This window comes from Lysobacter sp. Root604 (assembly GCF_001427505.1).
Taxonomy (GTDB): Bacteria; Pseudomonadota; Gammaproteobacteria; order Xanthomonadales; family Xanthomonadaceae; genus Lysobacter.
In genome coordinates, this window is sequence record NZ_LMGS01000013.1 from 1 (window position 1) to 55,949 (window position 55,949).

The following is a 55,949-nucleotide window of genomic DNA, read 5'->3' on the forward strand; positions in this document are numbered from 1 at the left end:
CGTCGAGCCGTTGGCCGTGATGTTCTGGATCACGTCGCCGACCGAGGTCAGGCCCTGCGCGGTGATGTCTTCGCGGCTGAGCGAGAAGATCGGCTGCGAAGTTTCGATGTCGGCACGCTTGATGCGCGAACCGGTGACTTCGATGCGGTCGAGGGTGGTCGGGTCCTTGCTCTCTTCCTGAGCGAAGGCCACGCCCGTGCCGGCGGCGGCAGTAGCGCTCACGGCGAGCGCGAACGTAATCGCCTCGCGGAGCTGGGTGGTCTTGAAGGTCATCTCTCTCTCCAGAAATCGGAATTGGTGTTGCCCATGGGACCCAGCCGGAGGAGTCAAGCAAGACGCCAATTTCAGCAAGGTGCGCCGGATCGTAGCCGCTCGTTATGCGAATTCCAACACGGTTTTAACGATATTTTTCGCGCACTACATGCATTGGCACGCAATGCGCTGAGTGCGCGCACACAATGCGTTTCTTCGTAACTTCGTATCGGTGACTAATGCTCATAATCCAGGCACATGTCTGATGTGAAGTTGATTGTCATAGGCACGCGAAGAGCACTCTTTTACGAATAGCGCGTGCGCGTTTGGCGCTACTAATCACAGGCTGTAGCGAGAGTATTAAGTGCGCAGACATGCGCGCGCTGTGCGGTGCGAATGCAGGCGATGACGGTGCATGCCCGATCGCTGCGCCGGGTCGAGCGGTGTCGCCGATAGCGGGACGGCACCGCGCGCCGCCCAAAAAACTACGGCCCCGTGAGGGGCCGTAGCGGCTACTGCGGATGTCGCGGAGTCGATCAGAACTTCTGCGCGTAGCGGAAGTACACGAAGCGGCCCGGGACTTCGTACTGCGGGTCGAACGAGTTGGCGAACGAGTTCAGAACCACCGGCGGGTTCTTGTCGAAGATGTTGTTGACGCCAATGGTGACGCGAGCGTTCCACGGTGCATTGAAGAAGACGCTGGCGTCGTGGTACGTGGTGCCGCCGATGCGGTGCTGCGATTCCTTCAGCACGTTGATGCGATCGCCGCCGGCCGTGCCGTCCCAAACACCGTTGCGGTTGGTGTCGGACGGGACACCGATGAAGCGGGTCGTATCCGAGCACTTGCCCAAAGCCTCGAACTGCGCCGAGCAAGCTTCCGTCTGCGACGAGAAGTAGCGCATGTTCCAGGACGCACCGAAGTCGCCCTTCTCCCAGCGCACGGCCAGGTTGGAGCGGATCCGCCAGCGGTTGTTGTTCTGGGCGAATTCGCCGACCAGGTCGCCGCCTTCATTGAAGTTCAGGCGCTCGCCGATCTTGGGCTCGCGCTGGCGGTCCTCGCCATACTTGCCGTCGCCGTCGAGGTCCTGGAGGCTCTTGGCCAGGTAGGTGGTGTCCCAGATGAAGCCGAACTTGCCCCACGCGGTTTCCGGCAGACGGTAGTTGACCGTCAGGTCGTAACCCTCGACTTCCCGGCCACCGATATTGATGGTGGAGTTGAGCAGGGTGTTGATGGCGCCGCCGGGGCTGCGCGTGTACAGGCCGCAGGTCGAATCGGTACCGCCGGAGTCGACGCACTGCTGAATGATCGTGCTGCCGCCAAGGGTGGTGATCGCGTCCTCGAGCTTGATGTTCCACCAGTCCAGGGAGATGTCCAGGCCTTCGATCCAGCTCGGGCTATAGACCAGGCCCAGGGTCTTGGATTCGGAGGTTTCCGGCTTCAGCTGGGGGTTGCCGCCGACGGTGATGCGGATCTGGGTGTTCGGCTGGACGTAGCCGCCGACCGGCACGCCTTCGGTGACGCAGCGTGCCTGGGCGACCGAACTCTGCTGACCGAACTGCGCGGTGTTGCAGGCGTCGGTGACGGTCGGGAACGAGTCGGCCCGACCGGCGAACAGTTCGGAGATCGACGGTGCACGGAAGCCCTCGGACCAGTTGCCGCGGATCATCAGGTCGTCGATCGGCTTCCAGCGGAAACCGAACTTGCTGTTCAGCGTGTCGCCGAAGTTGCTGTAGCAGCTTGGCGAACGCCACATCGGCCAGCACCGGGATCGCGAACTCGACGTAGGCTTCGTCGACCTTGTAGCTGCCGGCGGTCGCGGTGCGGGCGTTGCCGGTGGTGTTGCCGGAGTTGATCAGCGCGTCCGGCGAGTCGTAGCCGGACTCGGTGCGGTGCTCGAGACCGAACGAGAAGCCCACCGGGCCGCCCGGCAGATCGAACAGGTCGCCGCCGATGTTGGCGTAGTAGGTGTTCTGTTCGTACTTGAACTCGTCGTGCGCGGTGAACGTCACGTAGTTCAGCATGTCGGGCGTGATCGAGCCCGGCGCGCCGAGCAGGTTCAGCGGCACGCAGCCGGTGATGGTGGCGGTCGGGGTACCGCAGCGGGCGATGCCACGGCCGTCACGGAACGACGGGCCCAGCGCCTGCTGCAGGGCGATCAGGTTGAACAGGCCGGTGGTGGTGTTGTTGGCCTTGTTCTCGCCGCGGAAGTAGCCGGCCTGCCAGTCGTAGAAGTTATCGCCGAAGGTCAGCGTGCCTTCCAGCATCGCGTCCATCGCGAAGGTGCGCACGTCCTGGTTGAACGAGCGGCCGCCGGTTTCCCTGGCGCGGCGCTCGACCGCGGTCACGGTCTGGCCGAACGGGTTGTAGATGTTTTGCGCGCTGATGTTGATCGCGCGCTGCGCCGGCGTGGTGTTCGGCGCCGTGCCCAGGCTGATCGGCATCGAGGCGAGCAGCTGCTCGGACTCGCGCTGGTTGTAGGTGATGGTGGTCTTGAAGCGCAGGTTGTCGGTGATGTCCAACGTGCCGTTGGCGAACACCGAACGGCGCTCCTGCGGGGTCAGCAGGTAGTTCTCGGGCGCGAAGTTGTACAGGTCGGCCGGCGCGACGAACGGACGCCAGTTGGTGCCGCTCTGGCCCGGGTTGTAAGTGAAGGTGCCGGTGGTGCCGTCGGGACGGCGGCCGTTGAGCGAGAAGTTGCCGAAGATCGTATTGGTGCTACCGCGGGCGTTGCCCGTGCCGACCGTCGGTTCCTTGGAGATGTATCGGTCGCCGGCCATGATCGGCTCTTCTTTGACGTAGCCGAAGCCCAGCATGGCGCTGAAGCGGTCCGAGGTCGTGCCGATGGTGAAGTCGTAGGACTGGCGCCCGCCGTCGCCCTTGTCGTAGGTGCCGATGTAGGCGTTGGCTTCGGCGCCTTCGAAGTTCTGACGCAGGATCACGTTGACCACGCCGGCGATGGCGTCGGAGCCGTAAATCGTCGAAGCGCCGTCCTTCAGGATTTCGATGCGCTCGACCGCGGCGGTCGGGATGGTGTTGAGGTCGACCGCGCCACCGAGGCCGGTGCCGCCGACCCAGCGCTTGCCGTTCACCAGCACCAGGGTGCGGGCCGCGCCCAGGTTACGCAGGCTGACGCGGGTCTCGCCGTTGCCGCCGTTATTGAAAGAGCTGTTGAGGGTCGAACCGTTGGCGGTGATGTTCTGGATCACGTCGCCAACCGAAGTCAGGCCTTGCGAGGTGATGTCCTCGCGGCTGAGCGAGAAGATCGGCTGCGAGGTCTCGATGTCGGCGCGCTTGATGCGCGAACCGGTGACTTCGATGCGGTCGAGGGTGGTGGCTTCCTTGCTCTCTTCCTGAGCGAAGGCAACACCGGTGCCGGCCGCGGCGGTGGCGCCCACCGCGAGCGCGAAGGTGATCGCGTCGCGAAGCTGGGTGGTTTTGAAGGTCATCTCTCTCTCCAGAAAATCAAAATAGGTGGAACCCATGGGACCCGGCCGGGGGAGTCAAGAAAGACGCCAATATCAGCAAGGTGCGGCGGATCGTAGCCGCTAGTTCCAGCGAATCCAACACGGTTTTAACAGTGTTTTTTTGGCGCTACATGTATTGGCACTCAATGTGATGAGTGCGTGCGCGTAATGCGTTTCTTAGTGAGTTCTTATTGGTGCCTAACGCAAAAAATATCTGTGCGCTTATGGTGTGATGAGTATCAATTTAGACACTCGAAAGGCATGTTTTTCGCGCTGTTATTGCTCGCATGGCGCTCGGCATGCAGACGATCCGCTAGGTCTGCCTTGCTGCGTCGCGCACGTCTCGATGACGCGTTGCTGCGCTTGTTGGAAACATGCGCAGCTATGCCGTCGTTCTGCCGCGGTGGCATCGAAGGATAAGGATTTGGTTTTGACTGGCGAGATGCCTGCCAAAAAACACGGCCCGCACCGGGGCGCAATGTCAGCGGGCGATGACGCGATGCGCGCGCTGCGGCGCGTTATGTCGCGACGAAGTTAGAGGTGGGCGAGATTCGCCGCGTCGTCTCGCGGTGGCGTCGTTGACCGATTAATCGCGTGCGACGCGAGCACACCGCGACACATGATGTTGCGACGAAGTCGGAGGCGGGCCAATCGCTACCTCGTCACTCGGCAGCGTCGCTGCCGATTCATGCATGTGACATGCGCGCGTCGCGATACATGATGTCGCGACGAAGTTGGCGGCGAGCGAGTCGCTGCATCGTCCCGCGCTGGCGTCGTCGGCCGATCGATGTCGGGCGAGACGGGTGCCGTACAAAAAACTACGGCCCCGTGAGGGGCCGTAGCGGTTACTGCGGATGTTACGGGGTCGATCAGAACTTCTGCGCGTAGCGGAAGTAGATGAAGCGGCCCGGGACTTCGTACTGCGGGTCGAAGCTGTTGGCGAAGGTCGACGCGGAACGCGGCGGATCCTTGTCGAACAGGTTGTTCACGCCAACGGTGATGCGAGCGTTCCACGGCGCGTTGAAGAAGACGCTGGCGTCGTGGTACGTGGCGCCGCCGATGCGGTTCTGCGGACGCAGCTGCGGGCCGTCCGGAGCGGTGCCCGGGTCGTTGCCGTCGAGGTTGGTGATGCGGGTCGGATCCGAGCACAGATTGACGCGCTGTGCGGCGGCGATGGTGGCGCAGGACTCTTCCTGGTGAGAGAAGTAACGCACGAACCAGGTCGCGCCGAAGTCGCCCTTCTCCCAGTTCAGGGCCAGGTTGGAGCGGATGCGCCAGTTGTTGGTGCGTGCCGAACCGCCCTGATACTCGCCTGCCGTGTTGCCGCCTTCGCCGGTCACCGGATCTTCGGAGACGATGCCGTCGCCGTTGACGTCGGTGGTCGACTTGGCCAGGTAGGTCGTGTCCCACACCACGCGGAACTTGCCGTACGAGGTTTCCGGCAGCTTGTAGCCGACGGTCAGGTCGTAACCTTCGTTGAAGATCGTACCGACGTTGGACGGGGTCGACTGCAGGCCGGAGATCTGGCCGTCAGACGCGCGCTGCACCAGGGCGCAGGCACTGGCGGTGCCGTTGCGGTAACAGTTGTCCAGGATGGCCTGCGCGGTCTGGGTGAAGATCGCGTTTTCGATCTTGATCTCCCACCAGTCCAGCGAGATGTCGAGACCTTCGGCCCAGCTCGGGCTGTACACGAAGCCCAGGGTCTTGGAGGTGGAGTTCTCCGCGCCCAGGTTCGGGTTGCCGCCGGTGGTGGTACGGATCTGGGTGTTGATCTGGTTGTACGCCGGCACCGAGCCGCACGCCGCCGGGCGGTTGGTGTTCGGAGCGCCCTGCAGCGAGCCGTTGCAGGGATCGGTGATGGTCTGGAACGTGTCCGAGACGCCGGTGAACAGCTCGGCGATCGACGGAGCGCGGAAGCCTTCCGACCAGTTGCCGCGGACCATTAGGTCGTCGATCGGCTTCCAGCGGAAACCGAACTTGCTGTTGAGCGTGTCGCCGAAGTTGCTGTAGTCGGAGTAGCGGGTCGCCACCGAGAAGTCGAGCAGCTTGGCGAACGGCACGTCGGCCAGGACCGGCACCGACAGTTCGAGGTAAGCCTCGTCCAGCGAGTAACCGCCGGCGGTCGCCTTACGGGCGTTGCCGGTGGTGTCGCCGGTGTTGACGATCGCGTCGGGCTGGTCGAAGCCGGACTCGGTGCGGTGTTCCATGCCGAACGAGAAGGCCAGCGGGCCGCCCGGCAGGTCGAACAGGTCGCCGCCGACGTTGGCGTAGTAGGTCTTCTGCTTGTAGCCACGGGTGTCGTGGGCGACGAAGCCGGAGTACGCAGCCATTTCCGGGGTGAAGCCGCCACCGCCGCTGAGCAGGTTCAGCGGCACGCAACCGGCGATGATCGCGGTCGGGGTGCCGCAACGGGCCACGCCCTGGCCGTCGCGGAACGACGGGCCCAGCGCATTGCGCAGCGCGCTGATGTTGTACAGGCCGAAGGTGGTGTCGTAGCGCTTGTTCTCGCCGAAGAAGTAACCGGCTTCCCAGTCGAACGCACGCTCGCCGACTTCGAAGCTGCCTTCGAGGCTGCCGTCGAACGCGAAGGTGTTCACTTCCTGGTTGAAGCTACGGCCGCCGAGCTCGGTCGGACGGTACTGGATGCCGGTGACGGCCTGGCCGTACGGGTTGTAGATGTTCTGCGCCGAGATCGAGATGTTGGCGCCGTTGGTGCCCGGAGCCGCGGTGCCCAGGGTGATCGGGCTAGCCGCCAGCAGCTGCTCGGAGATGCGCTCGTTATAGGTGATCGTCGTCTTGAAGCGGACGTTGTCGGTGATGTCGAACGAACCCGACGCGAACACCGAACGACGCTCCTGCGGGGTCAGCAGGTAGTTGTCCGGAGCGAAGTTGTAGGCATCCGGCGCGGTGAAGGGACGGAACGCCGTCGAACCGGCGCCGGTCGGGGTCGGGATGAAGGTGCCGACAGTGCCGTCCGGGCGGCGGCCGCCGGCCAGCGAGAACTGACCCTGCGGAGTGGTGCCCGAGCTGCCGAAGCCAGCGGTCGAGCCGAAGTTCGGCACGGCCGAGATCTTGCGATCGCCAGCCTTGACCGGCTCTTCCTTCACGTAGCCGAAGCCCAGCATCGCGCTGTAGCGGTCGCCGGACGTGCCGATGGTGAAGTCGTAGGCCTGACGCTCGCCGTCGCCCTTGTCGAACGCGCCGATGTAAGCGTTGGCTTCAGCGCCTTCGAAGTTGCGACGCAGGATCACGTTGACCACGCCAGCGATGGCGTCCGAACCGTAGATCGTCGAGGCGCCGTCCTTCAGGACTTCGATGCGCTCGACCGCGGCGGTCGGGATGGTGTTGAGGTCGACCGCGCCACCGAGACCGGTGCCGCCGACCCAACGACGGCCGTTGACCAGCACCAGGGTGCGGTTCGAGCCGACGTTACGCAGGTTGACGCGGGTTTCGCCGTTACCGCCGTTGTTGAAGGTGCTGTTCAGCGTCGAACCGTTGGACGTGATGTTCTGGATCACGTCGCCGACCGAGGTCAGGCCCTGCGCGCTGATGTCTTCGCGGCTGAGCGAGAAGATCGGCTGCGAGGTTTCGATATCGGCACGCTTAATGCGCGAACCGGTCACTTCGATGCGGTCGAGGGTGGTCGGGTCCTTGCTCTCTTCCTGAGCAAAGGCCACACCCGTGCCGGCAGCGGCAGTGGCGCCCACGGCGAGCGCGAAAGTAATCGCGTCGCGGAGCTGGGTGGTCTTGAAGGTCATCTCTCTCTCCAGAAAATCGGAATTGGTGGTACCCATGGGACCAAGCTGGCGGAGTCAAATAAGACGCCAATTCCTGCAAGGTGGCGCCGATACTAGCCGTCAGAAGTGAGTAATTAAAGTGTCGTTAAACGTCGTCTTTTGACAAATTCTTCACACTATTCAGCTGGCGTTCCAATTGAGCGGGTTTACGTTCAATTTCAGGCCTAAATACGCATGCGTACAGTGTTTTTGTGCGTGATTAGCGCGACGGACGGTGCGAATTCACGACACGATTGGTGCGGTGGATCACCGCTTTGGCGCAAACGAGGCACTACTCAGCGACGCGCGCTCATGCGGGGGCGTTGCGCGCCGCTGTAGGGGCGCAACGAGGCCATCGGCATCGCCTTGGGCGCCGATTCGGGGCGGTTCGGGAGTGGCGCATCGAGGGTCAAGCGCCGAAGGCCATGCTTCTCGTCCGAGGTGCGCTAGTCAGATGGGCTTGCGAGCCGGCGCAAAGGCAGGCTGAAGCCACCGGCGTTGGCTGGCCGCTTCGGTCTGGGCGATTCGATAGCGCGCGTCGAAAGCCCGACGCGGCGAAGGCGTTGCCTTAGAGGTCTTGCTCGTAACGGACGTAGGGCACGGTGCCTTCGTCCTTGTCGGTGTTGCCCGGCGCGAACGGGTTCTTGCCGCGCGTAATCACGTTCTCGGCGCCCACCGTGAGCTGGCCGCTCCAGGGCGTGCGCCAGGTCAGGCCGACGCCCAGGCCTTCCCACTGACCCGGCTGGCCGGGGGTGTCGACCACGCGGCCGACGATATTGGCGCCGAAGTTGCCGTAGCCGGCGCCGATGGTGAGGCTCTTGCTGTTCCAGCGATCGGCGATGGTCGGCATTTCGCCGGCCGGGATCAGGCGCGCGCGCGCCCAGGTGCCGCCGATCGACACGGTGGCCTCGCGGCCGATGTTCTTCTGGCCGTAGACGGTCAGGGTGTTCTGGTCGAGCTTGCTGTTGCGGCCGTTCGGGCTCAGCCAGGCCGGCAGGGTGTCCTTGCCGTTGCCGATCGAGAGTCCGATCTTGCCGCCGGGGCGGCTCAGCGCGGCGCCCGCGGACACCTGACGCGAACCGCCGCGATCGTCTTCGTCGAGCGCGGCGAGCATGCAGTGATTGGCGAGGTTGCCGATCGCGCCGGCCAGGCCGGTCTTGCGGTCGCAGACCAGGCCCAGGGTATCGCCCGCATCCAGACCGAATGCGGCGTCCAGCGAATTGCTGCCCACGCGCCAACGCGCGCCGGCCACCGGTGCATTGGTGGGCTCGAGCTGCAACAGGTATTCGACCTTGCCGTTGGACTGGTTCCAGACCGGCAGATACGTCGTATCGCTGCGCTTCGCGGTTTGCGCATGCGCAGCCGATGCCGCGCCGAAGGCGAGCATCAAGGCGAACGACAGACGTAGCGAGCGTGCGTGCATGGTGACGATACGACCGGGCTGGGCCGGTCAAGTTCCCCTAGAACCTGGAATGGGACTATAGACGGTTTATGTTTATTTAACAAACCGAGACGGCCGTGTGAAGGACCTATTGCAAACGGTCCGGTGCCGCGACCTCGGTGGCCGCAACCGCGAACAAGTGACTGATTTGGTTACTGTTGAAACGATAGGTCTGGCCACAGAACTCGCACCGCACCTGGGCCTCGCCGTCGGCCGCGGCGGCGGCCGCTTCGGCCTCCTCCTGACCCAGCGAGACCAGCATGGCCTCGACCCGCTCGCGCGAGCAAGAGCAGGCGAAGCTCAGCGGCTTGCCGCCCAGCAACTGGACCCCGTCCTCATGGAACAGGCGGGTCAGCACGGTGACGGTGTCCCAGCCCAGCAGCTCCCCAGGTTGGAGGGTGTCGAACAAGGCCCCGGCCCGGGTCCAGCCGTCCTCGTCGCCGCCGTCGCCGGGCAGCTTCTGCAGCATCAGGCCGGCCGCGCGCTCGCCGTCGGCGGCCAGCAGCAGGCGGGTCGGCAGCTGTTCGGACTGGCGGAAGTAGTCCTCGAAGGCGCCGCTGAGGGAGTCCGAATCCAGCGCCACCAGGCCCTGGTAGCGGGCCGGATCGCGGTCGTCGCCGGCGCGCCCGCCGATCGGCGGGTTCTCGATGGTGATCGCCAGCACCGCATCCGGGCCGAGCTGGCGCAGGTCGCGCGAGACCTCGCCGCCGTCCTCGGCCAGCTGGGCGATGCCGCGCAGGGTGCCGGCGGCGGTGCACTCGGCGAACAGGGTGCGCAGGGCGCCGTCGCCGCGCAGCTGCACGGACAAGCGGCCCTCGACCTTGGCGTGTCCGGTGAACAGGGCGGCCGCGGCGGCGGCCTCGCCCAGCAGTTCGGCCGCCGCGGGCGGATACTCGGAGCGCTCGCGGATCTGGCGCCAGGTCTGGTCCAGGTGCACGTGCACGCCGCGCACACCGGCGCCCTCGATCAGGAATCGGGTCAGGCGGTCGTGGTCGTGGTCGGGGCCGACGGCGTCGGTGGGGCTGGAATCGTTCATCGCTGGACTCGTGCGGCGGCGCGCGCTCTATCGCGGATAATGCGCGCGACCGCGTGAAAGGGGAGACCGGGCAAGATGGGGATGGAGTGCAGACAGTGCAAGTCGTGAACGAGACCGTCCCCGCGCCCCCGGCCACGCGCCGGCGCCGTCGCTGGCTGCGCTGGCTGATCGCGCTGCCGTTCCTGTTCCTGGCCGCTTCGATCCTGCAGGTCGCGGTGCTGCGCTTCATCGATCCGCCGTTCAGCGCCTTCATGGCCGCGCGCCAGTTCCAGGCCTGGGGCAGCGGCGATTTCGGCTTCCGCGTCGCCTACGACTGGCGCGACCTGGACGAGATCTCCTCCAACGTGCCGGTGGCCCTGGTGGCCTCCGAGGACCAGAACTTCGCCGAGCACTTCGGCTTCGATCTCAAGGCCATCGAGAAGGCGCGCAAGAACAACGCACGCGGCCGCAAGGTCCGCGGCGGCAGCACCATCAGCCAGCAGACCGCCAAGAACCTGTTCCTGTGGAGCGGGCGCAGCTGGGTGCGCAAGGGCGTCGAGGCCTGGTACACCCTGCTGATCGAACTGATGTGGCCCAAGCACCGCATCATCGAGGTCTACGCCAACATCGCCGAGTTCGGCGACGGCGTGTACGGCGCGCAGGCCGCCGCGCGCACCTACTACCGCAAGGACGCCGCGCGCCTGGGCCCGGCCGAGGCCGCGCGCATGGCCGCGGTGCTGCCCAATCCCAAGCGCTACAGCATCGCGCGCCCGGGCCCTTACGTGCAGCGCCGCGCCAACGCGATCCAGCGCCAGATGCGCTACATCGGCGGCAGCGGCTACCTCAAGCAGATCGACTGAGGCGCGCTCACGCGCCGCGGCCGATGTCGCGCAGGCGATCCTGCGCGACCAGGCGGTCCAGCTTGTCCAGCGGCAGCGACAGCAGCAGTTCGACGCGCCGGCGCAGCAGCGCGAACGCCGCCACATAGGCCTGGCGGCGCGCGTCCTCGTCGCCGACCGCGGCGGCAGGATCGGCCACGCCCCAATGCGCGGTCGCAGCCTCGCCCAAGCGCACCGGGCAAGACTCGCCGGCGGCGTCGTCGCAGACGGTGATCACCATGTCCATGCGCGGCGCGTCGGCGCCGGCGAACTCGTCCCAGCTTTTGCTGCGCAGGCGCGCCGGGTCGTAGCCGAGCTTGGCCGAAAGCTCGGCGGCCATGGGCTGGATGAAGCCGGCCGGGCGGCTGCCCGCGCTCCAGGCGCGGAAGCGGTCCCCGCCCAAGGTGTTGAGCAGGGCTTCGGCCATCGCGCTGCGCGCGGAATTGCCGGTGCACAGGAACAGGACGTGATAGCGGGCATCGGTGGGCATGAGCGGCTCCGGAACGGTGGCGGGCGGCACCGGCTAGGGTCGCTCGGCCAGTTTTCAGCGACGTTGCGATGAGATCGAAAACCCCCGCCCGCGCCGCCGGCTATGATTGAAGGCATGAATCGCGATCTGCTGACCGTCGTCGTCGCCGCCTACAACGAGGCCGAGAGCCTGCCGCTGCTGCAGCCGCGCATCGCCGCGGCCCTGGATGCGATCGCCGCCGACGGCGTCGAGGGGCGCGTGCTGTACGTGGACGACGGCAGCCGCGACGCGACCTGGCGCGTGCTGGAAAGCCTGGCCGCGGCCGATCCGCGCATCGCCCTGCTGCGCCTGTCGCGCAATTTCGGCAAGGAACTGGCGCTGACCGCCGGCCTGGACCGGGTCGAGCGCGGCGCGGCCCTGATCCTGGACGCCGACGGCCAGGACCCGCCGGAGTTGATCGCCGCCTTCGTCGCCAAGTGGCGCGAAGGCTACGACGACGTCTACGGCACCCGCATCGAACGCGAGGGCGAAAGCTGGCTCAAGCGCAGCACCGCGCATGCCTTCTATCGGGTGATCGGACGTCTGTCGAAGACTCCGATTCCGGCCGACACCGGCGACTTCCGCCTGCTGTCCGAGCGCGCCCTGACCGGGCTGCGCCAGCTGCGCGAGCGCCACCGCTTCATGAAGGGCCTGTTCGGCTGGGTCGGCTACAACCGGGTCGCCTTGCCCTACCACCGCGAGGCGCGCGTGGCCGGCGCCAGCAAGTTCAATTTCTGGCGGCTGTGGAACCTGGCCCTGGAAGGCATCACCAGCTTCTCGACCGCGCCGCTGCGGCTGGCGACTTATATGGGCCTGGCGACCGCGCTGTTCGCGTTCGGCTTCGGCGTGTGGGTGGTGGCCAAGGCCCTGCTCTGGGGCGACCCGGTCGCGGGTTGGCCGACCATGATGGCGGTGATCCTGTTCCTGGGCGGCGTGCAGCTGATCGCGCTGGGCCTGATCGGCGAATATCTGGGCCGGCTGTACGAGGAATCCAAGCAGCGGCCGCTGTACCTCGTCGACACCTGGCAGCCGGCGGCAGGAGTATCCTCGGGACAGGGCTCGCTGCCCCCCTCCCAGATCGCCGAAGGAGAAGGCCATGCGCACCGTGCGGCAACTGCTAGAAGCGAAAGCATCTGAAGTGTTCGCGATCGGCCCGGACGCGCCGGTGATCGACGCGATCCGGCTGATGGCCGAAAAGCGCATAGGCGCGGTACTGGTGATGGAAGGCCCGCGTCTGACCGGGATCCTGTCCGAGCGCGATTACGCGCGCAAAGTCGTGTTGCAGGGCCGCTCCTCGGCCGACACGCCGGTGCGCGACATCATGACCGCCGAGGTGGTCAGCGTCGGCCTCGAAGACAGCGCCGAGCGCTGCATGCAAATCGTCACCGACCGCCGCATCCGCCATCTGCCGGTGGTGCACGGCGGCCAGGTGCAGGGCGTGGTCTCGATCGGCGACCTGGTCAAGGCGGTGATCGAGGACCAGCAACTCGAGCTGGACCAGTTGCAGCGCTACATCGCCAGCTGAGCGGCCGCGTCGCCGTAGGATGCGGTGAGCGCCAGCGAACCGCATCATCGTCCCGCCCGGATTCGCATGCTGCTGCGGTCGTCACCGCGCCCGAAGGTGCGCGCCGCTCAACGCGCGTACTTGCCGCCACACGCGGCGTCCTTGCCCGGTCCCAGTTCTATCGTCGCCAGCAACGCCGCCGGCGGCGCGATCGTGCCCAGGGCCAGCGCCGCGGCGCCGCGCAGGCCCAGGCGCGCGTAGTCGGGTTTGGCCTTGGGGTGCTTGAACGTGCCCGACACCTTCAGCGGCGAGCGCAGCGTGAACAGGCTGCGGTCCTTGGGGCGCGCGCGCAGGATCAGGTCCAGGGTCTCGTCTCCCAGGTCGATCTTGCCGTCGCCGACCAGCAGGGTGTCGCTGGTGTCGAAGGCCAGCGCGCGGGTGCGCATCACGCCATCGCGCACTTCGAAATCGCCGAACGCGCAGCGGATCGGGATCTGGCGGTCGTGGCCGAGCTTGAACTTGATGATCTCGGCGATGTCGATGCCGGTGAACTCCATCAGCAGATTGCTGATCTTGCCCGAGCCCATGCCCAGCGCGATGTCGCCGTCGCTGCTGCCGAGCATGTCGGCGATGGAATTGCCGCGTCCGTCCAGGGCGATCCGTCCGCCGACCTTGCCGACCGCGTCGCGCGCCAGGTCCACCGTCGGCAGCAGCTTGGCCAGAGTCAGGCCGCGCGCATCGATCTGCGCGTGCGTGGCGATGGTGGGCTGGCGCGCGTCCATGCGTACGGTCGAGCGGATGCGGCCGTCGGCGACGCCGAAATCCAGCGGTTGCAGGCGCAGTACGCCGGCTTCCAGCAGCAGATGCGCGTCCATGTTGTCGATCGGCCAGCCCGGCGCGTCGATGCGCTGCGCCTTCCAACGCACGTCGGCGTCCATCGCGCGCAGCTTGTCCAGGCGGTAGGGCGTATCCGGCAGCACGCGTGCGCTCGCGCGTTCGCGCGCGGCCAGGGCCGCGAGTTCGGGATTGCTGGACTCGCCGCGTCCGGTTTGCGGCGCGGCGCCGACGAAGCCGCCTAGGTCGTCGAAGTCGAGCCGGCGCGAACGCAGATCGGCGCGCAGATAGGGGCGCGCGCCGCCAGTCTCCACGCTCGCGCGCCCGCCCAGGTCGCTGTCGCCGACCTTGCCGGTGAAATCGTCGTAGTGCCAGGTGGTGCGCGCGCCGGCGATGTCTCGGGTAAGGCGACCGTCCAGCGAGTACGGCGGCGTCGGCGGCGTGGCCACGCCGATCAGCGGGTACAGGTCGGCCAGATCCTGGCCCGACAGCGCCAGGCGCAGGTCGAAGTCGCGCAGCCGCAGCGGATCGACCAGGCTGCCGCGCGCATGCGCGCGGGTGGCGCCGGCAGTCGCGCGCAGATCCAGACGGTACGGACGTTCGCGATCGCGCAGTTCCAGCGGAGATTCGGCGCGGCCCTGCAAGCTGAAGCGATTGCCCTTCCAGCGTCCGCCGCCGCGCGCGGCGATCGGCGCGGCGGCGTCGTTGGCGCCCGGCGCCAGGCTGGCGATCTCGAAACGCATGTCGCTGCGGCTGACCGGGTCGAGGAAGCTCAGCTCGCCCTGTTCGATCCAGACGCGGCCGAAGCTTGGCCCGGCGCCGCCGGTTTCGCCGAACACCCAGTTGCCGCCGCGTTTGCGGTCGTTTTCCAGATGCAGCCTCGGGCGTTGCAGGCGCAGATCGGGGATGCGCACATCGCCGCGCAGCAGCGGCCACAGTTCGATGTCGAATTGCAGACGATCGGCGACCGCCATGTCGCGGCGCCGCGACCAGTCGGCATCGCCGAAGCGTACGGCGTCGGCGCGCACGCGCACGGTGCGGCCCAGCGCGATATCCAGATCGCCGCCGATGTCGAAGTCGCGACCGGTGCGCGCCTGCACCTGGCGCTCGATCGGGCCGCGCAGCCAGTTCCAATCCCACAGCGCGATCAGCGCCAGCAGCGCGATCGCCAGCAGCGCGGCGGCGCTGCGCCAGGGATGAAGACGCATGGCCCGCGCAGCGCGCGCCGTACCGGACGCGGGTGTTGCGGCGCCGTCGTTGGCTGCGGTCGGCTCGGGGCTGGAGTGGGGCTCGCTCTCGCGCATGTTGATCGGCCGATTCCGGGCCGCCCGATCGGGCCGCACCCGGACGGCGCGCATCGATGCGCGCCAGTGCCGCTGTCCTTCGTTAGGAGTGGCCTCACCATCCCCACCTGGCGGTCAAGCGCAGGTGAACGCGTTGTGCGGCGTTCAGCGAACGCCAGCGCGCGTTCAGCGCGCGGGGATCACCTGCGCCATCACCGAGATGTAATGGCAGACGCTGCCGGCGATCACGAACATGTGCCAGATCGCATGCGAATACGGCAGTTTGGGCCGGTGGTAGAACACCGTGCCCAAGGTGTAGCAAAGCCCGCCGGCGAGCAGCCAGCCCAGGGTCCAGGTGTCCAGCGCGCCCAGCAGCGGCTTGATCGCCACGATCACCAGCCAGCCCATCGCGATGTAGATGCCGGTCGACAGCAGCTTGAAGCGGCCGGTGTAGAACAGCTTGAACACGATGCCGGCGAAGGCCAGCGCCCAGATCGCCGCGAACAGGCCCCAACCCCACGGGCCGCGCAAACCGATCAGGGTGAACGGGGTGTAGGTGCCGGCGATCAGCAGGTAGATCGCGCAATGGTCGAAGACCTTGAGGCGCGCCTTGGCGATCGGGTGCTGGATCGCGTGGTAGAGGGTGGAGGCCACGTAGAGCAGCAGCAGGCTGATCCCGAATACGGTCGCGCCCACCAGTTGCCAGCCGTCGCCGTACAGGGCGGCGAGGGTGATCAGAACCGCCCCGCCGGCCAACGCGGCGGTCGCGCCCAGGCCGTGGGTGAGCGCGTTGGCGATCTCCTCGCGCACCGACGCCACGTGCGGCGTGAGCGCGTTCGCGCGGTCGGGCCTTTCGCTGCCAGGGCGTGCGCTGTCCATCGATGCAGCATCCTCGGGGGAGGTGGAGCAAATGCTCGGAATCGGAGCGGCGAAGCCGGCGCGACGGGCCTGGGCGATGCCCTGCGCACCCGCCGCTGGCTTAGGATAGGCCGATTCCAGGGCCAGACGCATGATCATCTCCCACCAGCACCGTTTCGTTTTTGCCGCGATCCCCAAAACCGGCACCCATTCGGTCCGCCAGGCCCTGCGCGAGCACATGAGCGCCGACGACATCGAGCAGGTCGGTTTGTTCGTGAACAAGCGCTTCCCGTTCGAGGAACTGGCCGCGATCAAGCACGGCCACCTCAGCTTGCAGCAGGTGCGTCCGTTCCTGGGCGAGGAGGCCTTCGCGAGCTATTTCAAGTTCGCGTTCGTGCGCAACCCCTACGATCGCTTCATTTCCTATTGCGCGTTCATGACCCGCGCCGACGGCGCCTTCCTGCAGCGTCCGCAGGCGGTCATGCGGCATATCCTGTTCGAGGCGCGGCCGATGCAGCACGTGCTGTTCCAGCCGCAGCACAGCCTGGTCACCGGCGCCGACGGCGAACTGTTGGCCGACTACGTGGGCCGGGTCGAGGAGATGCAGGCCTCCTACGACAGCATCTGCGCCCGCATCGGCATCCCCAGCGCCCAACTGGGCCAGGTCAACAGTTCCCGCCGCGGCGGGTATCGGGACTACTATGATCAGCCCTTGATCGACGCGGTGGGCGAGCTCTACCAGCGCGATCTGGAGCTGTTCGGTTATTCGTTCTGACCCGGTCCGATGCCATGAACGCGACGCCCATGAATGCCAGCCCGATCCAACCCAACCCGCGCAAGACCACCTCGATACGCCGGCTCGGGCCGGTCGACATCGCGGCGTTGCGCGCGGCGGTGCTGGAGATCCCCGAAGCGGTGTGGGACGCCGAGAACGCCGACAAGCCCAACCGCTTCGAGGCCTTGGACAAGACCCGCCACGTGGTCTTCCGCTTCGTCAGCAACTTCCAGGATTGGCGTGATTCCTACGACCGCCCGCTGTGGGCGCAGTGGCGCGAGCTGTTGGAGCCGGTGCTGGCGCAGGCGGTGCGGCCCTACGGCTACGCCAACGCCGCGTTCCCGCGGGTGATGCTGGCGCGGATGGCGCCGGGCGGCGTGATCAAGCCGCATCGCGACGCCAACCCGGCCGCGAAATGGCCGCACAAGGTGCACGTGCCGCTGATCACCAACGAGCGTGTGACCTTCTTCGTCGACGGCGTCGGCTACCACTTCGTCGAAGGCGAGGCGGTGGAGGTCAGCAACATGGCGGTGCACGCGGTGGAGAACGCCGGTGACAGCGACCGCATCCACCTGATCTTCGAGTATTACGACCGCGACCAGCCCGAACCCGACTGGCTGCCGCGGCGTTGAAACAGGCCCGGCGCGACGCGCGCGCCGGGCCAGCGCCTTCAGGCCGCCGGTTGCGCGGTGGCGGCGATCTCGGACATGGACGGCATGCCCATGATGGTCAGCACGGTGCCGACCACGCAGATCAGCAGCGGGATCTTGTTCTCGGAAAAGTTCATGATCGCGAAGACCAGCGCGACCAACGGGATCAGCAGCGATCCCAGCCCCCAAAGCACGCTTTCGCGAAACGCGTTGACGATGATCCACAAGCCGCCGATCACGCTCAGCGCCAAACCCAGTAGATACATTGCATTCCCCTTGCAGTAGGTTGCCGCGATCCCCGCCGCGGTGGATCGATGCTAGCCGATCCCGGAGGAAAGTGTGATGGGGTTTGCGCTTAGGGGGCGGGCCGAGACGGGCCCTTATTCCAGCGTATTGAGCCGCCGCACCCGCCGTAGCCGGCGCTGGATCTTGCGCGGGCGCGCGAAGCGGTATTCCTCGACCTCGACCAGCAGCGCGCAGTCTTCGCCGAAGGCCTCGCGCATCGCGTACAAACGGCCGTTGCCCTCGAACGCGAGCCAACGCTCGCCGTCGCGCACGACCTTGATCTGCGACACCGAGGGAATGAGGTCGGTCAAGGCGGCCAGGTCGAGGCGGCCGTGGGCCAGCAGTTCCTCGCGTCGCGCGGTCAGGACCTGGGCGCGCGCCTGCGTGGCCTGTCGCGCGGACTCGCGATCGATGCGGTGGATCGGCTGCAGCGCGTGCAGCGGCACCATCGCCTGCGCCTTGTCGCCGCGCAGGCGGTGGATGTCCATGATCACCTTGGCCATGTAGGCGTCCTTGTAGTCGAGCGCGGCGACTTCGCTGCGCTTGCTCAACAGGTACAGCCACCACTGCCGCAAGCGCGACATCAGTCGACGGACACCGCGTGCGCGTGTTCGCGCGTGGCCAGGAATTGCACGCCCGGGGCGCGCTCCTGAGCGAGCTGCAGGTTGACCCGGGTGGGCGCCAGGTAGACCAGCTCGCCGGCCGCGTCCAGGGCCAGGTTCATCGCGTTCTTGTCGCGGAACTCCTCCAGCTTCTTGGCGTCGGCGCAGCGGATCCAGCGCGCGGTGGCCACGCCGACCTGCTCGAAGCTGGCGTCCACGCCGTATTCGTCCTTGAGCCGGTAGGCGACCACGTCGAACTGCAGCACGCCGACCGCGCCCAGGATCAGGTCGTTGCTCATCAACGGACGGAAGAACTGGGTCGCGCCTTCCTCGGACAGCTGGGCCAAACCCTTCTGCAACTGCTTGAGCTTGAGCGGATCGCGCAGGCGCGCGCGCCGGAACAGTTCCGGGGCGAAGTTGGGGATGCCGGTGAACGACAGCGCCTCGCCCTCGGTGAAACTGTCGCCGATCGAGATCGTGCCATGGTTGTGGATGCCGATGACGTCGCCGGAGTAGGCGGTTTCGGCGATCTCGCGGTCGGAGGCCATGAAGGTCAGCGCATTGGCCAGCTTCACTTCCTTGCCGGTGCGCACCTGGAAGGCCTTCATGCCGGCGCTGAACTTGCCCGAGCAGATGCGCATGAACGCCACCCGGTCGCGGTGCTGCGGGTCCATGTTGGCCTGGATCTTGAACACGAATCCGGTGAGCTTGTTCTCGGTCGCCGCGACCTCGCGGCCGGTGGTCTCGCGCGGCTTGGGCGGCGGCGCGTGCTCGACGAAGAAGTCCAGCAGCAGCTGCACGCCGAAGTTGTTTACCGCCGAGCCGAACGACACCGGCGTCTGCTTGCCGGCCAGATAGGCCTGCTTGTCGAACGGATGCGATGCGCCCTGCACGAGCTCGAGTTCCTCGCGCACTTCGCGCAAGGCATCCGCGCCGATGCGCGCCTCCAGCGCCGGATCGTCGATCGAGGCGAAGATCGTCGAATCCTGACGGGTGAAGTTGCGGCCCTGTTCGAACAGATGCACCTCGCCGGTGAGCAGGTGGACCACGCCCTTGAGGCGCTGGCCCATGCCGATCGGCCAGGTGATCGGCGCGCACTGGATGCCCAGCACCGATTCCACTTCGTCCAGCAGGTCGATCGGGTTCTTGCCCTCGCGATCGAGCTTGTTGATGAAGGTCATGATCGGCGTGTCGCGCAGGCGGCACACCTCCATCAGCTTGATCGTGCGCTCCTCCACGCCCTTGGCGACGTCGATCACCATCAGCGCTGAGTCGACCGCGGTCAGCACGCGGTAGGTGTCCTCGCCGAAGTCGGCGTGGCCGGGCGTGTCGAGCAGGTTGACGATGCGGCCCTCGTAGGGGAACTGCATCACCGAGGAGGTCACCGAGATGCCGCGCTCCTTTTCCAGCGCCATCCAGTCCGAGGTCGCATGACGCGCGGCCTTGCGGCCCTTGACCGAGCCGGCCATCTGGATCGCGCCGCCGAACAGCAGCAGCTTCTCGGTGAGGGTGGTCTTGCCGGCGTCCGGATGCGAAATGATCGCGAAGGTGCGGCGGCGGAGGGCTTCTAGGGAAACGTCGGACATGGCGACGGCGCGCACCGGGCGCGCCGGAAGGTGAGGAGTAGGGGCGCGATTATAACCGCCACCCTAGAGAAAGCCCTTCTTCCTTGCTCCCTTCCCCCGCCTAGCGGGGGAAGGTGGCCCGCAGGGCCGGTTGGGGGCGCGCGAATCCCGGCCACCCCGTCAGCCCGGAAGCACCGTTCCAACCCTTAAAGCCCGCCCGAAATCCGCAACGGCCCCGCCGGCCCGGTCATCCGGAACGGAATCGACTCCAGGCGCATGCCGCGATTGACCTGGATCGCGAAGTGCAGATGCGGCCCGGTGGTGAAGCCGGTGTTGCCGGACAGGCCGATCTGCTGGCCCGCGCGCACGCGCTGACCGACCCGGACCAGGGCGCCATCGGCCTTGAGGTGGGCGTACAGGGCCATGCTGCCGTCGTCGTGGACGATGCGCACGAAGTTGGCGCGGCCGCCGTATTTCTCGCGATTGAGCCCGGCCTTGTCGAAGTCGGACTCGACCTGCATCACCACGCCCTCGCGCGCGGCCAGCACCGGCGTGCCGATCTGCGCCGCGAAGTCGACCGCGTAACGGTTCTCCGGGTCGCTGTGGCTGAACTGGCCGCCGTAGCCCTGGTCGATGCGGAAGTTGTTCTGGCGCAGCGGCAGCACGTAGTCGACGTTGCGCGGCTGCGCGCTGGGGTCGCCGGGCAGGCTTTCCATCTGCAGCTCGATGCCGCGCCCGGAATCCTCAGGGCTCAGCACCGCCACCAGCGCGCTCGCGCGCGCGGCCACGGTGGCGCGCGCGGGCAGGGTCGAGGTGCCGCCGCCGCCGCCGTAGCTCTGGCTGTAGTCGACTTTGACCTCGATCGGTCCGGACAGGTTGTTGTCGGCCCAGGCCAGGTAGCGGCTGCCGTCCGACTCGATGCGCAGGCGCGCGATCGCGCCGGGCTCGCTGTGGACCGGGATCACCCTGACCTCGGACGGCGGCGCGGCCTCGGGCACGTGGTCGCCGTAATGGGTGATGCCGCTGCGATCGGTCCAACGGTAGATCTTGCCGGCGTGCGCCTGCGGCGCGGCGGCCACAGCCGCCACGCACAGCGATACGGCCAAGGCGCGCGGCCCCCAAACCATGCGGATTCCTACTCGGTGCAGCCCGGCTTCAAGTTTAGCGCGTGGGCCACGTCGGCGAGGTCGAACGCGGTCACGGCTTTGTCGTCGTGCACGGCGAACAGCGCGCCGCTGGGAAAGGCCGCGGTCGAGGCGGCGTGCAGGGCGACGCCGTCGGTATGCGAGGTGACCTTGCCTTCGAAGCTGCCGACTGGAGCCAGGCTGACGCGATCGAACAGGTGGAACACGGTCAGCGGCGCGAGCTGGTCGACCGCGATCCAGTAGCCGCCGCCGTCCGGGCAGGTCCACAGCGCCACGCCCTCGGCCTCGGCGCCGAAGCTGCGGTCGGGCAGGCTGCGGCCGGTGTATTTGCCGCCGAAGGTGTACTCGCGCAGGGTGGATTCGTGGCGACGGTCCTCGTCGGCGATCAGCAGGCGGTCGTTGGCCGGGTCGCCGGCGATCGACTCGACCATGCGCAGCGCCGCGGCTTCGCTGGTGTCGCCGAACGCGCCGCCGTAGTTGGCGCGCAGGCGGCCGTCCTGGTCGAACTGGACCCGGTAGCGGCGCACGCGCTGGTCGAGCTCGGCCCACGGCGGCACCTGATCGAACTTCTTGCCGTACATGAAGCTGTCGGTGACGTAGATCTCGAGTTCGCCCGGTTCGGTCTCGGTCAGCCAGATGCCGTAGGGGCTGCGCAGTTCCTTGTCGCCGAAGCTGCCCAGCGGGGTGAAGTCGGGCAGGGCGAACACCTGCACGCGGTGGTTGTCGCGCTCGACCACGAACACGTGGTCGGCGTACACCGCGATGCCGTTGGGGCGGTCGAACTGGCCGATCGCCTTGCCCTCGCCGCCGACCGTGCGCAGCGCGGCGCCGGTGTCGGCGTCGTAAACGTCCAGGCGGTGGGTCGACTTGGCGGTCGCGATCAGCCAGGTCTTGCCGTCCTCGGTCGGCCAGGTGGCCAGCGAATCCAGCTCTTCCTTCGGCGTGTCCGCCGATACGTAGCGCTCGGCGATCGAGGTGATGCCGGGGGTGCCGGCGGCCGGCGCGGAAGCGGGTTGCGTGGTCGCGCAGGCGGCGAGCAGGGCGGCGAGCGTCGCCGCGACAAGGAGGCGTGGGGTCATGGGCACGAAGTGTATGCGGGGCGCGCACCTTTTTGTGATGCCGGTCGCGAGCTTATGATTAATCGCTATATGCGGATGAAGCGATTGACACGCCCTCGGAGCGCGGGCAGACTGGCCGCATCCATCGAGACCGGCTGAGGGACAGGCCCTTAGAAGCCGGGGCAACCCAACGCGACGCAAGTCGCGTGAAGGTGCCAATTCCTGCGGCCCGCCTAGGCGTTGGTCGGAAGATGGTTGCGACGTGCGCTGCTGCGCACGAGCGACTTGCAAGCTCGATGGCCCCGTCACTTCGGATGCCCGCCATGAGCTTCGCCCCCGCTACCGCCTACGCAGACTCCTCCCTATCGCAGGCCCCGGCCGCGTTCGAACGCAGCGACGCCTACGTCGCCCTGAGCGGCGAGCGCGACGCCGCGCGCGGCGAGCTGCGCATCGAGCTCGACCTGCGCCATGCCGGCCGCCGCAGCGTGGTGCTGCGCTACGAAATCCAGGGCGAGGCCTCGCTGCCGGTGCTGTTCGTGGCCGGTGGGATCTCCGCGCACCGCCATCTCGCGCCCAGCCGTGCCTATCCCGAAGGCGGCTGGTGGGAGACCCAGGTCGGCCGCGGCCGCGCCCTCGATCCCAGCCGCCATCGCCTGCTCGCGTTCGATTGGCTGGGCGCCGACGGCGCGCTCGACGTGGCCCTGGACCCGGCCGATCAGGCCGACGCGATCGCCGCGCTGCTGGATGCGCTGCGGATCCAGCGCCTGGAGGCCTTCGTCGGCTATTCCTACGGCGCCATGGTCGGCCTGCAGTTCGCCGCGCGCCACCCGCAACGCGTCGGCGCGCTGGTCGCGATCAGCGGTACCCACCGCGCCCACCCCTATGCCGCCGCCTGGCGCGCGCTGCAGCGCCGCGCGGTCGCGCTGGGCGCGCTGCAATGCGACGAGAGCCAGGGCCTGGCGCTGGCGCGCGAACTGGCGGTGCTGAGCTACCGCACGCCGGAGGAGTTCGCCGAGCGCTTCGGCGCCGCCCAGGTGCGCGACGGCCGGGTGCGCGTGGACGCCGAGGACTACCTCGACCATTGCGGCGCCAAGTACGTGGCGCGCACCCCGACCGCGGCCTTCCTGCGGCTGTCGGAATCGATCGACCTGCAGCAGGTCGATCCCAGCCTGATCCGCGTGCCCGTCACCGTGGTCGCGGTCAGCGAAGACCGCCTGATTCCGCTGTCCGAATCCTACGACCTGGTCGAGCGCCTGCGCGGCGAAACCCGCCTGCGCGTGCTGCGCTCGATCTACGGACACGACGCCTGCCTCAAGGAGGCCGGCGACATCGACACCATCCTGCGCGAAGCGCTGGCCGACTGTACCCAGGCGGCGGCATGAGCACCCATAACGAAGGAACGACCGCCGTGACCCAGAACCGCACCCGCAACGCCTGCACCGCCGCCGTCCGTGCCGGCATCGACCGCGACGCGGCCTATGGCGCGGTTACGCCGCCGATCGTGCTGTCGTCCAACTTCAGCTTCGCCGGCTACAACGACAAGCGCCAGTACGACTACACCCGCAGCGGCAATCCCACCCGCGATCTGCTGGGCGAGGCGATCGCCGAGCTCGAAGGCGGCGTCGGCGGCGTCATCACCAGCACCGGCATGGCCGCGATCACCCTGGTCCTGCACGCCTTCCTCAAGCCCGGCGATCGCATCGTGGTGCCGCACGACGGCTACGGCGGCAGCTGGCGCCTGTTCAACGCGCTGGCCGCCAAGGGCGCGTTCGAGCTGATCACCGCCGACCTCACCGATCCGCGTTCGCTGACCGAGGCCCTGCAGAGCAAGCCGGCCGTGGTCTGGATCGAAACGCCGTCCAACCCGCTGCTGCGCATCACCGACCTGCGCTTCGTGATCGAGGCCGCGCACGCCCAGGGCGCGCTGACCGTGGTCGACAACACCTTCCTGTCGCCGGCCCTGCAGCGCCCGATCGCGTTCGGCGCCGACCTGGTCGTGCACTCGACCACCAAGTACATCAACGGCCACAGCGACGTGGTCGGCGGCGCGGTGGTGGCCAAGAACGCCGAGCACCACCAGCAGCTGACCTGGTGGGCGAACGCGCTGGGCCTGACCGGCTCGCCCTTCGACGCCTTCCTGACCCTGCGCGGCCTGCGCACCCTGGACGCGCGCCTGCGCGTGCATCAGGAGAACACCCAGGCCATCGCCGCGCTGCTGGACGCGCACCCGGCGGTGCGCGTGGTGCATTACCCGGGCCTGGAATCGCACCCGGGCCATGCGCTGGCGGCGCGCCAGCAGCTCGGCTTCGGCGCCATGCTCAGCGTCGAGATCGAAGGCGGCGAAGCGGCGGTGCGCGCTTTCGTCGAGGGCCTGGAGTGCTTCACCCTGGCCGAGTCGCTGGGCGGCGTGGAAAGCCTGATCGCGCATCCGGCCACCATGACCCACGCGGCGATGTCGCCCGAAGCGCGCGCCGCGGCCGGCATCGGCGACGGCCTGCTGCGCCTGTCGGTGGGCATCGAGCATGTGGACGACCTGATCGCCGACCTCGAGGCCGCGCTGGAGCGCGCGGCCGACGCGGTGGCCACGGCGGCGCGCGCGAAACGATGAGCGCCGCGGCCGACGTCCTGCAGACGCAGGCGCAGCAGGCGCTCGCGCCGCATCCCTATCGCAGCGCGGCGCCGGCGCGCGTGGCCCTGCTCGGCACCGGCACCGTCGGCGGCGCGGTGCTCGCGCGCTTGCAAGCGTGGCAGGGCTCGCCGCTGGGCGAGCGCCTGGCGCTGGTGCACGTGGCCAATTCGCGGCGCGCGCTGGCCGATGGCGCCGGCCTTGCCCCCGAACGCGCGGCCGCCGCGCTGGCCGAGGCCAGCCAGGCCAGTTCGCTGGACAGCGTCGCCCTCGCGTTGGGCGACGGCGGCGCGCGCGTGGTGATCGACGCCACCGCCAGCAGCGCGGTCGCAGAACGCCATGCGCAGTGGTTGGCGCAGGGCATCCATGTGGTCACCGCCTGCAAGATCGGGCAGGGCACCTCGCTGGCGCGCTGGCGCGCGATCCGCGGCGCCTGCGCGGTCGGCGGCAGCGGCTACGGCGACAGCGCCACGGTCGGCGCGGGCCTGCCCTTGCTTCGATCCTTGCGCGAACTGCAGGCCGGCGGCGACCGCATCCGCGCGATCGCCGGCGTGCTGTCCGGCTCGCTGGCCTGGCTGTTCAATCACTACGACGGCATGCGCCCGTTCTCGTCGCTGGTGCGGCAGGCGCGCGACGCCGGCTACACCGAGCCCGACCCGCGTGACGATCTGTCCGGCGAGGACGTGCGCCGCAAGCTGCTGATCCTGGCGCGTGCCTCGGGCGTGGCGTTGGAGGCCGGCGAAGTCGAGGTCGCCTCGCTGGTGCCGCCGGAGTTGGCGATCCTGTCGCGCGATGGCGTCGATGCCGCGCTGCCGGCGTTGGACGCGCCGCTGCGCGAACGCTACGCGGCCGCCTACAAGAACGGCGAGCGCCTGCGTTTCATCGCGCGCCTGCAGGACGGCGCGGCGCGGGTGGGGCTGGAGTCGCTGCCGGCCGATCATCCGCTGGCCGGCGGCGCCGGCACCGACAACAAGGTCGCGATCTGGTCCGACCGCTATCGCGAGCAGCCGCTGGTGATCCAGGGCCCGGGCGCGGGCGCCGAAGTCACCGCCGCCGGCTTGCTGGACGATGTGCTGCGCTTGGTGAGCTGAGCGCGGAGGTCGCCGTCGATCTGCCACGGCCTAGGTGTGGGATCGGCGCAAGCCGCGACCACGAAGCTTCGGCCACGACGTGCTCGCGGCTTGCGCTGTTCCTATCCAAGGAAGAACCAAATCGCGACGGCGCTGCCACCCGCTTCCTGTGGGAGCGGCGTAAGCCGCGATCGCGCTACCGCAGATTCCATCGAACGCCCCGATGGCGAAAGCAAGCCCCTCCGCCGTCGCGATGTCATCGGCGTATCTGGATCCGCGGCCGTGCGTGTTGCCGCGATCGCGGCTCACGCCGCTCCCACGCAGAGCTAGTGCTTCGGCGAATGTGTCGCACACAAAACGGCCGCATGCGCGCATGCGGCCGTTCGCGTTCAACTGATTCGGTACGTTGGGATAAATCCGGGGCGCCGGCCCGAGGGGAGGCCGGCGCCCCGAGGCAAGCGCCGGACCGCGAACGGTCCGGCGCTGCGCAAGCTCACTGCAGGCCGTCGCGGATCGCGGTGGCCAGACTGCCCTGCGGGTCGTCGCCGCTGAACTCCCAGAAGAACGCGCCGCCGAGGTTCTGCGCCTTCACGTAGCCCATCTTCTCGATGATCATGGCCGGCGTGTCGTAGCTCCAGAACGTGCTGCCGTCGTACTTCCAGGTCGCGCGCGCATTGGCGTCGGTGTAGATCGTGCCGGGCCGGTTCTTGAGCACCTTGTAGTCCTCGTTGCCGGCCTCGTAGGTGCCGGGCGCCGCGGTGCCGTTCTGGTACAGGCCGTTGTTGACGTTGGCCACGCCGGTCCAGCCGCGACCGTAGAAGCCGATGCCCAGGTTGAGCTTGGCCGCCGGCACGCCGCGCGACAGGAAGGCCTCGAGCGCGTCGTTGGTGTTGTAGAACTTCTGATCGCCGGTAGAGGGATCGTTGGGCGAATCGAACAGCGCCGAGTGATGGTTGGTCTTCGCATCCCAGGTGCCGTGGAAGTCGTAGGTCATCACGTTGATGTAGTCCAGGTACTGGTGATACGCGGCCGGGTTGGTCACGCGCACCTTGTCCACGCCCGCGCCGGCGGCGATGGTCAGCAGCAGGCCGGGGCGCACCGCGTTGAGCTGGCTGCGGAACTCGGCCAGCAGGGCGGTGAAGTTGGCGCTTTCCTCCGCCGTGCCGCAGGTCAGGCCGCACGCGGCCGGGTATTCCCAGTCCAGATCGATGCCGTCGAACACGCCGGCCGCCGCGCCCACGCCGCCGGCGCCATCGGTCACCGGCAGGTTGCCGCGGATGTAGGCGTCGATGCACGAGGCGACGAAGGCCTGGCGGTTTTCCGGACGCGCCGCGCTGGCGAAACCGCGCGACCAGGTCCAGCCGCCCAGCGAAATCAGCACCTTCAGGCCCGGGTACTTGGCCTTGAGCTGCTTGAGCTGGTTCCAGTTGCCGCGCAGCGGCTGGTCCCAGGTGTCGGCCGCGCCGCTCACGCTTTCGCCGGCACCGAAGGACTTGCTGTAGTCGGCGAAGGCGTCGCCGCCGACGCCGGTGTTGGGATCGGAGGGCTGGATCACGCCGACTTCGCAGCGGTTGTTGCGCACGTTGCCGAAGGCGTAGTTGATGTGGGTCAGCTTGGAGGCCGAACCGCTGGTGTCGATGTTCTTGACCCGATAGTTGCGGCCGTAGATGCCCCACTGGGTGAAGTAGCCGATCACCCGCTTGTTGCCGCCGCCGCCGCCCTGGGTGGTGCTGGCGCTGATCTGCGCGCTCTGCGCGGAGGCGTTGCCGGCGTTGTCGCGGGCGCGCACGCGGAAGGCGTAGGCGGTGTTGGCGGTGAGGCCGCTGGCGGTGTAGCTGGTCGCGGCCGGCGAGCCGACCAGGCTGCCGTCGCGGTAGACGTCGTAGCCGGCCACGCCGCTGCCGCCGCTGTTGTCGGTGGACGCGTTCCAGGTCAGCGAGATGCTGCTGGAGGTCTGCGCGGGCGAGCTCAGGCCGCCCGGCACGCTGGGCGGCGTGGTGTCGGTGGACGGCGCGGTCACGGTGATGGTCGAGGTCGATGAGGTGGTGCTGGCGCCCTGGTTATCGGTGGCGACCGCCTTGAAGGCATGGCTGCCGGCGCTGGCGTTGCTCCAGATCGCGCTGTAGGGCGAGCTGGTGTCCACGCCCAGCGAGACGGTGCCGCGGAAGAATTCGACCTGGGCGACGCTGCCGTCGCTGTCGGAGGCGTTGGCGCTCACCGCGATGTTGGCGCCGGTGCTGTAGCTGCCGCCGTTGGCCGGCGAGGTCAGGCTGATGCTGGGAGGCTGATTGCCGCCCGCGCCGCAGGCGCCGAGATCCTGATACCAGCCGCAGCTGGGGCAGTGGGTCGGCGGCGCGTTCCAGATCTGGATGTTGGCCTGGTAAAGCCGGTTCTGATAGACCAGCTTGTCGCCGGGGTTGTAGATGGTCGCCGAGTTCCAGGCCGGAATATTGGCGCAGCTCGCGCTTTGCGCCAGCGCGTTGGAGCCCCAGGACGCCGCGAGCAGGCAGGTCCATAGCGCCAGTGTGGTCGATCTTGCGTGCTTCATGAGCGTCCTCTCCCTTGCGAAGTCCGATGCGAAATCCCGCGCCGTCGCCGGCCGGTGCTGTCCCTCTGTGTCTGGAAAGGAGGCGCGTGGCCTCGGTGCTGCGCGGGAGGTTCGAACCTCCTCGTAGGTCGCCGTGGAACGGCGTGAAACGGTCGGGCAGGGCCCGTGCGTGCCTGGTGGTTCCCTCCCCGCAGCCCGTGTGGCGGCGCGCGGGGCCGTTTCAGCGCCCCGCTCGCCTGTGTCGAGGGCCGAGGCTGTTTTTTGCTGACAACGTTGTCAATCGCGTGCGTATGGGTTTGCGGTGCAGTTCACAGAATTACATGACAACGTCGGTCACCAGAGGTCGTGTATGTTGCGTTGCAGCGAGGTGTAAATGACCTAGAGACAATCGCGGTGTGCCTTGCGACGGCACGCGGCGGTTGCGGGAGGGCGATCGGCGCGGCTCAAGAGGCGGCGGCGCGAGCCGCGACCGCGCCCCTGCGCGCGCGGGCGTCGACGCGGTCGTCCGATGGATGACGGTTGCGGCTTGCACCGCCCCTGCACCGAGCGCAGCAGCGCTCAGTGCGCGCGCTTGCCCTTGCGCAGCTCGGCGACGGCGTCTGCGTTCACGGGGGCCGCGCCGCTTTGCGTGCGCAGCCAGTTCGCGAGTTCGGCGGCCTGAGCGTCGTCCAAATCCTGGGCGAAGCCCGGCATCGGCTGCATGCGTTCCAGGCCGACCAGGTCGTGCTCGGGCAGGCCGTCGAGCATGGCGACGATCAGGTTGTGCGGATCGCGATCGCGCACGCTGCTGTTGTCGCGCAATCCGGGCGCGACATGCGGTACGCCTTCGCGGTCGCGGCCGTGGCAGCCCGCGCACAGGTCCAGGTAATGGCGGCGTCCGCCCTCGGGCGCCGCGGTGCCGGCTTGAGCGATCGCTTGCGCGGCAAGGGGCTTGTCGCCGAGCAGGTAGACGGTCATCGCATCCAGATCGCCGGGCGTGAGCCGGCTGGTCGACAGCCGCACCACGGTCAGCATTTCGTCCGAGGCCACCGCGCGCGGGTTGAGTCCGGTCGCCAGATAGCCGCGCAGCTGCGCCGCGTCCCAACCGCGCGCGGCCAGGCCTTGCGGGGTGATGTCGGGCGCGGCGAAACGCCCGAGTTCGTTGTTGCCGGCCAAGGGCTGGGCGCGCTTGAGCTGCCCGGCCCAGCCGCGCGGGCTGTGGCATTCGCCGCAATGGCCGAGGGTATCGACCAGGTAGCGGCCGCGCTGCCAGGCCGGCGACGCGCCTTGCGAGGCCGGCGTCGCGTCCGCGCCTGCCCCGGCGAAGGCCAGATTCCACAGCGCGATGCCGCTGCGGATATTGAAGGGAAAGCTCACGCCGTTCTTGCGATTGGGCTGCGCGACCGCAGGCTGGTTCATCAGATAGGCGTAGATCGCGTCCGAGTCCTCGCGCGCGATGGTGCGATACGACACGTAGGGCATGGCCGGATACAACTGGTGCCCGTCGCGCGCTTCGCCGCGGCTCAGGGCGTGGTGGAAATCGTCGGCGGTGTAGCGGCCGATGCCGTGTTCGGGATCGGGGGTGATGTTGGTGCCGTGGATGGCGCCGAACGGCGAGGCCAGCGCCACCCCGCCCGCGAACGGCGCGCCGCCGGGCGCGGTATGGCAGGCGGCGCAGTCGGCGGCATCGGTGAGGTAGCGGCCGCGCGCGAGTTGCTGGGCGCTGGCCTCGACTTTCTGAGTCGGGCCGCGCCCGCCCCACCATTGCAGCAGCCAGCTCGCGATCAGCCAGATCGCGAGCAATAGCACCGCCCAGGCCAGGACGCGCCGCCAGCCGACCCGGGTCATGGCGTGCGCTCCCGCACCAGGCCCGGTGTGGCCAGCACCAGCGCTTTCACCGCTTGGTAGTAGCGCACGTAGCCGGTGCAGCGGCACAGGTGCGGGTCCAGGGCCTCGGTGATGGTGGTTTCGACCTCGGCTGCGGCCACCGGGTTTTTCTTCAGCCGTTCCAGCAGCACGGTGGCGGCGTTGACGAAGCCCGGCGTGCAATAGCCGCACTGAAAACTGAAATGGTCGAGGAAGGCCTGCTGCACCGGCGAGAGTTCGACGATCGTGCCGGCCGCGTCGCGCTGCGCGTGGCCTTCGACGGTGCGGATACGCTTGCCGGCGAAGTAGTGCGCGCCGGTGATGCAGCTGCGTACTTCGCGCGGGCCGTGCTCGTCGTCGACGATCACCGTGCACGCGCGGCACACGCCCTGGCCGCAGCCGAAGCGGGTGCCGGTGAGGCCGAGGTACTCGTGCAGCACGTCGACCAGCATCATGTCCTCGGGCACGTCGATCGGGCCGTGGGCGCGGCCATTGACGTGCAGGGCCAGCGGTCGCTTGACGATGGGCGCGCTCATGCGGCGTTCTCCGAGGTGGCGCTGTCCGAGCTTGGCGGCGTGGCGCCGCCGGCGAGCGCCGCCAGCACCTTCTCGGGCGTGATCGGCAGTTCGCGCAGGCGCCGTCCGGTGGCGTGCGCGACCGCGTTGGCGATCGCCGGCACCACCGCGATCATCACCACCTCGGCCATGCCCTTGGGCGGGTCGGTGTCGGACAGCGGCGCCAGCACTTCGCCGCTTTGCTTCCATACCGCCACGTCGTGCGCGCGCGGCAGGGTGTAGCGGTTGAAGTTCCAGGTGCCGTTGCCGGGGCCGTCTTCGTACAACGGCAGGAACTCGTGCAAGGCATGGCCGATGCCCATCGCCAGCCCGCCCTGGAGCTGGCCGGAGACCAGCTCGGGCACGATCTGGTTGCCGCATTCCAGGATGGAGTGGTGGTTGAGCAGTTCGACCGCGCCGGTGGCGGTGTCGACCGCGACCTCGGCCAGAGTGCCGATCGCGCTGTAGTAGACGACGCCGGCGTTGTTGCGCTGGGTCGGCGGGTAGTGGGCGCGCGTGCGCTCGATCATGCGGTAGCCGTTCGCGGTCGGCGTGCCGACGCCCGCGCCGCTGCCGTCGCCCCAACGCAGCGCCACGCCGTCCAGCGGCAGGCGTGCGTCGTCGCCCGACAGCGGGAACTCGGCTTCGGCCCATTGCCAGCGGTTGAAGGTGTGCACGATCGCGCCGGTCGCCAGGCCCAGCTCATGCGCCTTGGCCGCCAGTTGCGCCAGGGTCAGCGGCACCAGACCGGCCGCGGTGAGCTTGCCTTCGATCCAGCGCGCGTCCTCGCGCCGCACCACCAGCGGCGCCAACTTGCCGCCGCCGTAGCCCTGGCCCCACAGGGCGCGCGCGGCCGGCCACAGGCCCTGGGTGAACAACAACCGCGCGGCCTCGCGCGTGGCGTGGCCGAAGAAATACGCCGAGTTGCTGGCGCTGCTGGGGATCACCCGGTTCGGCGTCCAGCGCGGATCGCCCTGATGGCGGTCCTGATCGGCTTGCGACATCAGCCAGGGATCGCCGGTCGCGACCATCGGCAGCTCCGGCCATTCGATCTCGCCGGTGCGTACCTCGTCGGCGGGCCGGCCCAGCCATTGCGCGCAGATCGCGGCCTGGCTGGTGGTCATGCCGGTGCCCATCTCGATCGCGACCTGGCGCAGCAGGATGTGGCCGTCCTTGGACAGCGCGACTTCTGCGAAACCGGATTCGGCGCCGGTGCCGAAATCCTTCTGCACGCAGCCGAAGCCCACGCCGTAGCGCTTGCCCGGATGCGCGGCCTCGTACTCGCGCTTGCGCTTGCCGCGCTCGCGCCATAGCGGATGCGCCTTGGCCTGGGCCAGCACTTCGTCGGCGCGCTGGGCGCCGCCCGGGATCGCGCCCTGGGTGTTCTTCATGCCGGACTTGAACACGTTGCGCTCGCGCAGCTCGATCGGGTCCAGCCCGAGTTCGCTGGCGACCTCGTCGACCAGCATCTCGGTCGCGCCCATGCTCTGCAGGGTGCCGTAGCCGCGCGCCGAACCGGCGTCGAGCGCGCGCGAGGCGATCACGGTGCTGGCCAGGTCGCTGCGCGGGAAGTAATAGATCGACTGCGCCGCGGTCGCCGCGACCAGGCACACCGAGGGCGAGAAGTTGCGCCGGCCGCCGCCGTCGCCGGTCATGTCGCCTTGCAGGATCTCGAAGCGGCCGCTTTTGCGATCCACCGCGATCTTGTAGCGCATGCGGAAGCTGTGGCGCTTGAGGCTGGCCTGGAACTGCTCGTAGCGGTCGTTGGCCAGGCGCACCGCGCGGCCGTCGCCGTACAGCCCCGCGATCAGGGCGTAGAACGGGAACGGGTTGTGGTCCTTGGAACCGTAGCCGACGGTGTAGCAGGGGTGCAGCACCAGCCGCTTCACGCCCAGCGCGCTCGCCGCCAGCATGCGCGCGCCGTCCTCGGCGATTTCCTGCGGCGACTGGGTCGCGGCGACCAAGTGCAGCGTGGCGTTGTCGCGGTCGTACCAGCCGTTGCCGTTGTCGGGTTCCAGCGCGGCGGTGTCGATGGATTGCGAGTAGTACTCGCGCTGCAGCACCAGGCGCCCTTCGGCGGGCGCATCCAGGCTGGCCGCCATCGCCGCCGCATGCGCCGCGCCCTGTGCGTCGATCGCGCCGTCGGCGTTCGCGGCCGGCCACTGCGGCTGGTTCTTGCGATAGCCGGACGGGAACAGCGGCGTGTCCTTGAGGCTGGAATAGGCGTCGTCGTCGTAAGCGGTGGCGCCGCCCACGCGCACGTAGCGGAAGCTCGCCCAGGGATCGCGCTGCAAGGGGCCGGTCTCGGCGCCCCAGCGAATGAGATCGTCGCGGAACTTCAGCCGGGTCTTGGCGGCGCGGAAGCGGTCGAAGTCGTGCCAGATCAGCAGCGCGACCGCATGCCCCAGGTAGGCCGGGGTCTGGCCTTCGGGCAGCAGCATGTGCTCGCCGTAGAAGGGCGGAAAGCCGACGCCGTCGCGCGCAAGATCAGCGGCGGTGACGATGCGGTCGGGTTGCAGGCCCGCGCCCAGCACGGACAGGTCGTAGCCGGCATAGGCGCGATCGGCGCGGGTCACGCGCAGCAGCATCGCGTGCGCCTGCTGCCGCGGCCAGCCGGGCAGGTCGTGCGCGCGCATGTCGAAACTGAAGACTTTCTCGCCGGTGACCTTGGCGGTGGCGTCGGTGCGGTAACGGATCTTGCCGGTGGCCGCGTCCCAGGGCATGGGCCGCAGGCGCTCGCGTTCGAACAGGGCGGCCAGCGCGGCGCTGCCCGGCGCGGCGACGTAGACCGAGATCCCGGCCACCACGCTGCATTTGAGGAAATCGCGACGGCTGAGGCGGGCTGGCATGGAGGGCGTCCTAGCTGGCTCCAGCGCATAGTAACCACAAGTCCGGCGGGAAAAATCGCCGTGCGCCGCATGGCCGGCGCAGGGCGCGCTTACGCCGTCGGCGATGTGTAGACCTTGTGAGGGCGAGGGCGCCGGCCGGTCAGCCTGGCCGCTTCGAGGCCTCGTCCACGCCGGCGGGCCAGGTCGCGTCCGGAGCCAGCCGCATCACGATGACGTTGCCCACGCCGAACAACAGCCACAGCGGGAACAGCAGCGACATCAACACCATCATCAACGTGCCGAAGAAACCGCGCATGCGTTCGCGCGCGCGCCGGCCCGTTGGGGTCGGTGCGAACCAAGGCATGGCGAACAGCAGGCAGTCGATGAAGCGCGGGGTCCGATCGCGCAGCTGTTGCGCAGGCAGGCCTTCCAGGCCGTCGTTCATGTAGCGGCGCAGCAGCTCCCACTGCTCCTCGTACTGGCCGGTCGTCTGCGCGCCCTGTTGCAGCCGGAAGCGGTCGACTTCCTCGAAGGAGCCCGGCGCGCAGGCCACGAGTTCGAACGCATAGCGCCACGTCGCCACTTCGCCGCCGGAGTCGATCTGCTGGGTGATCTCGGCCTGCAGCGTGGACCAAGCGAAGACTTTCGCGTCGCCGCCCCAGCGGCCGAAGGGGTTGTGGCTCCAGAGGTAGCGGTTGGCGTAGACCAAGCCCTGGCGGCGATTGAAGCGGACAGGCCGGTCCTTGGGCAGGCGCAGATCGAGGCGCAGGAAGAACAGGGCCAGACAGAACATCGGCAGCGACGCGGCAATCAACACGCCATCGGCCCAGATGTCGAAGCCACGCGCCGGCCAGGTGATGGACATCAGGTAGCCGGGAAACAAGCCCGTGGCCAGGCAGATGATGCCGCACCAAAACAGGGGGCCTCTGGGTATGTCCGTGGCCATCGAGAACTCCAGATAGGTCTCGTCCAGATGGTTCAACTCATCCCAGCTGTCGGCCTTGCCGGAAGGCGGCGCATCCCGCAATGCCAGGTCCTGCTCCCACCGCGGGTGGGCGGGCTGGATGCGGGGCGTACGCTGAGGTTCCGTCTCGAGGGTCATGGTCGTCCTGTTCGTCGAGACATAGTAACCATCGGGCGCCGCCGCCATCCGCGCCGGCCTGGCCGCGTAGGCCGTGCGAACGGGCCCGGTCGTCCGCCGGGGCAGCGCGTTCAAGTCTCGAACGCGAGCTTGATCGCGGCGGCGGCCTCGACGGCTTTCGCCTGCAGCAGGAAGTGCGGGCCGTCGAGTTCCACGCACTTCGCCTGCGGCAGGGTCGCGCGTATGTGTTCCCAACTGCGCCGCGACACCAGCCGATCCTGGCGGCCGCGCAGGTACAGCAGCGGGCAGGCGACGCGGCTCAGGGCGGCGGTTTCATCGGCGGTGCTGCCCGCGCGCATGCGCGCCCGGATCGTCGCCGGGTCCAGCGTGGCCAGTACCTCGCGAGTGCGCGCCAGCCATTTATCGTCGGCCCAGGCCCCCAGCATCGTCGCCGCCGTTAGCCGGGTCGGGACACGGTCGATCGGCAAGACGGTACCGATCCATCCCAGCCACGAGGCAGGTAACAGCCAGCCCGGCGGACTGGGAGCGCGTGCGAAGGACGCGCATAGCACAAGGCCGCGCAGACCGGCGGGCCGCGCGGCGGCGATGCGGATCGCGATGGGGCCGGAAAAGGACTCGCCCAGCAACACGAAGGGCTGGTCGTGCGGCAGGCGCGCGCGTACGTAGTCGGTGAGTTCGTCGTAGCCTAGCGCGGCGTCGTCCGGGTAGCGCACGATGTCGGCGTCGAATTCGGGCGCCATGGCTGCGACGAAATCGCCGAGCAGTTCGCCGGTGCCGTCCATGCCGGGGAGCAGCAGGCAGCGTACCGCGATCATGCGTGCCGCGATGACACCAGCTTCGCGGCCAGGCGGTCCAACCCGCGCAGTACGCGCGCGCGATGGCGTGCGAGCTTCATCCAGGTCGGTAGGCGCGAGGCCATGGTGCTGTTGGACATGGCGCCGCGTCGTTCGCGCAAGTCGGCGGCGACATAGCGCTGGAGTTCGTCGATGTGCTCGCCGTTGTAGGCCCACAGCAAGCCGACGCGGGTACGCTCGATCAGCCGCAGCGGCAGACCGAAATGCGGGTCGTGAGCTTCGCCGTCGCGTTCGCGATACGCATCGATCACGACGTTGCTGTCACGTTTGCAAACCGAACAAGATGCTGCAATCAAGTCCGGCATGGGAGTGGGTCTCCACTCGGAGACTTTGGCCGGCACGGACGATCCGCTTCGTGTGTGATCTACGCGTACCCACTGATGGCCGCAGTGGCCGCAGGAACGTTTGCCATGCAGGCGCACCTTGCCGAACCAGTCGCTACGTTCACTACGGGCTTCGAGCCCGCAGTGCGCACAAACGAACCATGCGGCCGACTCGCCTCCGGCGCGTACGACACCGCCGTGACCGCAGCGCGGGCACGACACTTCGACGCGATCGGCGAACGATCCCAGCCACTTGCCGGTATCGCGGTGGCGCAGCGGCTCGCTCATGGCCTCAGCACTCGATCACGTTGACCGCCAGACCGCCGCGCGAGGTTTCCTTGTACTTGTCCTGCATGTCGCGGCCGGTGTCGCGCATGGTCTTGATGACCTTGTCCAGGCTGACCTTGTGCTTGCCGTCGCCGCGCATGGCCATGCGGTAGGCGTTGATCGCCTTGACCGCGCCCATCGCGTTGCGCTCGATGCAGGGGATCTGGACCAGGCCGCCGATCGGGTCGCAGGTCAGGCCCAGGTTGTGTTCCATGCCGATCTCGGCCGCGTTCTCGATCTGGCTGGCGGTGCCGCCCAGCGCCGCGACCAGGCCGGCGGCGGCCATCGAGCAGGCCACGCCGACCTCGCCCTGGCAGCCGACTTCGGCGCCGCTGATTGAGGCGTTTTCCTTGTACAGGATGCCGACTGCGGCCGCGGTCAGCAGGAAGTCGCGCACGCCCTGGATGTTCGCGCCCGGGCAGAAACGGTCGTAGTAGTGCAGCACCGAGGGGATGATGCCGGCCGCGCCGTTGGTGGGCGCGGTGACCACGCGGCCACCGGCGGCGTTCTCTTCGTTGACCGCCAGCGCGTACAGGTTGACCCAGTCCAGCACGGTCAAGGGATCGCGCATCGCCGCTTCGGGCTTGCTCGACAGTTCGCCGAACAGCGCCGGCGCGCGCCGCGACACGTGCAGGCCGCCGGGCAGGGTGCCGGTCTGGCGGATGCCGCGTTCGACGCAGGCCTGCATCGCCTTCCAGATCTCGTCCAGGCCGCTGTCGATCTGCTCCGGAGTGCGCCAGGCCTGTTCGTTGGCGTACATCAGCGCGGCGATGCTCAAGCCGCTGCGCTGCGCCTGCGCCAGCAGTTCGTCGCCGGAATGGAAGGGGTAGGGCAGGTCGGTGGTGTCGGCGACGATGCGGTCTTCGGCCGCCTCGTCCTGATTGACCACGAAGCCGCCGCCGACCGAGTAGTAGTCGCGCGTGGCGATCACTTCGCCGTCGCCGTCGTAGGCGGTGAAGCGCATGCCGTTGGTGTGGAACGGCAGCTTCTGGCGCTTGTTCATGATCAGATCGTGCTTCTCGTCGAAGCCGATCTCGCGCTGGCCGAACAAACGGATGCGCTTGCTGCTGCGAATGCGCTCCAGTGCCTCGGGAATGATGTCGGGATCGATCTGGTTCGGCCAATGGCCTTCCAGGCCCATCAGCACGGCCTTGTCGGTGCCGTGGCCGCGGCCGGTGAGCGCCAGCGAGCCGAACACTTCGGCGCGCAGCCGCGCGCAGCGTTCGAGCTCGCCGTTCTCGACCAGCCAACGTTCGACGAAGCGCGCCGCGGCGCGCATCGGGCCGACGGTGTGCGAGGAACTCGGCCCGATGCCGATTTTGAAAAGATCGAAGGTGCTGACGGCCATGGGGCGGGGGATGCTCGGCTGGAGGGCGATGGGACGCGGTCAGCGTCCGTTGGCGATCTTGCGGTAGCGGGCGCTGCTGGTTTCGTCGGCTTCGCGCAGCAGCAGGATGTCAGGGCCGCTCATGCGCACCGCGTAGTCCCAGCGCTGCCCGCTGGCGGCGTGGTCTATGCGCAGGCGACAAGTCTTGGGGTCGAAGCTCCAACGGCCGTCGAGCAGGTCCGGGCGCTCGTGCAGCCAGGAGTCGAAGCCGCGCTGGCCGTCGCGTTGGTTTAGCTCGAACTGCTCGAAATGGCCGTCGTCGTCGCTTTCCCAGGCCGCGATCAGCTGCGCGGGTTGGACCTTGCAGGCCGGAGCGGCCCACGCCACGGCCGGCGCCAGCAGCAGCGCGGCCAGGATCGCAGCGTGGATCGGGCGGAAGGCCATGAGCCGTCCCAAGATGGACTCTAGGTATTCTAGACGCTCGCGAACCCCGCCACCTCAGTACGCAAGCGCATGCACCTGATCCTGTACCAACGCGACGACTGCCATCTCTGCGACCTGGCCCTGGAGGTCTTGGCGCAGGCGCGCGCCCCTGAATTCGACAGCGTCTTCATCGACGAGGACCAGGCGCTGGAGGCGCGTTACGGCACGCGCGTGCCGGTGTTGCGCGACGAGGCGCGCGGGCTGGAGCTGGAGTGGCCGTTCGACGCGGCGCGGCTGCGGGCGTTTCTGGGCGGCTGAGCCGGCGCACCCCGAGCGGGCGATGGTGCGGTGCGCCTTCGGCTTGCCGCACCCTACGCGAGGCGTAGGGTGCGGGGCGATCGCGCTTTCGGGCTTACTTCGCCGGCACCAGAATGACCTTGGTGCTGACCGCGACTTCGTTGGGGATGACCGAGGTGTCGGCCCAATCGCCGCCGCCGACGCCGAAGTCCAGGCGCTTGACCGTGGCCTTGCCGCTCAACACCGGCTTGGCGCCCGGGGTCCAGGTGAATGTCAGGGTGACCGGCTTGCTCACGCCGCGCAGGCTCAGGCTGCCGTCGGCGGCGTAATTGTTGCCGCCCAGGCTGCGAAACTTGGTGGCGGTGAAACGCGCCTGCGGGAACTTGGCGATGCTGAAGAAATCCGCGCCCTTGAGGTTGTCGTCGCGTTCGGCGTTGGCGGTGCTGACGCCGGCCAGGGGAATGACCACGTCGAGCTTCGAGTTCGTCAGATTCGCCGGATCGAAGCTGAGCTTGGTGGTGAAACCGGGCAGGCGGCCGCTGAACACTTCGCCCTGGTACTTGGTGGCGAAGGTCAGGGTGGAGCCGGGCGCCTGCGCGTAGTCGGCGGCGTAGACCGGTGCGGCGGCGAACAGCAGGGCGACGGCGAGCGGCTTAAGGGACATCGGGATTCTCCGGAATGGGGGTGGGGGCGACGGCGGCGACGGGCACGGCTTGGGCAGCGGCCGGCGCCTGGCGCAGGCGCATCGGCAGCATGCGCCGCAGGGTGTCGTCGTTCTGGAACAGGTGGTGGTAGAAGGCGGCGCCCGCGTGCGCGAGCACCAGCACCAGCAGCAGCCAGAAGCCGTTCTCGTGCAGCGATTCGCTCAGATCGGCCAGGCCGGGGTTGACCGCGGCGATCTTGGGCAGGTTGAACAGGCCGAAGTACTGCAGCGGATAGCCGGAGCTGGAATTGAACAGCCAACCAGTGATCGGCATGGCGAACATCAGCAGGTACAGCGCCCAATGGGTGAGCGAGGCAATGCGCTCCTGCCAATGCGGCGTGCCCGCGACCGGCTTGGGCGCGCCGGCGTAGAAGCGCCACAGCAGGCGCAGGACCACCAGCGCCAGCAGGGTCAGGCCCAGCGATTTGTGCAGGGCGTAGATCTTGATCTTGGGCAGGCCGTTGGCCATGTCGGTCATGGTCAGGCCGATGATCGCGATCGCCGTGATCAGCAGCACGATCGCCCAATGCAGCAGCTGGCTGATCGCGCCCCAGCGGAGTTCGGTGTTCTTGATCGTCATGCGTGCGGTACCGGGGCGGGTTCGTAGGGGTCGTTGTCGGGCTTGCTCGGCGGCGCGGACGGCGCGACTTCGGGTTCGGCGGCCGGTGACGGCTCGTCGGCTTCGCCGGCCTGGCGATCGCGCACGGCCTCGGCCTCGATGCGCAGCTCGACGCTGTCGCCGATCACCGATTTCCAGGCGTCGATACCGAACGCGGCGCGGCTGAGGGTGGCGGTGGCTGAGAAGCCGGCGGTGCGGCGGAACGGCGGCAGCGGATGGCGCTTGAGCGCGTTGAGGGTCACGTCCATGCACAGCGGCGCGTTGCGGCCGTGCAGGCTGAGCTGGCCGCAGACCTTGGCATGATCGGCGTCGACCGGCTCGACGCGGTCGGAGACGAAGCGCGCTTCCGGATAGCGTTCGCCATCGAGCAGATTGCGCGCCAGCGCGGCCGCGTTCCACTTGGCATCGCCCAGGTCCAATCGGGTCAGCGGCACGCGCACGTCCAGACGCGCGCTGCGCCAGTCCTCGCGGTCGAAGCTCAGCGTGCCGGTGCTGCCCGAGACGGTGCCCAGGGCCTTGGAGAAGCCGGCATGCGAGATCGCGAACATCACCCGCGTGTGCACCGGGTCCAGCGCGTAGGTGTCCGGCCCGGCCGCGCGCGCCTGCGGCGCCAGCGCGCACAGCGCCAGCGCGCACCACAGCGGACGGTAGGACGAATTCGGCACGCGGCGCTCCTAAGGCAGGTCCGACCTGCATCGTCCGGGGATTCTATGGACCGCACGATGAACCCGTAGCCGCGTGTCCGCAACGGTCCGTTGCGGCTCGGTCGCGGAACGCGGGGGTGGGGCGCGCGGTCGCGGGCCTTGCTTCGCCGGGCCCGGATCGGGGAGCCTAGCGGCCGTACAGCAAGGAATCGGACCCGAGGATGCTCAGGCCAGCGGTCGTGCATGGAAGCCCGGGATGGGCGCGTTGGCTGTGCTGGCTGCTGCTCGCGGCGCTGGCGCTGCCGGTGCGCGCGGCGCTGCCGGAGACGCCGCAGTTCCGCTACTACGGCGTCGCCGAGGGCATGCCCTCCAGCACCGTGGCCGCGCTCGCCCAGGACGCCGAGGGCTACATCTGGCTGGCCACCCACGACGGCCTGGCGCGTTACGACGGCATCAGCTTCCGGGTCTGGCGCCACGTGCCCGGCGATCCGGGCTCGCTGCCCAGCAACATGGTCCAGGCCTTGCACGTGGATGCGCGCAACCGGGTCTGGGTCGGGCTCAGCGGCGGCGGCCTGCACATGCTCGACCGCGAGCGTCAGAACTTCGTCCACTACAGCCGCGACACCCATCCCGACATCGGCAGCGACGAGATCTACACGATCACGTCCACGCCCGACGGCGCGATCTGGTTCGGCACCGACGGCGCGGGCGTGCACCGCCTCGACGCCGAAGGCCGCATCACCCGCTACATGCCCGACAAGGCCGGCGCGGCCAAGGGCGCGCCCGCGGCGCAGAGCGGTCTGCCCGGCGAATACATCTGGACCATGAAGACCGACAGCAGCGGTCGGCTGTGGGTGGGCACGACCACCGGCCTGGCCTACTGGGACGGCGCGCGTTTCCGCACGGTCGCGCATGCGGGCATCAGCGGCGCCTGGGTCACCGCCTTGACGCCGGCCGCCGACGGTACGCTGTGGATCGGCGCCGGTCTGCGCGCGTTCCGGCGCACGCCCGACGGCCGCATCGCGCAGATGCCGTGGTTTCAGCCCGCCGACAAGATCGGTGTGTACGGCGTGGTCGGCGACGGTCCCGGCAGCTACTGGGTCGCGACCCATCGCGGTCTGCGTCGCGTGCTCGGCGGGCGCTTGATGCCGCCGGCCGGCGACATCGCGATCTCGGAAATCAACACCCTCGATCTGCTGCAGGACCACGAAGGCGGTTGGTGGTTCGCGACCGAGGAGGAGGGCGTCGCCTATCTGGCGCCGAACTGGCGGCAGTTCACCGTGCTCAAGCCCGGCACCGGCCGCCCCGGCGCGACGCGCGTGGGCTACATGCGCGACCTTGCGACCAGCCGCGACGGCAACGTGTGGATGGTCGGCGAGCGCGGCGTGGTCGATCACCTGAACCTGGCCGACGGCCGCTCGACCCGGCGCAAGGTGCCGGCGGTGGCCGACGCCGCGCTGTATTCGATGCTGGAGGCGCGCGACGGCGCCTTGTGGTTCGGCGACAACCACGGCCTCTCGCGGGTGGCGCCGGATGGCAGCGTGCGCAACTGGAGCGCGAGCTCGCCGCGCGACGCGGCGTTGGGCGACGACGGCATCACCGACCAACTGGTGCAGACGCCCGACGGCAACGTCTGGATCGCCTACATGCCGCCGGCGCTGCAGATGCGCGACAGCGAGGGGCGGGTGCAGCTGTCGGTGAAGCCGGAGGACGACCGCGGCGTCGACAGCCTGTACATCGAGCAGATCGATGTCGGCCCCGACGGCGCGCTGTGGATGGCCGGGCCCTCCGGCCTGTCGCGCTGGAACGCGGCCGCGCGCCGCTTCGACGCCTTGCCGGGCGGGCCGGCCGGGCGCGTGTTCGGCTTCGCGATGGCCGGCAAGGACCGGCTGTGGCTGCATCGTCTGGAAGCCTTGGAGCAATACGCCTGGGACGGTCGCGAGCTGCGCCTGCTGGCGCGCGTGAGCGGCGACGAAGGTTTGCCGGCGACCGAGTCCGGCGGCGTGCTGGCCTGGGGCGACAACGTCTGGCTGACCACGCGCCGCGGGCTGATCTGCTGGAACCAGACCCGCCAGCGCCTGCGCATCTACGGCATGCGCGACGGCCTGCCCAGCCAGGAGTTCACCGAGCGCAATCCGCTGCTCACGCCCTCCGGCGTGGCCGCGGCGGTGACCATGGACGGCGTGGTCCTGTTCGACGCGGGGCGCGCGCCGGAGGCGGCCAAGTCGCCGCGCCTGGTGATCGAAACCTTGAGCTACCGCCGCGACGAGGACGAGTTCAAGCTCGATCCCGAGCGCCCGGTGGTGCTGGGCCCGCAGGACCGCGATCTGCGCGTGTCGGCGCGCCTGCTGTCCTTCGTCGATCTGCAATCGCATCGCTACCGCTTCCGTTTGCACGGCTACGACCCGGATTGGGTAATCCAGTCCGGCAACGGCGAGCGCGTGTTCTCCAAGCTGGAACCCGGCACTTACCGCATGGAAGTGCAGGCGGCCAACGCCGACGGCATCTGGTCGCAGTCGCGCCAGTTCTCGCTGACCGTGCAGCCGCCGTGGTGGCGCACGCCACCGGCGCTGGCGGCGCTGATCGGCATCGCGATCCTGGGCGCGTGGTGGGCGGCCGATCGCTACCGCAGACGGCTCAAGCGTCGTCTCGACTGGCAGGCCGCCGAGCACGAGCGCGAGATCGCCAAGGAGGCCTCGCTGGCCAAGACCCGCTTCCTCGCCACGCTGGGCCACGAAGTGCGTACGCCGATGACCGGCGTGCTGGGCATGAGCGAACTGCTGCTGGACACGCCGCTGGATACCCAGCAGCGCAGTTACACCGAATCGATCCAGCGCGCCGGCAAGCACCTGCTGCGTCTGGTCAACGACGCGCTGGATCTGGCCCGGATCGAATCGGGCAAGCTGGAGCTGGCCGACGAGGCCTTCGATGTGCGCGCGCTGGTCGAGGACGCGAGCGCGCTGATGGCGCCGCTGGCGCGCAAGCGCGGTCTGGCCTTCGAGCTGGACATCGCGCACGACGCGCCGCGCGGTTTGCGCGGCGACCCGCATCGGGTCCGGCAGATCCTGCTCAACCTGCTCGGCAATGCGATCAAATTCACCGAACAGGGCCAGGTCTCGCTGCGGGTGTCGGCGATGGCGCCGCAGGGCGTGCGCTTCGAAGTCGCCGACACCGGCCCGGGCTTGAACGAAGAGCAGCAGTCGCGCTTGTTTCGCCGCTTCGAGCAGGCCGAGGGCGCACGCACCGCCGCGCGCTACGGCGGCAGCGGCCTGGGGCTGGCGATCTGTCAGGAGCTGGCGGCGGCGATGAACGGATTACTTACCGTGGACAGCCGGCCCGGCGAAGGCGCGCGCTTCTGCTTCGAACTGCCGCTGCCGGCGGCGATCGTCGCCAGCGGCGCCAGCGCGCCCGAACGGGTCGGCGCATCGCGGCGCGCGCCGCTGGCGCTGCTGTTGGTCGAGGACGATACGACCGTGGCCCTGGTCATCGCCGGCCTGCTGCGTGCGCAGGGGCATCGCGTGACCCATGTCGGCAACGGCCTGGGCGCACTGACCGAGGTGGCGACGGCGAACTACGACGCGGCCTTGCTCGATCTCGACCTGCCCGGACTCAACGGCCTGGACCTGGCCCGCCAACTGCGCGCCCAGGGCTACGCGCGCCCGCTGATCGCGGTCACCGCGCGCGCCGACGCCGAGGCCGAACCGCAGGCGATCGCGGCCGGGTTCGACCGCTTCCTGCGCAAGCCGGTGACCGGCGCGATGCTGGCCGCGGTGCTCGACGAGGCGCTGCCGCTGACCGCGTGAAGGCCGGCTGTCCCGGCGGCGTGCGGCAGGCTGGCAGGTGCCGCCGAAGCGGCGCATGATCGCGACGTAAGCAGGGGCGCGGAAGCGGCGCTGCAGGCAGGCGGAATCGGGAGCGACGATGATCGGTAAAGCGGTGCGCGGGGTGGGCTGCGCGGGGGCGATGGGCTGGGCCTTGCTCGGTTCGCTCGCGTGGATACCGGCCGTCGCGCTCGGCGCCGACGCCGTCGCCAGCGCCGATACGGCGCAGACGCAGACGGTGCCGCTGTTGGGCGGTTACCTGCGCGAGACCCGGGTGGTGTATCCGCTGCGCGTGGGCAAATGGCAGGCGGTGGACGAACACCGCTACGACCGCCAGGAGTTCGGCGTGTCGGTACGCTACGCGCTGAGCAACCGCAGCGATCGTTGGATCGACGTGTACTTCTATCCGGCCGGCGTGCTGTCGTCGGACGAGTTCGAGCGCGTCGTCGGCGAGGAGCGCGAGGCCCTGGCCGAGGTCGGCCGTCAGCCCGGCGGTTACCAGGACATGGACATGGGCGAGCTACGCAGCTTCGCCTCGGCGCGCCGCAAGGACGGTGCGGTCAGCGGGCGCTCGCTGGATCTGGCTTACACCAGCCAGGGCGAGCGCAAGAGTTCGGCGATGACCCTGCAACTGGATCGCATGTATCTGGTCAAGGGCCGTTACAGCGTGCCGGCCAAGGCGGCCACGCCCGCGCAGGCGCGCGCTTCGCTGGAGGAATTCGCGTCCGATCTGTCCGGGCGCCTGACCGTGGCCAGCACAGGCCGCTGCTGGGACCCGCTGCCGATCGAAAAACTCGAAGCCGGCGCGCCCACGCCCAGCGGCGCGGTGTCCACCCTGTCCAAGGACGGCGTGGACAGCGTTTACCTGATGAGCGACCGCGTGCTTGCGCGCGAGCCGCAGTCGGACGAGGCCCGCGCGCTGATGATGATCGGTATGGGCCTGCACAAGCGCCTGCAGCCGGGCTGTGAACCGCCGGAGGAGATCGAGCAGGCGGTGCCCAAGGACATGCGCGAGATCCGCCTCGAGTACGGCGCGCCCAGCGACGCGCCGGCGGACCCTTCGCGGCTGCTGCGCAGCAATAAGATCGACGTGGGTTGAAGGCCGGGATTCGGGATTCGGGATTCGGGATTCGCAAGAGTGACGTCCTCAAGCTTGTCCCTAATCCCTAATCCCTAATCCCGGCTCCTAACACTGAGTTCGTGCACCGCGCTCACCATCGCCGCCACGTGGTCCGGGCTCATGTCCGGCGACAGGCCGTGGCCGAGGTTGAACACGTGGCCTTCGCGCGAACCGCCGTTACCGTCGCGATAATCGTCCAGCGCGCGTCCGACCTGGTCGCGGATCGCCGCGGGCGTGGCGTACAGGGTGACCGGGTCGAGGTTGCCCTGGATCGCGACGCGGCCGCCGATGCGGCGCGCGGTGTCGCCCAGGCCGATGGTCCAGTCCACGCCCACCGCTTCGGCGCCGCTGCCGGCCAGGTCTTCCAGATAGGGATCGTTGCCCTTGCCGAACAGGATCAGCGGCGCGCGCTGCGTGCCCGCGCCGCGCGGCAACTCGGCGGCGATGCGCTGCAGGTAGCGCAGCGAGAACTCGCGGTACATCGCCGGCGACAGCACGCCGCCCCAGGTGTCGAACACCTGCAGCGCCTGCGCGCCGGCGGCGTGCTGGGCCTGCAGGTAGGCGATCACCGCGTCGGTGACCACGCCCAGCAGCTTGTGCATCGCCGCCGGATCGTTGAGCGCTAGCGCCTTGACCTTGGAGTAGTTGTCGCTGCCGCCGCCCTCGACCATGTAGCAGGCGATGGTCCAGGGGCTGCCGGAGAAACCGATCAGCGGCACCGAACCGTTCAATTCGCGGCGGATCGTGCGCACCGCGTCCATCACATAGCGCAGCTCGCCTTCCATGTCCGGCACCGCCAGGCGGTCGATGTCGGCCGCGCTGCGGATCGGGCGTTCGAACTTCGGACCCTCGCCGTCGGCGAAGTACAGGCCCAGGCCCATCGCATCGGGCACGGTGAGGATGTCGGAGAACAGGATCGCGGCGTCCAGCGGGAACCGGCGCAGCGGCTGCAGGGTGACCTCGCAGGCCAGTTCGGGGTTCTTGGCCAGGTTGAGGAAGCTGCCGGCCTGGGCGCGGGTGGCGCGGTACTCGGGCAGGTAGCGGCCGGCCTGGCGCATCAGCCACACCGGCGTGCGATCGACCGGCTCGCGGCGCAGGGCGCGCAGGAAGCGGTCGTTGGCGGGTGCGGCGTCGGTAAGGCTCATGCTGGATTCCTGGTGCGCGGGGCGTCGGCTGGGCGCGCATTATCGCGGTGCGGCGGGGCCGAAGCGAGCCGCGCAGCGCTGCGTGGCTGCGTTGCTGTGTTCCGCGCGGGCGCCCGCGCGGCGCGCCGTCACTCCGTCGGCGCTTCCGCGCCCTGGGCGAACATCAGCTGGAAGCCGCGCTTGAGCTGCTGATCGCGCGCATGTTCCAGCGCGGCGAAGGCGCTGTCGCGGTCCATGAACTGCTCGCGGCGCACGCTGCTGCGGCCGCCGATCTGGCCGGTTTCGCGCACCAGGGTCCAGCCGCCCAGCAGGTCGGGCTGCAGCATCAGCTGCACGAAGCGCGGGGCTTCGCGGCCGTCGGGGCGTTGTTGTAGGAGTAGGCGCACGCCTGGATTGTAGCGGCAGGCGGCGCCGCAACGGGGTCAGCCGCCGCGGAACTCGCGCCGATAGGCCGAGGGCGAGGTCTTGAGCGCGGCCGCGAAGTGCTGGCGCAGCGACACCGCCGAGCCGAATCCGGTGTCGGCGGCGATCGCCTCGATCGGCCGATCGGTGCTTTCCAGCAGCCGCTGCGCGCGCGCCAGGCGCTGGTTAGCCAGCCACTGCGCAACCGTGGTGCCGGTGCTCTGACGGAAGCGGCGGGTGAAGCTGCGTCGGCTCATCAGCGCGCGTTCGGCCAGCGCGTCCAGGCTGTGCGGCTGCTCCAGATGGGCCAGGGCCCAGCTCAGCACCCCGGACAGGCGCTCGTCCTGGGCCGAGGCCGGCACCGGCCGCTCGATGTACTGGGCCTGGCCGCCCTGGCGGTGCGGGGCCACCACCAGCCGGCGCGCGACCCGGCTGGCGAGGTCGGCGCCGCAGCGCCGGCGCAGCAGGTGCAGGCAGCAGTCCAGCGCCGCCGCGGTGCCGGCCGAGGTGGTCAGTTCGGCGTCGTCGACGTAGAGCACGTCCGATTGCAGGCGCACCTGCGGATAGCGCAGGGCGAAGTGCTCGCTCCAATGCCAATGGGTGGTGGCGCGGCGGCCGTCGAGCAAGCCGGCCTCGGCCAGCACGTAGGCGCCCAGGCACAGGCCGACGATCTGCGCGCCGCGCGCATGGGCCCGGCGCAGGGCCTGCAGCAGGGCCTCGGGCGGGCGTTCGTCGGCATCGCGCCAGGACGGCACGATCACCACGCCGGCCTCGTCCAGGCCTTCCAGCCCATGCTCGACCGCGATGCTGAAACCGGCCTGGGTGCGCAGCGGGCCGGGTTCGGCCGCGCACACGCGCAATTCGAAGCGCGGCTGGCCGTCGAAGCCGCGGTCCTCGAACACGATGCAGGGCACCGACAGATGGAAGGGGCTGATGCGGTCGAAGGCGACCACGGCGATGGTGTCGGCGTTCATGGCCCGATTCTATCGAATATTGGCAATCGGGCCACTGTCGGCGATTCCGCCTCAAGCGGAGCATGTGCCTCGTCCGATCCCTTCCCCACTCATTAGGAATTCCGCCATGACCCGCAAGCGCGCCCTGATCGTCGTCGACGTCCAGAACGAGTACTTCAGCGGCGGCCTGCTCATCGAGCATCCGCCGGTGAGCCAGACCCTGCCCAACATCGGCCGCGCCATGGACGCCGCGCGCGCCGCCGGCGTGCCGGTGGTGGTGGTACAGAACACCGCGCCGCCGGAGGCGCCGGTATTCGTCAAAGGCACGCCGGGTTGGGAGCTCAACGAGGTCGTCGGCGGCCGTCCGCGCGACCACTACATCGAAAAGAATTTCCCCAGCGTGTTCACCGGCACCGATCTCAAGGACTGGATCGCCGCCAACGGCGTCGACACCCTCAGCGTGGTCGGCTACATGACCCACAATTGCGACGCCTCGACCATCTTCGAAGCCGCGCACCTGCAGCTGAACGTGGAGTTCCTCAGCGACGCCAGCGGTTCGCTGTCGTACGAGAACAGCGCCGGCCAGGCCAGCGCCGAGGAGATCCACCGGGTGTTTTCCGTGGTCTTCCAAAGCCGCTTCGCCGCGGTGCTGAGCACGCAGCAGTGGATCGAGGCGATCCAGGCCGACGCGGTGCCTTATCTGGACAATCCGTACGCCTCCAACCAGCGCGCCCTGGCGCGGATGAAGGCGGCGGCGTAAGCGCGACTCGCCGGCCCTTCGCTCGCTATCGGGCGAGGGGCGGCGCAGGCGGACGAAGCTAGGTCCGACTCCCTAGCGCGCTACGCGGCAACGCCGTTTACTGCTGCGACAACTCAACCGGCCCGACCAAGGTTCCGGACAGATGTTCGAAGTGAGTGACCTCGCCCAGTTGCGGCGGATTGCCGACCGCGCTCGCCTTCAGCTGGACGGTGCCGTCGCGGTACTCGTTGACCCGGTAGGTCGCGCCGCCGCCCTGCGAATAGCGCCCGGCGCTCACGTAGCGCATGCCGGTGAGGACGATGCGCCACTCCTTGCCGCTGGCGTCCAGCGTGGCCGTGCCCGCGCGCGATGCCGCGCCGCGTTGCGCATAGGCGCGCACCACGTCGGCGATGGTGTCGGTCCAGGCCTGCCAGTCGATGGCGTAGACCGCCACCGCGGTGCGCGCGCGCGGATACGGGCCGTAGCGTTCGAACACGGCTTGCGCCGCGACCTGCACCGACTCGGTCGCGCAATAGTGTTTGTCGAGAAAGTCGAACTGCGAACTCATGCGGTGCCCCTGTGCGCCTGCAACGGATGGAACCGCTCGTTGCGGCAGCGGGCCGGTGGCGCACTGTGCGGCTCCGGGGTCGGCGAGGCAAGGCCCGCCGGTAACGGGCTCGATTAGCCGCTGGCGAGGACGTTCAACACCGCTTCGTCGGCCACCCCCGACACGATCCGGGCCAGGCCGGCGCGATCCCACAGAATGAAGCGCAGGCCGCTGGCGTCGGCTTTCTTGTCCAGGCGCATGCGCGCGAGCAGGGCGTCGGGCGACAGGCCTGCCGGGATCGTGGTCGGCAGGCCCAGCGCTTCCAGCAGGCTGCGCAAGCGTTGGGTGTCGGCGGCGTCGGCCATGCCCAGCTCCGCCGACAGCCGCGCCGCCAGCACCATGCCGACCGCGACCGCTTCGCCGTGATTGAGGCCATCGCCGGTGGCGCCGGCGTAGCCTTGTTCGGTTTCGATGGCGTGGCCGAAGGTATGGCCGAAATTGAGCAGGGCACGATCGCCGCGCTCGTAGGGGTCGCGCGCGACCACGTCGGCCTTGTAGGCGCAGCTGCGCGCGATCGCCTGCGCCAAGGTCGCGTCGTCGCCGCTGAGCAAGGCCGTGGCATGCGCCTCCAGCCAGGCCAGGAAGCTCTCGTCGAAGATCGCGCCGTACTTCACGACCTCGGCCAGGCCGGCGCGCAGTTCGCGCGAGGGCAGGCTGCGCAGGGTGGCGGTGTCGGCGATCACCGCGCGCGGCGGATGGAAGGCGCCGACCAGGTTCTTGCCGCTGGGCAGATCGACCGCGGTCTTGCCGCCGACCGAGGAGTCGACCATCGCCAGCAGGGTGGTCGGCAGCTGCACCACGTCGACGCCGCGCATCCAGCAGGCGGCGGCGAAACCGGCGAGGTCGCCGACCACGCCGCCGCCCAGGGCCAGCACGGTGGCGTCGCGGGTCGCGCCGAGCCGGGCCAGCGCATCCAGGCATTCGCCGAAGCGCGCCAGGGTTTTCTCGTGTTCGCCCGGCGGCAGCACGTAGCGCGCCAGCGACAGGGTGGGGCGGGCCGCCCGCAGCGCGCGTTCCAGCGCATCGGCGTACAGCGGCGCGACGTGGCCGTCGCTGACGATCAGGGCGTGGCGGCCGCGCAGGTGCACGGCGACGTGCTCGGCGTCGGCGAGCAGGCCGGGGCCGATGTCGATCGCATAGGCGGCGTCGCCCGACACCTTCACTCTGTGCAAGGGCTGGGAGGCGGGGGTAGTCATGCGGAGGCTCCGTGCGCGTGCGCGGGACGGCGCCAGCAAAGGTCGAGTTCGTCGGCGAGCTTGGCCGCGGCGTCGGCCGCGGTCATGCGTTCGGTGTCGAAGCGCAGATCGGCCACTTCGGCGTACAGCGGCGCGCGCTGCGTCGACAGCGTGCGCAGCACGTCCTCGCGGTCGTCGCGCGCCAGCAGCGGGCGGGTGCGGTCGCGCGCCAGGCGCTCCAGTTGCGCCTCCACGCTGACCTGCAGGTGCACCACATAGCCGCGCTCGCGCAGCAGGGCGCGGTTGTCCGGGTCCAGCACCGCGCCGCCGCCGGTGGCCAGCAGCAGGCCGTCCTCGGCCAGCAGCTCGGCCAGGGTCGCGCGCTCGCGCGCGCGGAAGCCGGCCTCGCCCTCGCATTCGAAGATGGTGGCGACGGTGGCGCCGGTGCGCTGTTCGATCTCGCGGTCGGCGTCGGCCAGGCGCAGGCCGTAGCGCTCGGCCAGGCGACGGCCGATGCAACTCTTGCCGGCCCCCATCGGGCCCACCAGGATCAGATTGCTCGCGGGATTCATGCCGCGATTGTAGCCAGCCGCGGCCCCGCGCTGGCGGCGGCTGTTGCGTGGCCTTAACGCCGGCCAGCCTAGGCTCGCCGTTCCGGTCGCAAACCCGCGCGCCGGCCAGACAGGAGCACGCCCATGGCGATCGCCAAGATCATCGAACTCAACGCCTCTTCCAAGACCAGCATGGAGGACGCGGTCAAATCGGGACTGAAGAAGTGCGGCGAATCGGTGAAGAACATCAAGGGGGCGTGGGTCAACGAGATCAAGGTCGTGACCGAGGACGACGGCACGGTGACCGAGTGGCGGGTCAACCTGCGGGTGAGCTTCATCGTCGAGTGACGGCGCCGTCGCGCGCCGGCGCGCGGCTCTAGGCGAGCACGCGCCGGCGCGCGTCCACCGGCACCGTCCAGTCGGCGATCTCCGGCAGCCGCGCCAGCGCCTGCCGGCTCACCCGTTCGAACAGACGCACGAAGCGTTCGATCCGGGCGCGGTCCATGCCCGCGCGCCCGGGGCTGGCGGCCTGCAGCGCACGCTCCTGTTGCCAGCGCCACTCCGGTACGTGTTCGAAGCCCGGCGGCTGCAGGAACAGCAGCCGGTCCAGGCGCGCCCACAGCGCCGGGTAGTCCTGCGCCAAGGCCTGGTTGCAGTAGCCGCGCCAGACGCCGTCGCGGTCTTCGTCGCGCTCCAGGGCGTTGATCGGCTGGATCAGCTCCGCCCCCGTCTGTGCCGGTGTCTTGAGGAACCAGCCCTCGAACAGGGTCAGATCGGCCGCGCGCAGGCGCGGCCAGCGCGAGGGCGGCAGGCGGCGGTCGCCGAGCTTGTCGAAGCGCGGCAGGCGCGCGGCGCCGCCGGCGCGCAAGGCGTCCAGGGTGGCGCAGGCCAGTTCGACCTCGTGGGTGCCCGGCGGGCCGCGCGTGGCCAGCAGCGGATGCACCCGGCGGCCCAGTTGCGCGCGTTCGCGCCGGCCCAGGTAGCAGTCGTCGATCGACAGCACCGCCACCCGCAGTCCGCGTTCGCCGGCGAGCGCCGCGACCTGCGCGGCCAGGGTCGACTTGCCGCTGCCCTGCAGGCCGGCGATCGCGTAGACGCGGGCGTCGTGGCGCAGGGCGTCGGCCAGCACGCGTTCGACGAAGTCCGCGGCGTAGGCGCTGGCGGCGGAGGGATGCGTAGCGGGCGGCATCGCGCGACAATAACCCAATGAACCCACATCCCCTGTTAGCCGAAGCCATCGCAGGATTTTCCGGTCTGTTCGAGGAGGCGCGCGTCGCCGGCGAGCCCGATCCCACCGCGATGACCATCGCCACCGCCGGCCTGGACGCGCGTCCGTCGGCGCGCACCGTGCTGCTGAAAGCGCACGACGCGCGCGGTTTCGTGTTCTACACCCATCTGGACGGGCGCAAGGGCCGCGAGCTGCAGGCCAATCCGCATGCGGCGCTGTTGTTCCATTGGCCGCGCGTGCGCAACGGCGTGCAGGTGCGGGTGGAAGGCGCGGTCGAGATCGTCTCCGACGCCGAGGCGGACGCCTACTTCGCCTCGCGTCCGCGCGTGAGCCAGCTCGGCGCATGGGCTTCGCTGCAATCGGAAACCCTGGCATCGCGCGAGACCTTCGAGCAGCGCCTGGCCCAGGTCGAGCAACGCTTCGACGGCCGTGAGGTGCCGCGTCCGCCGCGTTGGACCGGCTTGCGCGTGCGGCCGGAGAAGATCGAGTTCTGGTACGGCGCCGACTTCCGCCTGCACGAGCGCTGGTTGTACGAATGCGACCGCGCCGGCGACTGGTCGAAGCGGATGCTGTATCCGTGAGCGATGCCGGGCGGGTGCGGCCGGCGACCGCGGCCGACCTGGCCGACTGGGCGCGGCTGCGCGGCGCGCTGTGGCCGGACGAGGAGGGCGAGGAGCCCAACGATCACGAGGGCGAGATGCGCGAGGCGCTGGCGCGTCCGGAGCGCGATCTATGCGTGCTCGCATTCGACGCGCACGGCCGCGCCTGCGGCTTCGCTGAAGCCAGCCTGCGCACGGACTACGTCAACGGCACCGACAGCTCGCCGGTCGGGTTTCTCGAAGGCTGGTACGTGGCGCCGGAACAGCGCGGCCGCGGCGTCGGACGCGCCCTGATCGGCGCGGTCGAGCGCTGGACGCGCGAACGCGGCTGCGAGGAGCTGGCTTCCGATTCGCTGTTGGACAACCACGACGCCCACCACGCGCACGCGGCCTGCGGCTTTGAGGAAACCGAGCGCGTGGTGTATTTCCGCAAGCGCCTTGGGTAAGGCAATGGTGCGGTTAACACCGCACCCTACGGCCCCAGCTGGCTTGCGTAGGATGCGGTGAGCAAAGCGAACCGCATCGCCGCGCCACCGCGGCAACGCCGCCGGCCTCGATATCGCCGTGGCTCATCCTTAATCCGTGCGCTTGTACCGAAACGCCTGATGCATTTCCGCAAGCATTTGCGGGAGCGCGATGGTGCGGTTGGCACCGCACCCTGCGGGCCCAGCTGCCTTGCGTAGGATGCGGTGAGCAAAGCGAACCGCATCGCCGCGCCGCTCGGGCAACGACGCCGGCGCCGAAACCGCCGCGCAACCGCCTCAATACTCGCGCTTGTACCAGAAGGTGTGCTGCATCGGCGCCATGCCTGCGCGTTCGTAGAAGCCGACCGCGTCCGGCACCGAGGCCAGGATCAGACTCACCGTCGGCCCGAGCTGGCGCCGCGTCTCGTCCAGCAAACCCTGGCCTATACCCAGTCCCTGCGCCGCTTTCGACACCGCCAACTCCGACAGATAGCAGCACCACGCGAAATCGGTGACGCAGCGCGCGATGCCGACCAGTTCGCCGTCGGGCCGGCGCGCGCTCACGATCAGATCGGCCGCATCCAGCATCCGCTGCAGGCGCGGCGCGTCGTCGACCGGACGGATCGCGCCCAGGCCGGAATCGACCAGGACGTGGCGGAAGTCGGCGACGGCGACGGTGGCCTCGCGGGCGTAGACGATAGCGGGTTGCATGCGGCGAAGATCGCATCGCGCGGCGCGCCTGGCAATCGCCGCCGGCCGCGTCGGCGCCCCCCGGTAATGCGACAATCGCGACATGGGCCCCCAACGCATCGTCTGCCTCACCGAAGAACCGACCGAGACCCTGTACGCGCTCGGCGAACAGCACCGCATCGTCGGCATCAGCGGCTTCACCGTGCGCCCGGCGATCGCGCGCAAGAAAAAGCCCAAGGTCAGCGCCTTCACCAGCGCCAAGATCGACGAGATCCTCAAGCTCCAGCCCGATTTCGTGATCGGCTTCTCCGACATCCAGTCCGAGATCGCCGCCGCGCTGATCAAGCAGGGCGTGGAGGTCTGGATCAGCAACCACCGCAGCGTCGAGGGCATCCTCGACTACATCGCGCGCCTGGGCGCCCTGGTCGGCGCGGCCGACCGGGCCGTGGCCTACGCCGACGAACTGCGGCGCGGGCTGGACGCGATCGAGCGCGAGGCGCAGACCTATCCGCGCCGGCCCAAGGTCTATTTCGAGGAGTGGGACGAGCCGCTGATCACCGGCATCCGCTGGGTCGCCGAGTTGGTGCGGATCGCCGGCGGCGACGACGTGTTCCCGCAGCACGCGGCGCAGTCGCTGGCCAAGCACCGCATCCTGGCCGACGCGGCCGAGGTGATCCCGCTGGCGCCGGACATCGTGTTCGGCTCCTGGTGCGGCAAGAAATTCCGTCCCGAGCGCGTCGCCGCGCGGCCAGGTTGGGACGCGATCCCGGCGGTGCGCGACGGCGAGCTGCACGAGATCAAATCGCCGCTGATCCTGCAGCCCGGTCCGGCCGCGCTCAGCGACGGCGTGGCCGAGATCGCCGCGCATATCCGCGCCTGGGTGCAGCGCAACAATTAGCCCGGGCTCGGCGCTTGGCCAGCCCGGCCTGGCGCGATAGGCATCACGGTTCGCTCCCGTATGGTGCACTGCGGCGTGCAGGTTCCATACGCATTCGTACAGTCGATCGGGCCGGCGCCGCCGGCCTCGCCTGCGGTACGGCACCGTTTCTGGGAGGGAACATGTCGCGATCGATCCTGCGTATGGGCGCGTTGCGCGCCGGAGTCTGGGCCAGGCTGTTCGCGGTCCTGCTGTTGCTGGCGGCGGCCCTGCCGGCCAGCGCCGACGATTACACCAAGACCAAGAACCCGGTCGTGCTGGTGCACGGCCTGTTCGGCTTCGACGAACTCGGCGGCATCTACGACTACTGGTACGACATTCCCGGGCAGCTGCGTTCGGGCGGCGCCAAGGTCTATGTCGCCAACGTGTCCTCGGCCAACTCCAGCGAACTGCGCGGCGAACAGCTGATCGACTACCTGGAAACCCTGCAGGCCACTTACGGCTACAGCCGTTTCAACCTGATCGGCCACAGCCATGGCGGACCGACCGCGCGTTACGTGGCTTCGGTGCGCCCGGACCTGGTCGCCTCGATCACCTCGATGGGCAGCCCGCACACCGGCAGCAAGGTCGCCGACGGCATCGGCACCGCGTTCCCGCCCGGCTCGCCTGGCCGCGGCCTGGTCGCCGGCCTCGCCGATGCGCTGGGATCGTTCCTGGAGTTCCTGTCCGGCGACGACGATCCGCAGGACGCGCTGGCCGCCTTGGCTTCGCTCGACAGCGCCGGCGCGGCCGCGTTCAACGCGCGCTATCCCGAGGGCCTGCCCGGCAGCGCCTGCGGCCAGGGCGCGGCCAGCGTGCGCGGCGTGCGCTACTACTCGATGGGCGGCACCTCGCCGCTGAGCAACGTGTTCGATCCCAGCGATCTGTTGCTGGGCGCGGGCGCGCTGTTCTTCGGGTTCGAGGCCAACGACGGCCTGGTCGGGCGCTGTTCCTCGCATCTGGGCAGCGTGATCCGCGACGACTACGCCTGGAACCACCTCGACGAGGTCAACCAGGTCGCCGGCCTGCGCGGCCTGTTCGCGTCCAATCCGCCCAGCGTCTACCGCGCCCATCTGAACCGGCTGAAGAACGCCGGGCTGTAGGCATGCTGCGTTTCACGCTGGTACTGATGCTGGCGGCGGGCCTGGCGCTGGTGCTGGGGCTGTCGGGCCGGAGTCGCGAGACCACGCCGGCCCGGAGCCCGGCACCGCCCTCGGCGGCCACCAATGCGGCCGCCGAGGCCCGCATGGGGCGCCCGCCTGCCGCCGCGGACGACTCGCTGCGCGGCACCGGCGTCGACGGCGGCTTGACCTTGAATGCCGCGGGCAAGGCGGTTCCGGATCGTGCGATGCGGCGGCTGTTCGACTATTTCCTCACCCGCCTGGGCGAGCGCTCGCCCGCGACCATCCGCGACGACCTGCGCCGCCATCTGCAGCCGCGCGTCGGCGCGGCGGTGCTGGCGCAGGTACTGGCCTGGTTCGATGCCTATGTCGCGCTGGAGCGCGAAAGCGCGGCCTTGGGCGCCAGCGGCGATCTGAGCGCGGATCTGCAGCGT

General features: G+C 69.0%; 49 protein-coding genes, 2 pseudogenes and 1 riboswitch (1 of these 52 running past the window's edge). Of the genes and pseudogenes, 18 read left to right on the top strand and 33 right to left on the bottom strand.

Features of this window, described 5'->3' with window-relative positions; all coding sequences use genetic code 11:
* The 5 genes and pseudogenes from ASD69_RS19690 to ASD69_RS19710 all read right to left on the bottom strand — a co-directional run.
* The coding region (locus tag ASD69_RS19690; RefSeq protein ID WP_056182624.1) for a hypothetical protein at positions 1–273 on the bottom strand (273 nt) is incomplete at its 3' end.
* Between the two features lie 515 nt (positions 274–788).
* Positions 789–3,699, bottom strand: a pseudogene (locus ASD69_RS19695) (TonB-dependent receptor).
* Positions 3,700–4,586: 887 nt separating this feature from the next.
* Positions 4,587–7,475 carry a TonB-dependent receptor gene (locus tag ASD69_RS19700; RefSeq protein WP_056182627.1) on the bottom strand — a complete coding sequence of 963 codons (2,889 nt, stop codon included), beginning with the start codon at positions 7,473–7,475 and terminating at the stop codon, positions 4,587–4,589.
* 586 nt (positions 7,476–8,061) lie between these two features.
* Complete coding sequence (locus ASD69_RS19705) at positions 8,062–8,880, bottom strand: hypothetical protein (protein ID WP_175488960.1); 819 nt, start codon at positions 8,878–8,880, stop codon at positions 8,062–8,064.
* Positions 8,881–9,022: 142 nt separating this feature from the next.
* A complete protein-coding gene (locus tag ASD69_RS19710) occupies positions 9,023–9,970 on the bottom strand; it encodes an Hsp33 family molecular chaperone HslO (protein WP_056182632.1) in 948 nt (315 codons plus the stop codon).
* Between the two features lie 104 nt (positions 9,971–10,074).
* Between ASD69_RS19710 and mtgA the strand changes: the two genes are divergently transcribed.
* A complete protein-coding gene (mtgA, locus tag ASD69_RS19715) occupies positions 10,075–10,809 on the top strand; it encodes a monofunctional biosynthetic peptidoglycan transglycosylase (RefSeq protein ID WP_235567276.1) in 735 nt (244 codons plus the stop codon).
* A 7-nt stretch (positions 10,810–10,816) separates the two neighbouring features.
* On the opposite strand, the gene ASD69_RS19720 is transcribed toward mtgA, so the two are convergent.
* Positions 10,817–11,317: an arsenate reductase ArsC gene (locus tag ASD69_RS19720; protein WP_056182638.1), complete on the bottom strand. Its 501-nt coding sequence runs from the start codon at positions 11,315–11,317 to the stop codon at positions 10,817–10,819.
* 114 nt (positions 11,318–11,431) lie between these two features.
* Between ASD69_RS19720 and ASD69_RS19725 the strand changes: the two genes are divergently transcribed.
* Both ASD69_RS19725 and ASD69_RS19730 read left to right on the top strand, forming a co-directional pair.
* Positions 11,432–12,472 (top strand): glycosyltransferase family 2 protein, encoded by a 1,041-nt coding sequence (locus tag ASD69_RS19725; RefSeq protein ID WP_056182641.1) that lies wholly within the window; start codon positions 11,432–11,434, stop codon positions 12,470–12,472.
* On the top strand, positions 12,432–12,860 hold the full coding sequence (locus ASD69_RS19730; RefSeq protein ID WP_056183175.1) for a CBS domain-containing protein: 429 nt from the start codon (positions 12,432–12,434) through the stop codon (positions 12,858–12,860). Before ASD69_RS19725 ends, ASD69_RS19730 begins: the two co-directional genes overlap by 41 nt.
* 107 nt (positions 12,861–12,967) lie before the next feature.
* On the opposite strand, the gene ASD69_RS19735 is transcribed toward ASD69_RS19730, so the two are convergent.
* On the bottom strand, positions 12,968–14,977 hold the full coding sequence (locus ASD69_RS19735; RefSeq protein WP_082576658.1) for an AsmA family protein: 2,010 nt from the start codon (positions 14,975–14,977) through the stop codon (positions 12,968–12,970).
* Between the two features lie 165 nt (positions 14,978–15,142).
* A complete protein-coding gene (locus ASD69_RS19740) occupies positions 15,143–15,835 on the bottom strand; it encodes a hemolysin III family protein (protein WP_056183180.1) in 693 nt (230 codons plus the stop codon).
* A 130-nt stretch (positions 15,836–15,965) separates the two neighbouring features.
* Between ASD69_RS19740 and ASD69_RS19745 the strand changes: the two genes are divergently transcribed.
* Positions 15,966–16,589 carry a sulfotransferase family 2 domain-containing protein gene (locus ASD69_RS19745; protein ID WP_056182648.1) on the top strand — a complete coding sequence of 208 codons (624 nt, stop codon included), beginning with the start codon at positions 15,966–15,968 and terminating at the stop codon, positions 16,587–16,589.
* 29 nt (positions 16,590–16,618) lie between these two features.
* Positions 16,619–17,221 carry an aspartyl/asparaginyl beta-hydroxylase domain-containing protein gene (locus tag ASD69_RS19750; protein WP_056183183.1) on the top strand — a complete coding sequence of 201 codons (603 nt, stop codon included), beginning with the start codon at positions 16,619–16,621 and terminating at the stop codon, positions 17,219–17,221.
* A 38-nt stretch (positions 17,222–17,259) separates the two neighbouring features.
* Here the strand turns inward: ASD69_RS19750 and ASD69_RS19755 are convergent, their stop codons facing one another.
* The 5 genes from ASD69_RS19755 to ASD69_RS19775 all read right to left on the bottom strand — a co-directional run bounded on the left by ASD69_RS19755 (position 17,260) and on the right by ASD69_RS19775 (position 21,915).
* Positions 17,260–17,505: a hypothetical protein gene (locus tag ASD69_RS19755; RefSeq protein WP_056182651.1), complete on the bottom strand. Its 246-nt coding sequence runs from the start codon at positions 17,503–17,505 to the stop codon at positions 17,260–17,262.
* Between the two features lie 114 nt (positions 17,506–17,619).
* The gene (locus ASD69_RS19760) at positions 17,620–18,108 is read right to left on the bottom strand and encodes a hypothetical protein (protein WP_056182654.1); all 489 of its coding nucleotides are present in this window, start codon (positions 18,106–18,108) and stop codon (positions 17,620–17,622) included.
* Entirely contained in the window at positions 18,108–19,712 is a 1,605-nt protein-coding gene (locus ASD69_RS19765) for a peptide chain release factor 3 (protein WP_056183186.1), read from the bottom strand. The genes ASD69_RS19760 and ASD69_RS19765 overlap by 1 nt, the downstream gene beginning before the upstream one ends.
* Positions 19,713–19,897: 185 nt before the next feature.
* Positions 19,898–20,818, bottom strand: coding sequence for a M23 family metallopeptidase (locus ASD69_RS19770; RefSeq protein ID WP_082576659.1), 921 nt, complete (start codon positions 20,816–20,818; stop codon positions 19,898–19,900).
* A gap of 8 nt (positions 20,819–20,826) precedes the next feature.
* Positions 20,827–21,915 (bottom strand): hypothetical protein, encoded by a 1,089-nt coding sequence (locus tag ASD69_RS19775; protein WP_056182657.1) that lies wholly within the window; start codon positions 21,913–21,915, stop codon positions 20,827–20,829.
* 118 nt (positions 21,916–22,033) lie between these two features.
* Positions 22,034–22,152: riboswitch (SAM riboswitch) on the top strand.
* A gap of 65 nt (positions 22,153–22,217) precedes the next feature.
* Between ASD69_RS19775 and ASD69_RS19780 the strand changes: the two genes are divergently transcribed.
* The 3 genes from ASD69_RS19780 to ASD69_RS19790 are packed head-to-tail and all read left to right on the top strand — an operon-like array spanning position 22,218 to position 25,611.
* Entirely contained in the window at positions 22,218–23,276 is a 1,059-nt protein-coding gene (locus ASD69_RS19780) for a homoserine O-succinyltransferase (protein ID WP_082576660.1), read from the top strand.
* Complete coding sequence (locus ASD69_RS19785) at positions 23,273–24,502, top strand: O-succinylhomoserine (thiol)-lyase (RefSeq protein ID WP_056182663.1); 1,230 nt, start codon at positions 23,273–23,275, stop codon at positions 24,500–24,502. The genes ASD69_RS19780 and ASD69_RS19785 overlap by 4 nt, the downstream gene beginning before the upstream one ends.
* Positions 24,499–25,611, top strand: coding sequence for a homoserine dehydrogenase (locus ASD69_RS19790; RefSeq protein ID WP_056182665.1), 1,113 nt, complete (start codon positions 24,499–24,501; stop codon positions 25,609–25,611). The genes ASD69_RS19785 and ASD69_RS19790 overlap by 4 nt, the downstream gene beginning before the upstream one ends.
* A 472-nt stretch (positions 25,612–26,083) precedes the next feature.
* Here the strand turns inward: ASD69_RS19790 and ASD69_RS22995 are convergent, their stop codons facing one another.
* From ASD69_RS22995 to ASD69_RS19835, 9 genes are all read right to left on the bottom strand, one after another.
* Positions 26,084–28,138, bottom strand: coding sequence for a glycosyl hydrolase family 18 protein (locus tag ASD69_RS22995; protein WP_056182668.1), 2,055 nt, complete (start codon positions 28,136–28,138; stop codon positions 26,084–26,086).
* A gap of 558 nt (positions 28,139–28,696) precedes the next feature.
* On the bottom strand, positions 28,697–29,965 hold the full coding sequence (locus ASD69_RS19800) for a cytochrome c (protein ID WP_056182672.1): 1,269 nt from the start codon (positions 29,963–29,965) through the stop codon (positions 28,697–28,699).
* Positions 29,962–30,519, bottom strand: coding sequence for a (2Fe-2S)-binding protein (locus tag ASD69_RS19805; RefSeq protein ID WP_056182675.1), 558 nt, complete (start codon positions 30,517–30,519; stop codon positions 29,962–29,964). The genes ASD69_RS19800 and ASD69_RS19805 overlap by 4 nt, the downstream gene beginning before the upstream one ends.
* Positions 30,516–33,386, bottom strand: a complete 2,871-nt coding sequence (locus ASD69_RS19810; RefSeq protein ID WP_056182680.1) for a molybdopterin cofactor-binding domain-containing protein — start codon at positions 33,384–33,386, stop codon at positions 30,516–30,518. Before ASD69_RS19810 ends, ASD69_RS19805 begins: the two co-directional genes overlap by 4 nt.
* A gap of 139 nt (positions 33,387–33,525) precedes the next feature.
* Positions 33,526–34,581: a DUF6708 domain-containing protein gene (locus tag ASD69_RS19815; protein WP_157499363.1), complete on the bottom strand. Its 1,056-nt coding sequence runs from the start codon at positions 34,579–34,581 to the stop codon at positions 33,526–33,528.
* Positions 34,578–35,282, bottom strand: coding sequence for an alpha/beta fold hydrolase (locus ASD69_RS19820; protein ID WP_056182686.1), 705 nt, complete (start codon positions 35,280–35,282; stop codon positions 34,578–34,580). The genes ASD69_RS19815 and ASD69_RS19820 overlap by 4 nt, the downstream gene beginning before the upstream one ends.
* On the bottom strand, positions 35,279–35,932 hold the full coding sequence (locus tag ASD69_RS21450; protein ID WP_235567277.1) for a hypothetical protein: 654 nt from the start codon (positions 35,930–35,932) through the stop codon (positions 35,279–35,281). The genes ASD69_RS19820 and ASD69_RS21450 overlap by 4 nt, the downstream gene beginning before the upstream one ends.
* 4 nt (positions 35,933–35,936) lie before the next feature.
* Entirely contained in the window at positions 35,937–37,319 is a 1,383-nt protein-coding gene (locus tag ASD69_RS19830) for an L-serine ammonia-lyase (RefSeq protein ID WP_056182689.1), read from the bottom strand.
* Between the two features lie 39 nt (positions 37,320–37,358).
* Positions 37,359–37,742, bottom strand: coding sequence for a hypothetical protein (locus ASD69_RS19835; protein WP_056182691.1), 384 nt, complete (start codon positions 37,740–37,742; stop codon positions 37,359–37,361).
* Between the two features lie 69 nt (positions 37,743–37,811).
* Between ASD69_RS19835 and ASD69_RS19840 the strand changes: the two genes are divergently transcribed.
* Entirely contained in the window at positions 37,812–38,039 is a 228-nt protein-coding gene (locus tag ASD69_RS19840; RefSeq protein WP_056182696.1) for a glutaredoxin family protein, read from the top strand.
* A gap of 94 nt (positions 38,040–38,133) precedes the next feature.
* Here ASD69_RS19840 and ASD69_RS19845 read toward each other — a convergent pair whose 3' ends face one another.
* From ASD69_RS19845 to ASD69_RS19855, 3 genes and pseudogenes are all read right to left on the bottom strand, one after another.
* Positions 38,134–38,682: a YceI family protein gene (locus ASD69_RS19845; RefSeq protein ID WP_056182698.1), complete on the bottom strand. Its 549-nt coding sequence runs from the start codon at positions 38,680–38,682 to the stop codon at positions 38,134–38,136.
* Positions 38,683–38,764: 82 nt separating this feature from the next.
* Positions 38,765–39,301: pseudogene (locus tag ASD69_RS19850) on the bottom strand (cytochrome b); the annotation flags it as partial.
* On the bottom strand, positions 39,298–39,969 hold the full coding sequence (locus ASD69_RS19855; RefSeq protein WP_056183196.1) for a YceI family protein: 672 nt from the start codon (positions 39,967–39,969) through the stop codon (positions 39,298–39,300). The gene ASD69_RS19855 and the pseudogene ASD69_RS19850, both read right to left, overlap by 4 nt.
* A gap of 254 nt (positions 39,970–40,223) precedes the next feature.
* On the opposite strand from ASD69_RS19855, the gene ASD69_RS19860 reads away from it, so the two are divergent.
* Positions 40,224–43,787 carry an ATP-binding protein gene (locus ASD69_RS19860; protein ID WP_056182701.1) on the top strand — a complete coding sequence of 1,188 codons (3,564 nt, stop codon included), beginning with the start codon at positions 40,224–40,226 and terminating at the stop codon, positions 43,785–43,787.
* A 118-nt stretch (positions 43,788–43,905) separates the two neighbouring features.
* On the top strand, positions 43,906–44,904 hold the full coding sequence (locus tag ASD69_RS19865) for a hypothetical protein (RefSeq protein WP_157499365.1): 999 nt from the start codon (positions 43,906–43,908) through the stop codon (positions 44,902–44,904).
* A 74-nt stretch (positions 44,905–44,978) separates the two neighbouring features.
* Here the strand turns inward: ASD69_RS19865 and hemE are convergent, their stop codons facing one another.
* From hemE to ASD69_RS19880, 3 genes are all read right to left on the bottom strand, one after another.
* The gene (gene hemE, locus ASD69_RS19870; RefSeq protein WP_056182707.1) at positions 44,979–46,070 is read right to left on the bottom strand and encodes a uroporphyrinogen decarboxylase; all 1,092 of its coding nucleotides are present in this window, start codon (positions 46,068–46,070) and stop codon (positions 44,979–44,981) included.
* Between the two features lie 128 nt (positions 46,071–46,198).
* Positions 46,199–46,456, bottom strand: coding sequence for a WGR domain-containing protein (locus ASD69_RS19875; protein ID WP_056182710.1), 258 nt, complete (start codon positions 46,454–46,456; stop codon positions 46,199–46,201).
* Positions 46,457–46,492: 36 nt separating this feature from the next.
* Positions 46,493–47,446 (bottom strand): helix-turn-helix domain-containing protein, encoded by a 954-nt coding sequence (locus ASD69_RS19880; protein ID WP_056182713.1) that lies wholly within the window; start codon positions 47,444–47,446, stop codon positions 46,493–46,495.
* A gap of 106 nt (positions 47,447–47,552) precedes the next feature.
* Between ASD69_RS19880 and ASD69_RS19885 the strand changes: the two genes are divergently transcribed.
* A complete protein-coding gene (locus tag ASD69_RS19885) occupies positions 47,553–48,185 on the top strand; it encodes a cysteine hydrolase family protein (RefSeq protein WP_056182718.1) in 633 nt (210 codons plus the stop codon).
* 97 nt (positions 48,186–48,282) lie between these two features.
* Here the strand turns inward: ASD69_RS19885 and ASD69_RS19890 are convergent, their stop codons facing one another.
* From ASD69_RS19890 to ASD69_RS19900, 3 genes are all read right to left on the bottom strand, one after another.
* Positions 48,283–48,732 carry a hypothetical protein gene (locus ASD69_RS19890; protein WP_056182722.1) on the bottom strand — a complete coding sequence of 150 codons (450 nt, stop codon included), beginning with the start codon at positions 48,730–48,732 and terminating at the stop codon, positions 48,283–48,285.
* Between the two features lie 113 nt (positions 48,733–48,845).
* Positions 48,846–49,967: a 3-dehydroquinate synthase gene (gene aroB / locus ASD69_RS19895; RefSeq protein WP_056182724.1), complete on the bottom strand. Its 1,122-nt coding sequence runs from the start codon at positions 49,965–49,967 to the stop codon at positions 48,846–48,848.
* Entirely contained in the window at positions 49,964–50,518 is a 555-nt protein-coding gene (locus tag ASD69_RS19900; RefSeq protein ID WP_056182727.1) for a shikimate kinase, read from the bottom strand. The genes aroB and ASD69_RS19900 overlap by 4 nt, the downstream gene beginning before the upstream one ends.
* 123 nt (positions 50,519–50,641) lie before the next feature.
* Between ASD69_RS19900 and ASD69_RS19905 the strand changes: the two genes are divergently transcribed.
* Positions 50,642–50,845 (top strand): dodecin family protein, encoded by a 204-nt coding sequence (locus ASD69_RS19905; protein WP_056182730.1) that lies wholly within the window; start codon positions 50,642–50,644, stop codon positions 50,843–50,845.
* A gap of 28 nt (positions 50,846–50,873) precedes the next feature.
* Here the strand turns inward: ASD69_RS19905 and ASD69_RS19910 are convergent, their stop codons facing one another.
* A complete protein-coding gene (locus ASD69_RS19910; RefSeq protein WP_056182733.1) occupies positions 50,874–51,686 on the bottom strand; it encodes a kinase in 813 nt (270 codons plus the stop codon).
* A gap of 17 nt (positions 51,687–51,703) precedes the next feature.
* Between ASD69_RS19910 and pdxH the strand changes: the two genes are divergently transcribed.
* Both pdxH and aac(6') read left to right on the top strand, forming a co-directional pair.
* Entirely contained in the window at positions 51,704–52,306 is a 603-nt protein-coding gene (gene pdxH, locus ASD69_RS19915) for a pyridoxamine 5'-phosphate oxidase (RefSeq protein WP_056182736.1), read from the top strand.
* Positions 52,261–52,770, top strand: a complete 510-nt coding sequence (gene aac(6') / locus ASD69_RS19920; protein WP_157489421.1) for an aminoglycoside 6'-N-acetyltransferase — start codon at positions 52,261–52,263, stop codon at positions 52,768–52,770. The genes pdxH and aac(6') overlap by 46 nt, the downstream gene beginning before the upstream one ends.
* Positions 52,771–53,085: 315 nt before the next feature.
* Here aac(6') and ASD69_RS19925 read toward each other — a convergent pair whose 3' ends face one another.
* The gene (locus tag ASD69_RS19925) at positions 53,086–53,499 is read right to left on the bottom strand and encodes a GNAT family N-acetyltransferase (RefSeq protein WP_056182742.1); all 414 of its coding nucleotides are present in this window, start codon (positions 53,497–53,499) and stop codon (positions 53,086–53,088) included.
* Between the two features lie 82 nt (positions 53,500–53,581).
* Between ASD69_RS19925 and ASD69_RS19930 the strand changes: the two genes are divergently transcribed.
* From ASD69_RS19930 to ASD69_RS19940, 3 genes are all read left to right on the top strand, one after another.
* A complete protein-coding gene (locus tag ASD69_RS19930; protein ID WP_056182745.1) occupies positions 53,582–54,376 on the top strand; it encodes a cobalamin-binding protein in 795 nt (264 codons plus the stop codon).
* Positions 54,377–54,537: 161 nt separating this feature from the next.
* On the top strand, positions 54,538–55,497 hold the full coding sequence (locus tag ASD69_RS19935; RefSeq protein WP_157499367.1) for a triacylglycerol lipase: 960 nt from the start codon (positions 54,538–54,540) through the stop codon (positions 55,495–55,497).
* Positions 55,498–55,499: 2 nt separating this feature from the next.
* Positions 55,500–55,949: the 5' portion of a lipase secretion chaperone gene (locus tag ASD69_RS19940; RefSeq protein ID WP_056182752.1), read on the top strand. It continues 504 nt past the right edge of the window; the window shows 450 of its 954 coding nt (coding positions 1–450); its start codon is at positions 55,500–55,502; its stop codon lies off the right edge, out of view.

Excerpts from the sequence above, each read along its gene's own strand:
- ASD69_RS19780 (WP_082576660.1), top strand. The coding sequence starts at position 22,218 with ATGAGCTTCGCCCCCGCTACCGCCTACGCAGACTCCTCCCTATCGCAG.
- ASD69_RS19790 (WP_056182665.1), top strand. The coding sequence starts at position 24,499 with ATGAGCGCCGCGGCCGACGTCCTGCAGACGCAGGCGCAGCAGGCGCTC.
- ASD69_RS19760 (WP_056182654.1), bottom strand. The coding sequence starts at position 18,108 with ATGTCGCGCTTGCGGCAGTGGTGGCTGTACCTGTTGAGCAAGCGCAGC.
- ASD69_RS19925 (WP_056182742.1), bottom strand. The coding sequence starts at position 53,499 with ATGCAACCCGCTATCGTCTACGCCCGCGAGGCCACCGTCGCCGTCGCC.
- aroB (WP_056182724.1), bottom strand. The coding sequence starts at position 49,967 with ATGACTACCCCCGCCTCCCAGCCCTTGCACAGAGTGAAGGTGTCGGGC.
- ASD69_RS19835 (WP_056182691.1), bottom strand. The coding sequence starts at position 37,742 with ATGGCCTTCCGCCCGATCCACGCTGCGATCCTGGCCGCGCTGCTGCTG.
- ASD69_RS19845 (WP_056182698.1), bottom strand. The coding sequence starts at position 38,682 with ATGTCCCTTAAGCCGCTCGCCGTCGCCCTGCTGTTCGCCGCCGCACCG.
- ASD69_RS19820 (WP_056182686.1), bottom strand. The coding sequence starts at position 35,282 with ATGATCGCGGTACGCTGCCTGCTGCTCCCCGGCATGGACGGCACCGGC.
- ASD69_RS21450 (WP_235567277.1), bottom strand. The coding sequence starts at position 35,932 with ATGAGCGAGCCGCTGCGCCACCGCGATACCGGCAAGTGGCTGGGATCG.
- ASD69_RS19770 (WP_082576659.1), bottom strand. The coding sequence starts at position 20,818 with ATGGTTTGGGGGCCGCGCGCCTTGGCCGTATCGCTGTGCGTGGCGGCT.
- ASD69_RS19890 (WP_056182722.1), bottom strand. The coding sequence starts at position 48,732 with ATGAGTTCGCAGTTCGACTTTCTCGACAAACACTATTGCGCGACCGAG.
- ASD69_RS19800 (WP_056182672.1), bottom strand. The coding sequence starts at position 29,965 with ATGACCCGGGTCGGCTGGCGGCGCGTCCTGGCCTGGGCGGTGCTATTG.
- ASD69_RS19810 (WP_056182680.1), bottom strand. The coding sequence starts at position 33,386 with ATGCCAGCCCGCCTCAGCCGTCGCGATTTCCTCAAATGCAGCGTGGTG.
- ASD69_RS19880 (WP_056182713.1), bottom strand. The coding sequence starts at position 47,446 with ATGAACGCCGACACCATCGCCGTGGTCGCCTTCGACCGCATCAGCCCC.
- pdxH (WP_056182736.1), top strand. The coding sequence starts at position 51,704 with ATGAACCCACATCCCCTGTTAGCCGAAGCCATCGCAGGATTTTCCGGT.
- ASD69_RS19785 (WP_056182663.1), top strand. The coding sequence starts at position 23,273 with ATGAGCACCCATAACGAAGGAACGACCGCCGTGACCCAGAACCGCACC.
- ASD69_RS22995 (WP_056182668.1), bottom strand. The coding sequence starts at position 28,138 with ATGAAGCACGCAAGATCGACCACACTGGCGCTATGGACCTGCCTGCTC.
- ASD69_RS19935 (WP_157499367.1), top strand. The coding sequence starts at position 54,538 with ATGTCGCGATCGATCCTGCGTATGGGCGCGTTGCGCGCCGGAGTCTGG.
- ASD69_RS19830 (WP_056182689.1), bottom strand. The coding sequence starts at position 37,319 with ATGGCCGTCAGCACCTTCGATCTTTTCAAAATCGGCATCGGGCCGAGT.
- ASD69_RS19705 (WP_175488960.1), bottom strand. The coding sequence starts at position 8,880 with ATGCTCGCCTTCGGCGCGGCATCGGCTGCGCATGCGCAAACCGCGAAG.
- ASD69_RS19930 (WP_056182745.1), top strand. The coding sequence starts at position 53,582 with ATGGGCCCCCAACGCATCGTCTGCCTCACCGAAGAACCGACCGAGACC.
- hemE (WP_056182707.1), bottom strand. The coding sequence starts at position 46,070 with ATGAGCCTTACCGACGCCGCACCCGCCAACGACCGCTTCCTGCGCGCC.
- ASD69_RS19765 (WP_056183186.1), bottom strand. The coding sequence starts at position 19,712 with ATGTCCGACGTTTCCCTAGAAGCCCTCCGCCGCCGCACCTTCGCGATC.
- ASD69_RS19700 (WP_056182627.1), bottom strand. The coding sequence starts at position 7,475 with ATGACCTTCAAGACCACCCAGCTCCGCGACGCGATTACTTTCGCGCTC.
- ASD69_RS19725 (WP_056182641.1), top strand. The coding sequence starts at position 11,432 with ATGAATCGCGATCTGCTGACCGTCGTCGTCGCCGCCTACAACGAGGCC.
- ASD69_RS19740 (WP_056183180.1), bottom strand. The coding sequence starts at position 15,835 with ATGGACAGCGCACGCCCTGGCAGCGAAAGGCCCGACCGCGCGAACGCG.
- ASD69_RS19910 (WP_056182733.1), bottom strand. The coding sequence starts at position 51,686 with ATGCCGCCCGCTACGCATCCCTCCGCCGCCAGCGCCTACGCCGCGGAC.
- ASD69_RS19720 (WP_056182638.1), bottom strand. The coding sequence starts at position 11,317 with ATGCCCACCGATGCCCGCTATCACGTCCTGTTCCTGTGCACCGGCAAT.
- ASD69_RS19865 (WP_157499365.1), top strand. The coding sequence starts at position 43,906 with ATGATCGGTAAAGCGGTGCGCGGGGTGGGCTGCGCGGGGGCGATGGGC.
- ASD69_RS19730 (WP_056183175.1), top strand. The coding sequence starts at position 12,432 with ATGCGCACCGTGCGGCAACTGCTAGAAGCGAAAGCATCTGAAGTGTTC.
- ASD69_RS19805 (WP_056182675.1), bottom strand. The coding sequence starts at position 30,519 with ATGAGCGCGCCCATCGTCAAGCGACCGCTGGCCCTGCACGTCAATGGC.
- ASD69_RS19750 (WP_056183183.1), top strand. The coding sequence starts at position 16,619 with ATGAATGCCAGCCCGATCCAACCCAACCCGCGCAAGACCACCTCGATA.
- ASD69_RS19775 (WP_056182657.1), bottom strand. The coding sequence starts at position 21,915 with ATGACCCCACGCCTCCTTGTCGCGGCGACGCTCGCCGCCCTGCTCGCC.
- ASD69_RS19745 (WP_056182648.1), top strand. The coding sequence starts at position 15,966 with ATGATCATCTCCCACCAGCACCGTTTCGTTTTTGCCGCGATCCCCAAA.
- ASD69_RS19710 (WP_056182632.1), bottom strand. The coding sequence starts at position 9,970 with ATGAACGATTCCAGCCCCACCGACGCCGTCGGCCCCGACCACGACCAC.
- ASD69_RS19900 (WP_056182727.1), bottom strand. The coding sequence starts at position 50,518 with ATGAATCCCGCGAGCAATCTGATCCTGGTGGGCCCGATGGGGGCCGGC.
- ASD69_RS19885 (WP_056182718.1), top strand. The coding sequence starts at position 47,553 with ATGACCCGCAAGCGCGCCCTGATCGTCGTCGACGTCCAGAACGAGTAC.
- ASD69_RS19905 (WP_056182730.1), top strand. The coding sequence starts at position 50,642 with ATGGCGATCGCCAAGATCATCGAACTCAACGCCTCTTCCAAGACCAGC.
- ASD69_RS19735 (WP_082576658.1), bottom strand. The coding sequence starts at position 14,977 with ATGCGCGAGAGCGAGCCCCACTCCAGCCCCGAGCCGACCGCAGCCAAC.
- ASD69_RS19755 (WP_056182651.1), bottom strand. The coding sequence starts at position 17,505 with ATGTATCTACTGGGTTTGGCGCTGAGCGTGATCGGCGGCTTGTGGATC.
- ASD69_RS19840 (WP_056182696.1), top strand. The coding sequence starts at position 37,812 with ATGCACCTGATCCTGTACCAACGCGACGACTGCCATCTCTGCGACCTG.